At 69.8% G+C, this 57,671-nt stretch carries 45 protein-coding genes, 1 tRNA gene and 4 pseudogenes (1 of these 50 running past the window's edge); 26 read left to right on the top strand and 24 right to left on the bottom strand.

The features are described from left to right. Positions 1 to 2,871, bottom strand: a pseudogene (gene mfd, locus VS93_RS05660) (transcription-repair coupling factor); it reaches 712 nt to the left of the window's first position. Positions 2,872 to 3,151: 280 nt separating this feature from the next. Between mfd and cysC the strand changes: the two are divergent. Further along, positions 3,152 to 4,771 carry an adenylyl-sulfate kinase gene (gene cysC, locus VS93_RS05655; RefSeq protein ID WP_046468953.1) on the top strand — a complete coding sequence of 540 codons (1,620 nt, stop codon included), beginning with the start codon at positions 3,152 to 3,154 and terminating at the stop codon, positions 4,769 to 4,771. 51 nt (positions 4,772 to 4,822) lie between these two features. After that, positions 4,823 to 5,535, top strand: a pseudogene (locus VS93_RS05650) (MazG family protein). Positions 5,536 to 5,577: 42 nt separating this feature from the next. On the opposite strand, the gene VS93_RS05645 reads toward VS93_RS05650, so the two are convergent. After that, positions 5,578 to 6,483, bottom strand: coding sequence for a sulfite exporter TauE/SafE family protein (locus tag VS93_RS05645; protein ID WP_046468952.1), 906 nt, complete (start codon positions 6,481 to 6,483; stop codon positions 5,578 to 5,580). Between the two features lie 296 nt (positions 6,484 to 6,779). Here VS93_RS05645 and eno point away from each other — a divergent pair, with 296 nt between their 5' ends. The 6 genes from eno (at position 6,780) to VS93_RS05615 (ending at position 12,185) form a co-directional block, all read left to right on the top strand. Then, positions 6,780 to 8,063, top strand: coding sequence for a phosphopyruvate hydratase (gene eno, locus VS93_RS05640; RefSeq protein ID WP_046468951.1), 1,284 nt, complete (start codon positions 6,780 to 6,782; stop codon positions 8,061 to 8,063). 11 nt (positions 8,064 to 8,074) lie between these two features. Then, positions 8,075 to 8,632: an FtsB family cell division protein gene (locus VS93_RS05635; RefSeq protein ID WP_236700363.1), complete on the top strand. Its 558-nt coding sequence runs from the start codon at positions 8,075 to 8,077 to the stop codon at positions 8,630 to 8,632. Between the two features lie 34 nt (positions 8,633 to 8,666). Beyond that, entirely contained in the window at positions 8,667 to 9,269 is a 603-nt protein-coding gene (locus tag VS93_RS05630) for a DUF501 domain-containing protein (protein WP_046468949.1), read from the top strand. Continuing rightward, the gene (locus VS93_RS05625; protein ID WP_046468948.1) at positions 9,247 to 10,242 is read left to right on the top strand and encodes a Ppx/GppA phosphatase family protein; all 996 of its coding nucleotides are present in this window, start codon (positions 9,247 to 9,249) and stop codon (positions 10,240 to 10,242) included. Before VS93_RS05630 ends, VS93_RS05625 begins: the two co-directional genes overlap by 23 nt. A 361-nt stretch (positions 10,243 to 10,603) precedes the next feature. Further along, a complete protein-coding gene (locus VS93_RS05620) occupies positions 10,604 to 11,980 on the top strand; it encodes an NAD(P)/FAD-dependent oxidoreductase (protein WP_046468947.1) in 1,377 nt (458 codons plus the stop codon). 128 nt (positions 11,981 to 12,108) lie between these two features. After that, a tRNA-Leu gene (locus VS93_RS05615) sits at positions 12,109 to 12,185 on the top strand. Positions 12,186 to 12,390: 205 nt separating this feature from the next. On the opposite strand, the gene VS93_RS05610 is transcribed toward VS93_RS05615, so the two are convergent. After that, a complete protein-coding gene (locus VS93_RS05610; protein WP_173434264.1) occupies positions 12,391 to 14,076 on the bottom strand; it encodes a PucR family transcriptional regulator in 1,686 nt (561 codons plus the stop codon). A 125-nt stretch (positions 14,077 to 14,201) separates the two neighbouring features. Between VS93_RS05610 and pruA the strand changes: the two are divergent. The 3 genes and pseudogenes from pruA to VS93_RS05595 all read left to right on the top strand — a co-directional run bounded on the left by pruA (position 14,202) and on the right by VS93_RS05595 (position 17,828). Next, positions 14,202 to 15,826: pseudogene (gene pruA, locus VS93_RS05605) on the top strand (L-glutamate gamma-semialdehyde dehydrogenase). An 85-nt stretch (positions 15,827 to 15,911) separates the two neighbouring features. Beyond that, positions 15,912 to 16,837, top strand: a pseudogene (locus tag VS93_RS05600) (proline dehydrogenase family protein). A 130-nt stretch (positions 16,838 to 16,967) separates the two neighbouring features. Beyond that, entirely contained in the window at positions 16,968 to 17,828 is an 861-nt protein-coding gene (locus tag VS93_RS05595) for a Bax inhibitor-1/YccA family protein (protein WP_046468946.1), read from the top strand. A 111-nt stretch (positions 17,829 to 17,939) separates the two neighbouring features. Here the strand turns inward: VS93_RS05595 and VS93_RS27705 are convergent, their stop codons facing one another. The 3 genes from VS93_RS27705 to VS93_RS05585 all read right to left on the bottom strand — a co-directional run bounded on the left by VS93_RS27705 (position 17,940) and on the right by VS93_RS05585 (position 20,772). Then, positions 17,940 to 18,185 (bottom strand): DUF4287 domain-containing protein, encoded by a 246-nt coding sequence (locus VS93_RS27705; RefSeq protein WP_082126650.1) that lies wholly within the window; start codon positions 18,183 to 18,185, stop codon positions 17,940 to 17,942. A 225-nt stretch (positions 18,186 to 18,410) separates the two neighbouring features. Then, positions 18,411 to 19,634 (bottom strand): acetyl-CoA C-acetyltransferase, encoded by a 1,224-nt coding sequence (locus tag VS93_RS05590; protein WP_046468945.1) that lies wholly within the window; start codon positions 19,632 to 19,634, stop codon positions 18,411 to 18,413. Between the two features lie 64 nt (positions 19,635 to 19,698). Next, entirely contained in the window at positions 19,699 to 20,772 is a 1,074-nt protein-coding gene (locus VS93_RS05585) for an SGNH/GDSL hydrolase family protein (RefSeq protein ID WP_173434266.1), read from the bottom strand. A gap of 287 nt (positions 20,773 to 21,059) precedes the next feature. Here VS93_RS05585 and VS93_RS05580 point away from each other — a divergent pair, with 287 nt between their 5' ends. The 3 genes from VS93_RS05580 (at position 21,060) to VS93_RS05570 (ending at position 24,507) form a co-directional block, all read left to right on the top strand. After that, the gene (locus VS93_RS05580) at positions 21,060 to 22,427 is read left to right on the top strand and encodes a cystathionine beta-synthase (RefSeq protein ID WP_046468944.1); all 1,368 of its coding nucleotides are present in this window, start codon (positions 21,060 to 21,062) and stop codon (positions 22,425 to 22,427) included. A gap of 174 nt (positions 22,428 to 22,601) precedes the next feature. Next, a complete protein-coding gene (locus VS93_RS05575) occupies positions 22,602 to 23,351 on the top strand; it encodes an acyltransferase (protein WP_046468943.1) in 750 nt (249 codons plus the stop codon). 10 nt (positions 23,352 to 23,361) lie between these two features. Beyond that, a complete protein-coding gene (locus tag VS93_RS05570; RefSeq protein WP_046468942.1) occupies positions 23,362 to 24,507 on the top strand; it encodes a cystathionine gamma-synthase in 1,146 nt (381 codons plus the stop codon). A gap of 57 nt (positions 24,508 to 24,564) precedes the next feature. Here VS93_RS05570 and VS93_RS05565 read toward each other — a convergent pair whose 3' ends face one another. Continuing rightward, a complete protein-coding gene (locus VS93_RS05565) occupies positions 24,565 to 24,831 on the bottom strand; it encodes a hypothetical protein (protein WP_046468941.1) in 267 nt (88 codons plus the stop codon). Between the two features lie 423 nt (positions 24,832 to 25,254). Here VS93_RS05565 and VS93_RS05560 point away from each other — a divergent pair, with 423 nt between their 5' ends. After that, positions 25,255 to 28,278, top strand: coding sequence for an NACHT domain-containing protein (locus VS93_RS05560; RefSeq protein WP_046468940.1), 3,024 nt, complete (start codon positions 25,255 to 25,257; stop codon positions 28,276 to 28,278). A gap of 60 nt (positions 28,279 to 28,338) precedes the next feature. On the opposite strand, the gene VS93_RS05555 is transcribed toward VS93_RS05560, so the two are convergent. The 6 genes from VS93_RS05555 to VS93_RS05530 form a co-directional block, all read right to left on the bottom strand. Further along, positions 28,339 to 28,521 (bottom strand): DUF397 domain-containing protein, encoded by a 183-nt coding sequence (locus VS93_RS05555; protein ID WP_046468939.1) that lies wholly within the window; start codon positions 28,519 to 28,521, stop codon positions 28,339 to 28,341. Then, complete coding sequence (locus VS93_RS27700; RefSeq protein ID WP_162231646.1) at positions 28,508 to 29,329, bottom strand: helix-turn-helix domain-containing protein; 822 nt, start codon at positions 29,327 to 29,329, stop codon at positions 28,508 to 28,510. The genes VS93_RS05555 and VS93_RS27700 overlap by 14 nt, the downstream gene beginning before the upstream one ends. Positions 29,330 to 29,736: 407 nt before the next feature. Further along, complete coding sequence (locus VS93_RS05545) at positions 29,737 to 31,131, bottom strand: hypothetical protein (RefSeq protein WP_046468938.1); 1,395 nt, start codon at positions 31,129 to 31,131, stop codon at positions 29,737 to 29,739. Positions 31,132 to 31,392: 261 nt separating this feature from the next. Beyond that, entirely contained in the window at positions 31,393 to 31,659 is a 267-nt protein-coding gene (locus VS93_RS05540) for a hypothetical protein (RefSeq protein WP_201776559.1), read from the bottom strand. A 198-nt stretch (positions 31,660 to 31,857) separates the two neighbouring features. Beyond that, positions 31,858 to 33,819, bottom strand: coding sequence for a vWA domain-containing protein (locus tag VS93_RS05535; protein WP_046468937.1), 1,962 nt, complete (start codon positions 33,817 to 33,819; stop codon positions 31,858 to 31,860). Positions 33,820 to 33,856: 37 nt separating this feature from the next. Next, positions 33,857 to 35,305 carry a sigma 54-interacting transcriptional regulator gene (locus VS93_RS05530; protein WP_046468936.1) on the bottom strand — a complete coding sequence of 483 codons (1,449 nt, stop codon included), beginning with the start codon at positions 35,303 to 35,305 and terminating at the stop codon, positions 33,857 to 33,859. Positions 35,306 to 35,431: 126 nt separating this feature from the next. Between VS93_RS05530 and VS93_RS05525 the strand changes: the two genes are divergently transcribed. After that, on the top strand, positions 35,432 to 36,592 hold the full coding sequence (locus VS93_RS05525) for an FIST signal transduction protein (RefSeq protein WP_046468935.1): 1,161 nt from the start codon (positions 35,432 to 35,434) through the stop codon (positions 36,590 to 36,592). Between the two features lie 9 nt (positions 36,593 to 36,601). Here the strand turns inward: VS93_RS05525 and VS93_RS31090 are convergent, their stop codons facing one another. Beyond that, entirely contained in the window at positions 36,602 to 36,841 is a 240-nt protein-coding gene (locus tag VS93_RS31090) for an RDD family protein (RefSeq protein WP_269082806.1), read from the bottom strand. A 100-nt stretch (positions 36,842 to 36,941) separates the two neighbouring features. Then, positions 36,942 to 38,087 carry an RNA-guided endonuclease InsQ/TnpB family protein gene (locus tag VS93_RS05515; protein ID WP_046468934.1) on the bottom strand — a complete coding sequence of 382 codons (1,146 nt, stop codon included), beginning with the start codon at positions 38,085 to 38,087 and terminating at the stop codon, positions 36,942 to 36,944. A gap of 45 nt (positions 38,088 to 38,132) precedes the next feature. On the opposite strand from VS93_RS05515, the gene VS93_RS33270 reads away from it, so the two are divergent. Continuing rightward, a complete protein-coding gene (locus VS93_RS33270; protein ID WP_173434263.1) occupies positions 38,133 to 38,339 on the top strand; it encodes a toxin-antitoxin system HicB family antitoxin in 207 nt (68 codons plus the stop codon). Here the strand turns inward: VS93_RS33270 and VS93_RS05510 are convergent. From VS93_RS05510 to VS93_RS05500, 3 genes are all read right to left on the bottom strand, one after another. After that, complete coding sequence (locus VS93_RS05510; RefSeq protein WP_046468933.1) at positions 38,336 to 38,560, bottom strand: hypothetical protein; 225 nt, start codon at positions 38,558 to 38,560, stop codon at positions 38,336 to 38,338. The genes VS93_RS33270 and VS93_RS05510 overlap by 4 nt on opposite strands. 180 nt (positions 38,561 to 38,740) lie before the next feature. Then, entirely contained in the window at positions 38,741 to 39,241 is a 501-nt protein-coding gene (gene greA / locus VS93_RS05505; protein ID WP_046468932.1) for a transcription elongation factor GreA, read from the bottom strand. A gap of 229 nt (positions 39,242 to 39,470) precedes the next feature. Continuing rightward, on the bottom strand, positions 39,471 to 39,884 hold the full coding sequence (locus tag VS93_RS05500) for a DUF4307 domain-containing protein (RefSeq protein WP_046468931.1): 414 nt from the start codon (positions 39,882 to 39,884) through the stop codon (positions 39,471 to 39,473). A gap of 160 nt (positions 39,885 to 40,044) precedes the next feature. Between VS93_RS05500 and mca the strand changes: the two genes are divergently transcribed. Genes mca through VS93_RS05480 form a run of 4 tightly spaced genes read left to right on the top strand, consistent with a single transcriptional unit; the run spans position 40,045 to position 43,971 of the window. Further along, positions 40,045 to 40,923, top strand: a complete 879-nt coding sequence (gene mca, locus VS93_RS05495) for a mycothiol conjugate amidase Mca (RefSeq protein ID WP_173434262.1) — start codon at positions 40,045 to 40,047, stop codon at positions 40,921 to 40,923. Between the two features lie 5 nt (positions 40,924 to 40,928). Beyond that, the gene (locus VS93_RS05490) at positions 40,929 to 41,198 is read left to right on the top strand and encodes a hypothetical protein (RefSeq protein ID WP_236700362.1); all 270 of its coding nucleotides are present in this window, start codon (positions 40,929 to 40,931) and stop codon (positions 41,196 to 41,198) included. A 55-nt stretch (positions 41,199 to 41,253) separates the two neighbouring features. Further along, positions 41,254 to 43,284: a thioredoxin domain-containing protein gene (locus VS93_RS05485; RefSeq protein WP_046468928.1), complete on the top strand. Its 2,031-nt coding sequence runs from the start codon at positions 41,254 to 41,256 to the stop codon at positions 43,282 to 43,284. Between the two features lie 36 nt (positions 43,285 to 43,320). Next, on the top strand, positions 43,321 to 43,971 hold the full coding sequence (locus tag VS93_RS05480) for a hypothetical protein (RefSeq protein ID WP_046468927.1): 651 nt from the start codon (positions 43,321 to 43,323) through the stop codon (positions 43,969 to 43,971). Between the two features lie 15 nt (positions 43,972 to 43,986). Here the strand turns inward: VS93_RS05480 and VS93_RS05475 are convergent, their stop codons facing one another. Then, a complete protein-coding gene (locus VS93_RS05475; RefSeq protein ID WP_046468926.1) occupies positions 43,987 to 45,369 on the bottom strand; it encodes a serine/threonine-protein kinase in 1,383 nt (460 codons plus the stop codon). A gap of 176 nt (positions 45,370 to 45,545) precedes the next feature. On the opposite strand from VS93_RS05475, the gene VS93_RS05470 reads away from it, so the two are divergent. The 4 genes from VS93_RS05470 (at position 45,546) to VS93_RS05455 (ending at position 50,398) form a co-directional block, all read left to right on the top strand. Continuing rightward, a complete protein-coding gene (locus tag VS93_RS05470) occupies positions 45,546 to 46,139 on the top strand; it encodes an RNA polymerase sigma factor (RefSeq protein WP_046468925.1) in 594 nt (197 codons plus the stop codon). Positions 46,140 to 46,268: 129 nt separating this feature from the next. Then, the gene (locus VS93_RS05465; RefSeq protein WP_046468924.1) at positions 46,269 to 47,030 is read left to right on the top strand and encodes an isoprenyl transferase; all 762 of its coding nucleotides are present in this window, start codon (positions 46,269 to 46,271) and stop codon (positions 47,028 to 47,030) included. 303 nt (positions 47,031 to 47,333) lie between these two features. Next, on the top strand, positions 47,334 to 48,701 hold the full coding sequence (locus tag VS93_RS05460; RefSeq protein ID WP_082126646.1) for a PhoH family protein: 1,368 nt from the start codon (positions 47,334 to 47,336) through the stop codon (positions 48,699 to 48,701). A gap of 275 nt (positions 48,702 to 48,976) precedes the next feature. Then, entirely contained in the window at positions 48,977 to 50,398 is a 1,422-nt protein-coding gene (locus tag VS93_RS05455; RefSeq protein WP_236700361.1) for an alkaline phosphatase D family protein, read from the top strand. Positions 50,399 to 50,406: 8 nt separating this feature from the next. Here the strand turns inward: VS93_RS05455 and VS93_RS05450 are convergent, their stop codons facing one another. After that, positions 50,407 to 51,381 (bottom strand): GDSL-type esterase/lipase family protein, encoded by a 975-nt coding sequence (locus VS93_RS05450; RefSeq protein WP_162231645.1) that lies wholly within the window; start codon positions 51,379 to 51,381, stop codon positions 50,407 to 50,409. Between the two features lie 560 nt (positions 51,382 to 51,941). On the opposite strand from VS93_RS05450, the gene VS93_RS05445 reads away from it, so the two are divergent. After that, complete coding sequence (locus VS93_RS05445; RefSeq protein WP_046468921.1) at positions 51,942 to 52,586, top strand: aggregation-promoting factor C-terminal-like domain-containing protein; 645 nt, start codon at positions 51,942 to 51,944, stop codon at positions 52,584 to 52,586. A gap of 117 nt (positions 52,587 to 52,703) precedes the next feature. Here the strand turns inward: VS93_RS05445 and VS93_RS26720 are convergent, their stop codons facing one another. The 4 genes from VS93_RS26720 to VS93_RS05425 all read right to left on the bottom strand — a co-directional run bounded on the left by VS93_RS26720 (position 52,704) and on the right by VS93_RS05425 (position 57,605). Then, positions 52,704 to 54,251 (bottom strand): serine/threonine-protein kinase, encoded by a 1,548-nt coding sequence (locus VS93_RS26720; RefSeq protein ID WP_052745554.1) that lies wholly within the window; start codon positions 54,249 to 54,251, stop codon positions 52,704 to 52,706. A gap of 206 nt (positions 54,252 to 54,457) precedes the next feature. Beyond that, positions 54,458 to 55,846, bottom strand: coding sequence for a class II fumarate hydratase (locus tag VS93_RS05435; RefSeq protein WP_046468920.1), 1,389 nt, complete (start codon positions 55,844 to 55,846; stop codon positions 54,458 to 54,460). Positions 55,847 to 56,063: 217 nt separating this feature from the next. Beyond that, on the bottom strand, positions 56,064 to 56,699 hold the full coding sequence (locus tag VS93_RS05430) for a lytic polysaccharide monooxygenase auxiliary activity family 9 protein (protein WP_052745559.1): 636 nt from the start codon (positions 56,697 to 56,699) through the stop codon (positions 56,064 to 56,066). Between the two features lie 309 nt (positions 56,700 to 57,008). Next, positions 57,009 to 57,605 (bottom strand): DUF1707 SHOCT-like domain-containing protein, encoded by a 597-nt coding sequence (locus tag VS93_RS05425; RefSeq protein WP_046468919.1) that lies wholly within the window; start codon positions 57,603 to 57,605, stop codon positions 57,009 to 57,011. Between the last annotated feature and the right edge of the window lie 66 nt (positions 57,606 to 57,671).

Genomic DNA, 57,671 nt, shown 5'->3' with positions numbered 1-57,671 from the left:
GGGTAGAGGAAGTAGGCGTAGGCTCGTTCGCGTCCCCGGCCGACCCGGCCACGCAGCTGGTGCAGTTGGGACAGGCCATAGGTGTCGGCGCGGTCCACGATCAGCGTGTTGGCGTTGGGCACGTCGAGACCGGACTCCACGATCGTGGTGCACACCAGGACGTCGAAGTTCTTCTCCCAGAAATCCACCATGACCCGTTCGAGCTGGTGCTCGTTCATCTGCCGTGCGCGTAGGCGACCCGCGCCTCGGGGACGAGCCGGCTCACCGTCGCGGCGACCTTCTCGATCGAGGCGACCCGGTTGTGCACGAAGAACACCTGGCCCTCGCGCAGCAGTTCGCGCCGGATGGCGGCGGTGATCTGCTTCTCGTCGTAGGGCCCGACGAACGTCAGCACCGGGTGGCGCTCCTCGGGCGGTGTGAGGATCGTGGTCATCTCGCGGATGCCGGTGAGCCCCATCTCCAGTGTCCGCGGGATCGGGGTCGCCGACATCGCCAGCACATCGACCTGGGTGCGCAGCCGTTTCAGCGCCTCCTTGTGTTCGACACCGAACCGCTGCTCCTCGTCGATGATCACCAGCCCCAGGTTCTTGAACTTGGTCTCGGTGGAGAGCAGTCGGTGAGTGCCGATCACGATGTCGATCTCGCCTGTGCGCAGCCCCTCGCGGGTCAGCTCCACCTCGCTGTCGGTCTGGAACCGGGACAGCGGCTTGACCGTGACCGGGAACGAGGCGTAGCGCTCGGAGAACGTGGACAGGTGCTGCTGCACGAGCAGGGTCGTGGGGACCAGCACCGCGACCTGCTTGCCGTCCTGGACCGCTTTGAACGCGGCACGCACCGCCACCTCGGTCTTGCCGTAGCCGACGTCTCCGCAGATCAACCGGTCCATCGGGGTGGGCTGCCCCATGTCGCGCTTGACCTCTTCGATCGCCGCCAGCTGGTCGGGCGTCTCCATGTAGGGGAAGGCGTCCTCCAGCTCGTGCTGCCAGGGGGTGTCCGACCCGAACGCGTACCCCGGCGACGCCTGCCGGGCCGAATACAGCCGGATCAGGTCGCCGGCGATCTCCCGGACGGCTTTGCGGGCCCGGCTCTTCGTTTTCGTCCACTCGGCCCCGCCCATCTTGGACAGGGTGGGGGCCTCGCCCCCCACATAGCGCGTGACCTCGTCGAGCTGGTCGGTGGGGACGAACAGGCGGTCACCGGGCTGGCCGCGTTTGCTCGCCGCGTACTCGATGACCAGGTACTCGCGTGTGGCGCCCTGGATGGTGCGGCTCACCATCTCGATGTAGCGGCCGACCCCGTGCTGCTCGTGCACCACGTAGTCGCCCGGCTTGAGCTGCAGCGGGTCGATGGTGCCGCGGCGCCGGCTGGGCATCCGGCGCATGTCGCGGGTGGATGTCTTCTGCCCGGCGAGGTCGGTCTCGGTGAGGACAGCGGTGCGCACCGACCGCCACACGAAACCGTGGTCGATCATCCCGGTGGTGACGGTCGCGATGGCGGGGGCGGGCGGCGAGGTGAGCCCTTCGCGCAGCTGAGCGCCGAGCCCGGCGTCGCGCAGCATCGAGACCAGCCGCTCGGCCGGGCCGTGGCCCTGGGTGAGCAGCACAACGCGCCACTCCTCGTGCAGCCACGCCTTGATGTCGGTCAGCGCGCGCTCGGTGTCGCCGCGGTAGGTGTCGGCCGCGACGGCGCCGAGCTTGACGGAGTTGTCCTCCTCGGCGTCCTCGGAAAGCCCGGCGCCGAACGGTGTGATCGTCCACCAGGGCAGGCCGTGCTCCCGGGCGTCGGAACGGACCTCGGCGATGGACCGGTAGGCCGACGCGCCCAGATCGATGGGGGCCTCACCGCCGGAGGCCGCGTTGATCCAGGAGGCGTCGAGGAACTCCCGGCTGGTCGCCTGGAGCTCGACAGCGCGGGTCCGGATACGTTCCGGATCGCAGCCGACGATGTAGGCGTCCCGGGGGAGGTAGCTGAGGAAGGACTCCATGCTGTCGGCGAGCACCGGCGCGAACGCTCCATGCCCTCGACCGGGACGCCCTCGGCGAGCTTGCCGAGGATGTCGGCGAGCGAGGGGTGCTCCTCGGTGAGCGCACGCGCGCGCTCGCGCGCTGCTGGGGTGAGCAGCAGCTCCCGGCAGGGCGGGGCGAAGAGGCCGGAGCCGGTGTCGGGGCGCCCCTCACCGCGCTCGGGGATGGAACGCTGATCAGCCACCTGGAAGTACCGGATCTCCTCGACCTGGTCCCCCCAGAACTCCAGGCGCAGCGGATGCTCCTCGGTGGGAGGGAAGACGTCCAGGATGCCGCCGCGCACTGCGAGGTCGCCGCGCTTCTCCACCAGGTCGGTCCGGGCGTAGCCGGCGCCGACCAGAGCCTCCACGACCTCTTCGAGCGCGATTTCGTCGCCCGGCCGGATGCGGACCGGCCTGAGGTCGCCCAGCCCGGCGACCAGGGGCTGCAACACGCTGCGTACCGGGGCCACGATGACGCGCAGCGGCGCTGTCAGCGGGTCGTCCGGGTCGGGGTGGGCCAGCCGGCGCAGCACCGCCAGCCGCTGTCCCACGGTGTCGGAGCGTGGCGACAGCCGCTCGTGCGGCAACGTCTCCCAGGCGGGGAAGTGCGCGACGGAGTTCCCCGGGAGCAGCGACCCGAGGGCCTCGGCCAGGTCGGATGCCTCACGCTCCGTCGCGGTGACGGCCAGGACCGGACGGCCGGCGCCCGCGGGCGCATCGGCGGCCAGGGCGGCGACCAGTACCGGACGCAGCGCCGGGGGCGCGACAAGGTCGAGGTGGGGGTCGTGACCGTCGCGGGCGGTCTCGATCGCTTGGTTGAGTGCCGGGTCGTCGGCGACGACGCCAAGAAGTCCAGAGAGGCTCATATCACCAAAAAAGAGGTACCAATGGTCCGGTGAGTTTCGACGCGCAGGGCTGGATTGGCGGGCTCCCTGTCTCCAAGCCTACGCCGGGGGCCGGACCGCGGAGGCACAGACCGCCCGAACGCGGGTGGCGCGGGCGGACGGTCCCGACCACCTTGCGCAACGCCGAACGGCTCCCGGCTGTTCCCGGAACCGGGAAAACCCCGCCGCGGCGGGGAGGACGGGCCGCCGCGGCGGCGAGCACCGGCCACATACGCTGTTCAACGACGGTGGCAGTCACCAAATGCGGAGGCCGGAATTGAGCGCCAGCAGGGAGCACAACGGGCCGGAGGAGAGCGGTGAGGCGGTTCCGGAGTTCACTCCCGACCCCACCGCGCTGGCCCACCTGGAACTCATCCTCAGCGGCGCCTACCCTCTCGCGGGTTTCATGAACTCGGAGGAAACCGCTTCGGTGGCCAAGCACGGGCGGCTGCCCGACGGCACACCGTGGCCGGTACCGGTCACCCTCCCTGTTCCCGGCGAGCTCGCCGACGCCGAACGCGTGGTACTCACCGACCCCGAGGGCGCGCCCCTTGCCGAGCTGGAGGTGAGGCAGCGCTGGTGGTCGGACGGCGCCGCGGGTCCGCGGGGCCGGACCGGTGGCCGGGCGGAGCCGGGGTACGGGCACCGCCTGGCCGGAGAGGTCCGGTTCTCCCGCCCGCCGATGCACGGCGCTCTCCGTCACATGCGGCTGCTTCCCGCCGAGGCGCGCGGGCAGCGCGAGATCGGCGGGTTCGCCGACCGCCCGCTGCTGGCGGTCGTCACCGGGCGCCCCCTCCACCACGGCGCCCTGCACCAGATCCGCGCCGCGGCCGAGGAGATCGACGACGCCGGCCGGGCCGAGGTGCTGGTGCTCATCGACATCCCGCTGGACGACGAGGGCATGGCCCCGGTGATCATGGCTGCGGAGCCGCTGCTGCCGTCGCGTACCCGGTTCGTGGCGATCACCCTGCCCAAGGGAGAGGCAGCGGAGGACGCCGCGCTGTCGCCCTGCCGGGACGACCTGCTCGCCGCGCACGTGGCGCAGGCCTACGGTGCCACACACGTGCTCCTCCCGCGGGCTCCCGGCCGGCCCGCGCCGGAAACGGCCCCGAACACGGCCGGCGCCCCGATCCCCGTCCTGCGTCCCTCGCCGTGGCGATACGACGCCCGAGAGGGCATGTGGCGCCCCGCCGATCAGGTGGATCCCGACCGCGCCGAACCCGAGCCCGACGACGGCGAGGTCGCGGAGATGCTCGCGCTCGGCCGGGAGTTGCCGGCCTGGTTCGTCCCGCCGCGTGTCGCGGCCGAACTGGCCCGGCTCCGCCCGGCGCGTACCCGGCGCGGCCTCGCGGTGTTCTTCACCGGGTTGTCGGGTTCCGGCAAGTCCACGGTCGCGAGGGGCGTGGCCGAGGGGGTGCGCCGTTCCGGCCGCACGGTCACCCTGCTCGACGGCGACGTCGTTCGGCGGATGCTCTCCGCCGGCCTCACGTTCTCCAAAGCCGACCGCGACCTGAACATCCGCCGTATCGGATATGTCGCCTCCGAGATCACCCGGCACGGCGGTGTCGCGATCTGCGCCCCCATCGCACCCTACGCCGCCACGCGCGCCGAGGTGCGCGCTATGGTCGAGGAGAACGGCGACTTCTTCCTGGTGCACGTGGCGACCCCGCTGGAGGTGTGCGAGGCGCGCGACCGCAAGGGCCTCTACGCCAGGGCGCGCGCCGGAGAGATCCCGGAGTTCACCGGGATCTCCGACCCCTATGAAGCGCCGGGGGACGCCGATCTGGAACTGGACACCAGCGGTGCCGCCGAAGAGGAGTCCGTCGCCGATGTGCTCGCCGCGCTGCGCGCCGGCGGCTGGCTGCCTTCCGCCCCCTCCTGACGCGCCGTGCCCACTGACCCGAAACCGTACGTCTACCGCTTGGAAGAGCCCATGAGTGAAGACCGCCCCGCCACCGGTCACCGCCTCCTCGACCTCGTGCGGGTAATGGATGTCCTGCGGCGCCGATGCCCATGGGACGCCGAGCAGACGCACGAGTCGCTCGCCGGCTACCTGCTGCAGGAGGCCTACGAGACGATCGAGGCCATCGAGGAGGGCGACCACCAGGCCCTCCGCGAGGAACTGGGCGATGTCCTGCTCCAGGTGGTGTTCCACGCACGCGTCGCCGAGGAGCGCGGGGCGGAGGGGTTCACGATCGACGATGTGGCCGGCGCCATTGTCGACAAGCTCACCCGGCGGCACCCGCACGTTTTCGTCGAGACCGCGGTCGAAGGCACCGAGGACGTCCGCGCCAACTGGGAGACCATCAAGCCGCCGAGCGCGCCGAGAAGGGGCGGCGGGACCCCTCCGTTCTGGACGGCGTCCCGTTCGGCCAGCCCGCGGCCCTGCTCAGCTACGAACTGCAGAAACGCGCGGTGAGCAACGGGGTGCCCGAGGATCTCATCGCCGACGACGGGGCGGCCGGCGGGGAGCTGTTCGCCGCGATCGACGCCGAGCGCCGCCGTAACGCCGACCCGGAGATGGACCTGCGGGCCGCCGCCCGCCGGTTCGACCGCCGGGTCCGCGAGGCCGAGGCCAAGGCCCTGGCCGACGGCCGTGATCCCCGTTCGCTCACACCCGAGCAGTGGCGCGAGTACTGGGGCTGAGGTGCGGCGTGTCGCCATACCCGGCACGGGCCGACGAGCCCCTCAGCGGGCGGCGGGCTCGGGCTCGGACGCGCGTTCCGCCTCGCGGTCGAGCCGGTGGGCGCGCCAGGAGACGCCGACGGCGGTGATCCACGCGAGGACGACGGCCCCGTAGACGGCATAGGCGCCGGCGGGGCCGACCGGGAGCACCGCGCTGTCGACCAGTACGCGGGTGTTGGTCAGGATGATCAGGCCGCCGACCAAGGCGCCCAGCATGCGCGGCGGGACGGCCCGGGCGAGCCACGCCGCGGCGGGCGCGGCCAGCACGCCGCCGAGCAGCATCACCAGTACCCAGTGGAAGTTGATGCCGCCGAGCCCCAGACCGAGCGCGAAGCCCGCGCTGCCCGCGACCACCACCGCGAACTCGGCGACGCTGATCGAGCCGATGACCCTGCGCGGCTCCAGCCTCCCGCTGGCCAGCAGGGCGGTCGTGCCCACGGGGCCCCATCCGCCGCCGCCGGTGGAGTTCATGAACCCGGCGACCAGGCCGAGTGGTGTGAGGAAGCCGGCGCGCAGTGGTTTGCCGAGCGCGCCGCGCGGCATCCCCCGCACGGTGAACCGCAGCAGGAGGTAGACCCCGAGGCCCAGCAGGATGGTCGACATCAGCGGTCCGGCGGCTTCGGTGGACAGCCGGCTCAGCAGGAGCGCGCCGACGAACGCACCGATGGCGCCGGGCACCGCGATCCGCGGGGCGACCTTCCAGTCCACGTTGCCGAACCGCCAGTGCGCGAACCCGGAGACGAACTGCGACCCCACCTGGGAGAGGTTGACGGTGGCCGAGGCCAGCGCCGGACTGGTCCCGATCAGGAGCAGGAAGGTGGTGGAGGTGACGCCGTAGCCCATGCCGAGGCCGCTGTTGATGAGTTGGGCGAGAAACCCGACGATGCCGAGGATGACCAGGGATTGCATCGGACGGGTTCCTCCTCTTTACCGACTTATTTAGTGGGAATAGTAGGTGAAGGGGGAGGCAGGTTCAAGCGCGCCAGCTCACGGCCGCAGTCCCGGATCTGTGCCGCCCTGGAGCGCGCTCGGCCATGGGAAGGGCGGCGGTCGGGGGAGACCGCGCGGCGCCCGGGTCGCTAGGCTCGGAACCGGTTCACCAAGATGTCCGTGACGGTCCGTGCCACAGCGCGGTGTCACACCTTCGCCAACCAGGACCGGCGCGCACCGCGGGCCGGGGCAGACGCGAGAAATGGAGTACAACGTTGTCGTCGATCGAGGCAGTGCAGGCGAGGGAGATCCTCGATTCCCGTGGTAACCCGACGGTGGAGGTCGAGGTCCTGCTCGACGACGGGACGAACGCCCGTGCGGCCGTCCCCAGCGGTGCGTCCACGGGCCGGTTCGAGGCGGTGGAGCTGCGTGACGGCGGCGACCGCTACGGGGGCAAGGGTGTCGAGAAGGCGGTGACCGCGGTCAACGACGAGATCGCCGACGAACTCCTGGGGTTCGCCCCCGAGGAACAGCGGCTGATCGACCGCGCTCTCATCGACCTGGACGGCACCCCCGGCAAGTCGAGGATCGGCGCGAACGCCATTCTCGGATCCTCGCTCGCGGTGGCGCGCGCCGCGGCCGAGAGCGCCGCTCTCCCGCTGTTCCGCTACATGGGCGGCCCCAATGCCCACGTGCTGCCGGTGCCGATGATGAACATCCTGAACGGCGGTGCGCACGCCGACACTAACGTCGACATCCAGGAGTTCATGATCGCCCCGATCGGGGCGGCCGGGTTCCGCGAGGCCGTCCGCTGGGGCGCCGAGGTCTACCAGGCCCTCAAGGCGGTGCTGAAGGCGCACGGCCTGGGGACCGGCGTCGGCGATGAGGGCGGCTTCGCCCCGAACCTGGAGAGCAACCGCGCCGCGCTGGACCTCATCATCGAGGCGATCGAGAAGGCGGGCTACACACCGGGGCGCGACATCGCGCTCGCTCTGGACGTCGCGGCGAGCGAGTTCCACGAGGAGGGCGTCTACCGGTTCGAGGGCACGACCCGTACCGCCGAGGAGATGGCGGCCTACTACGGTGAGCTGCTCGACGCCTACCCGCTCGTCTCGATCGAGGACCCCCTCGACGAGGACGACTGGGAGGGCTGGAAGAAGCTGACCGACACCATCGGGAAGCGGGTCCAGCTCGTCGGCGACGACCTGTTCGTCACCAACCCGGAGCGGCTGCAGCGCGGAATCACCGAGGGCGTCGCCAACTCGTTGCTGGTCAAGGTCAACCAGATCGGTACGCTCACCGAGACCCTCGACGCCGTGGCCCTCGCCCAGCGCAGCGGCTACACCGCGATGATCAGCCACCGCTCCGGGGAGACCGAGGACACCACGATCGCCGATATCGCGGTCGCGACCAACGCCGGCCAGATCAAGACGGGCGCCCCGGCCCGCAGCGAGCGCGTCGCCAAGTACAACCAGTTGCTCCGGATCGAGGAGGAACTGGAGGATGCCGCGATATACGCCGGCGTGTCGGCCTTTCCGCGTTTCCGGTCGCGGGACTAGGCTGACCGCCCGTGTCCAAGGTGCCAGAGCAGCCGAAGGGGCCCCGCCCGGGGAAGGCGGGGCCCCCGGCCTCTGGTGCCGGCGGGCGGAAAGCGGGGCCTGCGGCGACCTCGGCAAGCCCCTCCGCGAAGAGCGCCCCTGCCGCCCCGCCGGGCCGCGCCCGTCCGGCGCTGACGAGTCGCGCGGCCATCCTCGCGCTGGTGATGTGCGCGATCGCGCTCAGCCTCGCCTACCCGGTGCGGGAGTACATTCTGCAGCGCTCAGAGATCGCGAAGCTGCAGGAGGAACGGGAGCGCACCGAACAGAACGTGGATGAGCTGCAGCAGCGCCACGACGAGCTGCGGGATCCCAGCCACATCGAGCGTGAGGCCCGTACCCGGCTGCACTACCAGTACCCGGGCGAGCGCGCCTACGTCGTCATCTCCGAGGATGAGCAGCAGACCGAGCAGGGAGAGTCCTCCGAGGCGGACGGCCCCTGGTTCACCAGGCTCTGGAAGTCGGTGCAGGAGGCCGACGAACCCGTCACGGAGGACGAGGAGATCCCTGAGGCCCAGCCGCCCGACCGGTAATCGAGGCCTGCGCGCCCGGTAACCTGGGGCTGACATGGCATCCCCGAATCACACCGCCCACACTGCCGCCGACGGGCGGCTCCCCGACAGCGCCGCCGTCAAGCACCAGTTGGGCCGCGAGCCGCGCGGGCTGCGCGGGGTCGCTCACCGCTGCCCGTGCGGGCTGCCCGACGTCGTGCGGACCGCGCCGCGGCTGGAGGACGGCACACCGTTCCCCACGCTGTACTACCTCACGTGCCCCCGCGCGGCTTCCGCCATCGGGACGCTGGAGGCCGGCGGACTGATGCGGGAGATGACCGAGCGGCTCGACTCCGCCCCCGAGCTGCGAGCGGCCTTCGAGAAGGCGCACGATTCCTACATCGCCGAGCGCGACGCGCAGGCGCGGGCCGACGACGCCGAACCGCTGCCCGAGGGGATGCAGAGCGCGGGCGGCATGCCCACCCGTGTGAAATGCCTGCACGCCCTGGTCGCCCACGAGCTCGCCCGGCCCGGGACCAACCCGCTCGGCCGCGAGGCGCTGGACGCGCTTCCCGCGTGGTGGGAGAAGGGGCCGTGCGTCTGCGGTACGGAGCGTTCGGGCGACCACACCAGTGACGACAGCGAGGAAACGCCAAGTGACCACCGTGGCGGCCGTTGACTGCGGCACGAACTCCATCCGGCTGCTCATCTCCAGCGTGATCTCGCTGGACGAGGACGAGGTGCAGCTGGTCGACGTCGAGCGGCGCATGGAGGTGGTGCGGCTCGGCCAGGATGTCGACCGCACCGGCGCGTTCGCCCCTGAGGCGCTGGAGCGCACGTTCACCGCGCTCCGGGAGTACGCGAAGCTCATGCGGGAGCACGGGGTCGAGCTGTCCCCGGAGTCGGTCCGGATGGTGGCCACGAGCGCCACCCGCGATGTCGCCAACCGCGACGAGTTCATCGGCGGTGTCCGTTCCATCATCGGCGTGGAGCCGGAGGTCATCAGCGGCGGTGAAGAGGCGGAGCTGTCCTTCGTCGGGGCCACCGCGGAGCTGGAAGGGGCGGAGGAGGAGAACGGCTTCGAGCGGCCCTACCTCGTGGTGGACATCGGAGGCGGATCCACCGAGTTCGTGCTGGGCCACGCCGACCCGGAGGAGGCCGGCGCGGTGCGCGCCGCGCGCTCGGTGAACATCGGGTGCGTCCGGCTGACCGAGCGGCACCTCACCGAGGACCCGCCCACTCCTGAGCAGGTCGCCGCCGCGACCGCCGATATCGACGCCGCGCTGGACGAGGTCTCCACCGTGGTTCCGCTGGCCGAGGCCGCGACGGTGGTCTGTGTCGCGGGGACCGCGACCACTGTGGCGGGCATCGACCTGGACCTCCCCGAGTACGACTCCGAGCGGATCCACCACACGCGGGTCTGCGCCGACCGGGTGCGCGAGATCGCCGAGCGGCTCCTGGTGATGCCGCACGAGCAGCGCGCGACCATCGGTGTGATGCATCCGGGGCGGGTGGACGTCATCGGGGCGGGGGCCCTGCTTCTCGACCGGGTGCTGGCCCGCAGCGGAGCCGCCGAGTTCGTGGCGAGTGAGCACGACATCCTGGACGGACTCGCGTGGAGCCTGTGCCTGGGGGAGCAGCTCCCGGAATAACCCCGGGTGCTCGGCCGTTGACCCAAGTGCGTCGGGCTCCTACTGCGCCAGGTGAGACGCATCACCTCGTGAGAAGCTCGTGAAAGCTTTCACAACCACTGTGAAGTGGAGAGACGCTCTCCCTCTCGGTTTTCGTGTGATCCGAACCGTTCATTTCTGTCCTTTGTTTGACATAGAAGGCTTGTGAAAGGATGCACAAGCGTGAGGCGGAGAGGGGGCTCTCGCCGTTCGCGGGAATTCGCGGGAGGAGAGCGCAGCCTCTCCGCTGGAAGCCGGCGCACACATGTCAGTCAACGAAGACTTATCCGATTCTCGTCGCTCCCGCGCGGAGCACGAAACGGGACCCAAGGGCGGATTTACGATGACCGAGAGCAGGAACTACCGACTGGTGCACGGCGGGGGCGACCAAGCGGAGATTCCGCACGTCCTCATCGTCGGTGGCGGGTACCTCGGGATGTACACAGCTCTGCGGCTGGAGAAGAAGCTGGGCCCGGGCGAGGCCCGCATCACCGTCGTCGACCCGAACTCCTACATGACCTACCAGCCGTTCCTCCCGGAGACGGCGGCCGGCAGCATCAACCCCCGCAACGTCGTCGTCCCGTTGCGCAAGGTCTTCAGGCGCACGCGTGTCCTCACCGGGCGGGTGGTCCGGATCGACCACGCCGAACGCAGGGTCGGGTTCGAGCCGGCCGTCGGCGAGCCGCGCGACATCGACTACGACTACCTCGTCATGGCCGCCGGCGCGGTCTCACGCACCCTGCCCATCCCCGGCCTCGCCGAGTGGGGCATCGGCATCAAGACCGTCGAAGAGGCGGCGTTCCTGCGCAACCACGTTCTCGAACAGCTCAACATCGCCGACTCGACCGACGACCCCGAGGTCCGGCGCAAGGCGCTGAACTTCGTCTTCGTCGGCGGCGGGTTCGCCGGTGCCGAGGCGATCGCGGAGTTGGAGGACCTGGCCAGGGACGCCACCCGGATCTACTCCTCGATCGGCATCGACGATCTGCGCTTCTACCTGATCGAGGCCGCGGACAAGATCCTTCCCGAGGTCGGCGAGGACGTCGGCGGCAAGGCGCTGAACCAGCTCCGGCAGCGGGGGATCGACGTCCGCCTCTCCACCTTCCTGGAGTCGGCTGTCGACCAGCGCATCAAGCTCAGCGACGGCACCTCGTTCGAGGCCGGGACACTGGTGTGGACCGCCGGTGTCAAGCCCAACCCGGTCGTGCAGGCCAGCGACCTGCCACTCGGCCCGAAGGGGCACCTCGACACCAGCGAGTACCTGACCCTCAACGGAGTCGAGAACGCCTTCGCCGGCGGCGACAACGCGCAGGTGCCCGACGGCCACGGCGGCTTCTACCCGCCGAACGCGCAGAACGCCGTCCGCCAGGCCCCGGTCCTGGCGGACAACGTCATCGCCGCCCTGCGCGGCAAGGACCTGGTGGGCTACAAGCACCGGAACCTCGGGGCGGTGGCCGGTCTCGGCCTGCACAAGGGCGCGGCCCAACTGTTCGGGAAGATCAAGCTGACCGGCCGGCTCGCCTGGTACGCGCACCGCGCCTACCACCTGTTCGCCGTCCCCACCTTCAACCGGAAGATGCGTGTCCTCGCCGACTGGACGCTGGGCCTCTTCCTGCGCCGCGATTTCGCGGCGCTGCCGGAGATGGGGGAACCGCGCCAGGCGTTCGAGGAGGCCAGCACGGTCACGGTGCAGGACGGCCGGCTGCGCAGGGTGAGCTGAACCGGCAGGTGGACACCACGAGGAGACACCGCCGAGCGGCCGGTCCCGGTACCGGGACCGGCCGCCGCTACGAGGGTCCGAACCGTTGCGAAATCGGCGAAATCGCCACTGGCCGGTATGATGGTGCCGCCCTCGTAGCCCAATGGAAGAGGCAGGCCCCCTAAAAGGGTCACAAGTGTCGGTTCGAGTCCGACCGGGGGCACCATTCGGGGCGGCGTCGGCGCAAGCACCCCCTTCACAAGCGGTGGTACACGGCATCGCCGCTGGTAGACTCCATTCGGTGCTTTCGGTGCCGCCGGCGTCCATCCGCGGCGTTCGGGTAGCGGACCGAGGCCAGACGCCGACGGAGTGAGGGGGTCGGCGGTCGGCCACCCATCACCCGACTGACACCAACGCCACGGCCAAGTACATCAGCGCCCCTGCTCCATCAGCAGTTGCAGGTGGGTGAAGAGCCGCTCGTTAGGGTCGGAGAGGTCGAGCCCGCTCACGGATTCCGCACGGCGCAGCCGGTAGCGCAGCGTGTTCGGGTGGATGTGCAGCCTGCCCGCTGTCCGGCGGACGTCGCCGAAGTCCTCGAGGTAGGCCAGCAGCGAGGGTACGAGGTCCGATCCGGAACCGGTGTCGTGCTCTATCAGCCGGTCGATGCGGGGGTCGCGAAGCGCGGGGCTCTCCCGCATGTGCGCGAGCGTCTCGCTGATCAGTACCCTCGCTCGCACCTCGGAGATCGTGGCGACGTCCATCGCCAGGTCGCGCCCCATCGCGTCGAGGACCCGGTCGGCCTCGGTGCGGGACCAGGGGATGTCGGGAAGTGCGCCCACCGGTGAGCCCACGGCTCCCTGCACCGAGACACCGAACATCCCGCGCGCCGCCCGGACGGTCTTGCGGGTCAGCGCGAGCACGGACGACTCCGCCCGGGGGGCGATGTCGGGCAGGAGCACGTAGACGCGGCCGCCCAGTGCCGTCACCAGCGCGGTGTGCCGGTAGGCGGCGGCGTGCACCGAGATGAGGTCGATCATCCGACGGCGCTTCAGCTCCCGCCCGGAACGGTCCTCACCGCCGGGTTCCGGCCGGTGATCGCGGTCCTCGCCGCCGGGTGCGGCCAGGGCGAACGCCACGACCAACGCGGTCCGTTCGGGGGTCACCTCGATGCTGTCGGAGAGGGCGGCGGCATCGATCCGGCCCTCCAGCAGTCCGGCCAGCAGGTCCTCGCGCAGTCGCAGTCCGGCGCTCACCTCGGTGCGGTGCCGCACCATGTGCAGGGCGGTTATCCGGGCGGCGCCCAGCAGTGCCTCCTCCGCCTGCCCGGCCAGCGGGTGGGACCCCTCCTGCACCCAGATCGTTCCCAGCGGCTGCGAACCGGCGCGCACGCCTACCGCCAGGCGCCGCCGGATGCCCAACTCCGGATGCTCGTCGATGTGCACGACCTCGTCGCCGGAGCGCAACCGGGAGAAGACGCCCCACTTGCGGAGCAGCGCCAGGTACTGCTCCGGTCCCTGGCGCCCCAGGATCGACAGCCGCCGGAGTTCGTCGCCTTCCTCACCGCTGGTGTAGGCGAGCACCCGGCTGGCCGCGTCCTCGATGGAGACCAGGCCGCCGGTGAGAGTGGAGATCGACTGCGCCAGCGAGAACAGGTCGCCGGCGGAGTCGCCCAGGTCAGCCTCGCTGACCAGCCGGGTGTCCTCGACGACGCTCCGGCACAGCGACTGCAACTGGTCCCAGCGCACGTCAGGACGGACCGCCAGGAGCGCGATACCGGCCTCCCGCGCGGTTGTCCGCAGCAGCTCGGCCTCGCCGCCCGGCTCCTCGGCGCGGGTCGCCGCGCTCACCTTCACCGCGACCGCGGTCGCCCCGCGCAACCCCGCTGAACGGACCAGATGGCGCGCCGCCGCCCCGCGCGCGCCTATGAGCAGTACCAGGTCTCCCGCGAACGCCTCGTTCTCGTCCTCCGGGTCGAGGATCACAACGTTGCCGACCCGGGCCTCCAGGCCCGCCGGCGCGGTGAGCACGTCCATGAGCGGATCGCCCACAGCGAGCAGAAGCCGGCGCAGCGGCACACCGTCGGCGCTGTCGCCGGAGCGATCGGTTTCGGTGCTCATATCCATCCACATTGTCCCATCGGCCAACCGGCGGCGCCGAAGAGTGGCCGTCACCACAAAGTATCCCGCGGGCGGCGTCTTTAGCGTTTGTCCGGTTCCACAACGATTTCTCGACGGAGGTGCCCATGGACGCCGTCACCACCGTGCCGACCCCGGTGAACGAGCCCGTTCTCGGTTACGCGCCCGGCAGCCCGGAACGGGCCGGACTGGAGGAACGGCTTGAGACGCTCACCAAAGAACCGGTCGAGCTCACCATGACCATCGGCGGGGAGCGCCGGATGGGCGGCGGGGACCGCCTCAACGTGGTGCAGCCGCACAACCACGGCTCCGTCCTGGGCGCCCTGGGCAACGCCACGCACGACGACGCCCGCGCGGCCGTCGCCGCCGCGAAGGAGGCGGCCCCCGCCTGGCGCGCGATGCCGTTCGACGAGCGCGCCGCGGTCCTGCTGCGCGCCGCCGACCTGCTGGCGGGACCCTGGCGCCAGACACTGAACGCCGCGACCATGCTCGGCCAGTCCAAGACCGCGATCCAGGCCGAGATCGACGCCGCCTGCGAGCTGATCGATTTCTGGCGGTTCAACGTCGCCTACGCGCGGCGCCTGATGCAGGAGCAGCCCTACAGCCCGCCGGGCCAGTGGAACCGCCTCGAACAGCGCCCGCTGGAGGGGTTCGTCTACGCGATCACGCCGTTCAACTTCACCGCGATCGCCGGAAACCTCCCCACCGCCCCGGCCCTCATGGGCAACACCGTGGTCTGGAAGCCTTCCCCGACGCAGCAGTTCGCCGCTCACCTCACCATGCGGCTGCTGGAGGAGGCCGGTATGCCCCCGGGCGTCATCAACATGGTCACCGGCGACGGCATCGCCGTCTCCGACGTCGCGCTGAACGGTCCCGAGCTGGCCGGCGTGCACTTCACCGGATCGACCGGCACCTTCCAGCACCTGTGGTCGTCGATCGGCGCGAACATCGCGAACTACCGCTCCTACCCGCGCATCGTCGGCGAGACCGGCGGCAAGGACTTCATCGTCGCCCACGCGTCCGCCGACCCCGATGTCGTGCGCACCGCGATCGTCCGCGGCGCGTTCGAGTTCCAGGGGCAGAAGTGCTCGGCCGCTCGCGGGCGTTCATCGCCCGCTCGGTGTGGGAGCGCGTGCGCGACGACCTCGTCGCCGAAGTGGAGTCGCTGAGTATGGGCGATGTCACCGACCTGGCGAACTTCATGGGCGCCGTCATCGACCGCCGCTCCTTCGACAGGCTCGCCGCCGTCCTGCACCGGGCGCGTACGGACGAATCGCTGCAGGTCCTGGCCGGGGGTACCGCCGACGACTCCGTGGGCTACTTCGTTCGCCCGACCGTCCTGCTGGGCACGGATCCGGACAACGACGTCTTCCGCACTGAGTACTTCGGTCCCGTGATCGCGGTGCACGTCTACGAGGACAGCGAGTACGAGCGCGTCCTCACGACCGTCGACGAAGGGTCGGGCTACGCCCTGACCGGTGCCGTCATCGCCGACGACCGCGAAGTCATCACCAAGGCGCATGAGGCGCTGCGCTTCGCCGCCGGCAACTTCTACGTCAACGACAAGCCGACCGGCTCCGTCGTCGGTCAGCAGCCCTTCGGCGGTGCCCGGGCCTCGGGAACCAACGACAAGGCAGGCAGCGCCCAGAACCTGGCGCGCTGGACGAGCCCCCGCTCGATCAAGGAGACCTTCGTCCCGCCGAAAACCTCCACCTACCCCCACCAGGGGTGAGCCGGGGAGTACGGATCCTCCTGCGGCCCCGGGCCCACAAGGCCCGGGGCCGCTCGCCGGCGGACAACACAGAACGAGGTTCAGCATGCTCCGTACGCCATTTCTGATCGCGGCGCGCTCCACCGCCTGCCGGACCGCCGTTGAGCGCGCCCCCGTGACCCGGGGCCTCGTATCGCGGTTCGTCGCCGGATCGACCCTGGAGCAGGCGTTGCCCGTGGTCGAAAGGCTCGCCGGAGACCGCTACGTCACCCTGGACCATCTGGGTGAGGACGTCACCGAAGTCGCGCAGGCCGAGGCCACCGTCGCGGCCTACACCCGCCTGCTGGCGGAACTGGGCCGGGCCGGGCTGGGCGCCCGGGCCGAGGTCTCGGTGAAGCTGTCCGCGGTCGGCCAGTTCCTGCCGGCCGACGGGGAGAGGATCGCCCTGGAGAACGCCCGGCGCATCTGCGCGGCGGCCGGGAGGGTCGGCACCACGGTCACCCTCGACATGGAGGACCACACCACCACCGACTCCACGCTGTCCATTCTGCGCGAGCTGCGCGCCGACTTCCCCTCGGTCGGTGCCGTGCTGCAGGCGTATCTGCACCGGACCGAGGCCGACTGCCGCGACCTCAGTCACGAGGCTCGCGCGTCCGGTTGTGCAAGGGGGCCTACGACGAACCGGCGTCCGTGGCCTACCGGGACAAGGCGGAGGTGGACCGCTCCTACGTGCGCTGCATGAAGATCCTCATGGCCGGCGACGGGTACCCGATGATCGCCTCGCACGATCCCCGCATGGTCGCCATCGCCGGGCGGCTCGCCGCGGACGCCGGCCGCCCGGCCGACGGCTACGAGTACCAGATGCTCTACGGCATCCGGGACTTCGAGCAGGTCCGGATCGCCGGCGAGGGCAACCGGATGCGCGTCTACGTGCCCTACGGCGACGAGTGGTACGGGTACTTCATGCGGCGCCTCGCCGAGCGTCCGGCCAACGTCGCCTTCTTCGCCCGGTCGGTGCTGAGCCGCGGCTGACCCGCACGGGGCCGGACATGCGGAGCGTCCTGTGATGTGTCGGACACGTGACCGTGTCACGGGAACCCCGGCGGCGTATGGTGCGTTACTTTGGCGGCAGCAAATTCACCCCCGAAAGGCTTGCGAAGACATGCGGATGACGAGTTCGAACCCCGTGCTGAAGCGGGCGATGCAGTCCGGCCAGCCAGGGTACGGCCAGCCGTATCAAGCGCCGTACGGTCAGGGCGGCCACTCCCAGCAGCCGTACGGCCAGTACCCCCAGCAGGGGTACCCGGGCGGTGTCGACGAGGCCTCGCGGCCCATGACGATCGACGACGTCGTCATGCGCACCGGGATGACCATCGGCATGGTCATCCTGACCGCGGTGGTGTCCTTCCTCCTCTTCGACCCCCTCAACCCCGGCCTGGGGATGCTCCTCACCTTCGGCGGCATGATCGGCGGCCTGGTCCTGGGGCTGATCATCGGGTTCAAGCAGTCGACCAACCCGGTGCTGATCCTGGTCTACGCGGCGCTCGAAGGGCTCTTCGTCGGCGGCATCAGCCGGCTCTTCGAGATGATGGCGGGTGCGGAGGCCGGCGGCCTCGTGACCCCCGCGGTCTTCGGCACGGTGTTCGCGTTCGCCACGATGCTCACGCTGTACAAGACCCGCGTGATCCGGGTGACCAACACCTTCGTCAAGGTCGTCATGGGCGCCCTCGTCGCGGCGCTCGTGCTGATCCTGGCCAACCTGCTGCTGAGCTTCTTCATCCCGGGCGGCCTGGGCCTGCGCGAGCCGTCCATGCTCGGCGTGATCGTCACCCTGGTGCTGATCGTGATCGCCTGCGCCACGTTGGCCATCGAGTTCAGGGGCATCGAGGACGGCATCGCCGCCGGTGTTCCGAACAGGATGGCCTGGCAGTTCGCATTCGGCCTGACCGTCTCGCTGGTCTGGCTGTACATCGAGATCATCCGGCTTCTCTGGATGCTCCAGGCGATCTTCGGCGGCGAGTAGCGGCCGCCCCTCACACAAACGTTCGCCTCGCCCGGGATGCTCCGGGCGAGGCGAACGCCTTCTGGTACGGGTGCTGCGGGACCGGTGGCCCCAGCGTGACCGGATCAGCGCTCAGCGGCGCTGGGGCGGAACAATCGAACGGTTGCGGCGGCGCCGGTCGTATTCCTGGACAATGGCCTGTGCGTATCCGTGGCTGATACCGTGCTCATCCGCCAACCAGTTCGTACGCTCTGAGCAACGGGTCAGCCCTGGTCCCTTTTCAAGCTGGTCGAACCACTCGTGGAGGTCGCGGCCTGTGACAGACGGGATGCGGGCGAGAAGCAGCGCGTGGGTCTCCGGCGAGTGGGCTACCGACATGGGCACCTCCGAGAATAAATGGCACTTACCTGCGACCTTGCACCAGGATCACGGTTCGGACAAGCCCTTGCGATGACCTTTTACGTTACGCCCCGTTGATCAGGGGGTGTGCCCCGCTTAACCTGCCGTTCGCCTCCCCGCGCCGCTTCGGGGACGCCGCCGTGTATCCGAGGCGGGCACCCTGGCCGTCCTCTTCGCCTTGGGCTTCCCAACCTCCACCGCGGCTCAACTCAACCGCTCGAAGATCGCGGCCATTCCCTGTCCTCCACCGACACACATGGTCTCCAGGCCGTAGGTCTTGTCGTGGAACTGCAGGCCGTTGAGGAGCGTGGTGGTGATGCGGGCGCCGGTCATGCCGAAGGGATGGCCGACCGCGATCGCGCCGCCGTTGACGTTGAGCTGGTTCTCGATGTCAATGCCGATGTCGTCGGCCGAGGGCAGCACCTGCGCGGCGAACGCCTCGTTGATCTCCACCAGGTCGATGTCGCTGATGGCCATGTTCGCGCGGGTCAGCGCCCGACGCGAGGCCTCGACCGGACCGAGCCCCATGATCTCCGGAGAGAGGGCGCTGACACCGGTCGAGACGATCCGGGCCAGCGGGGTGATCCCCAGTTCGGCGGCCTTGGTGTCGCTCATGATCACCACGGCGGCGGCGCCGTCGTTCAGGGGGCAGCAGTTGCCCGCGGTCACCGTGCCGTCGGGCCGGAACACCGGCTGGAGCTGGGAAACCTTCTCGTAGGTGGTGCCCCGGCGCGGGCCGTCGTCGGAGCCGGCCACCGAGCCGTCCGGCAGGGTGACCGGGGCGATCTCGCGCTCCCAGAAGCCGTTGTCCGTGGACTTCTCGGCGAGGTTCTGCGAGCGGACGCCGAACTCGTCCTGGCGCTCCCGGGAGAGTCCGCGCATCTGGACGACGTTCTCGGCGGTCTGGCCCATCGCTATGTAGACATCAGGGAGCTGGTCGTCCTCGCGCGGGTCGCGCCACGTGGAGGCGCCGCCTTCCGCGCGCTTGGCCGTGCGGGCCTCGGCGTCCTCGAAGACCGGGTTCTTGGTGTCGGGCAGGGTGTCGCTGTTGCCCTTGGCGTACCGGCTGACCATCTCCACACCCGCGGAGATGAAGACATCGCCCTCGCCGGCCTTGATGGCGTGGTGGGCCATCCGGGTCGTCTGCAGAGACGACGCGCAGTAGCGGGTCAGGGTGGTGCCCGGAAGCGTGTCGAGGCCGAGCTGTACGGCGACGACCCGGGCGAGGTTGTAGCCCTGCTCGCCTCCGGGCAGGCCGCACCCGAGGAGGAGGTCGTCGATGGTGCTCGGGTCCAGTTCCGGAACCTTGGCCAGAGCAGCGGTGACGATCTGCGCGGTGAGATCGTCGGGGCGGACGTCCTTCAGGGACCCCTTGAACGCGCGCCCGATGGGCGAACGCGCGGTCGCGACGATGACGGCTTCAGGCATGCTCGCGGACCTTCTCTCGTAATCACAGGCACAGGGCGTGTTGTTACTCGCACGTTAACGTGTGCTATCCGGCTGATCTACCGCCGGGGTCGGATTCTGCCCCCTCCGTCCCGGAGACGCTGACCGCTGTGCCTCCGGTGCCGGACTCTCCGGTTGTGAGCGGCTCGTCGTCGATGGTCTTGGTACGGCGCCGGATGAGGGTCGCCCAGCGTCCCCGGGGACCGCGTTCGCGCCCGGCGACACGGGCCCCGCTGACCTCCATGCCGGACTCCTCGGCGGCTTCCACGGCGGCGCGGTCGACGGGCAGCACGCCCTCGCCCCGACCGGGGTCGGGGACGGTCTCCAGCTCCGGCAGCAGCCCCAGAGCCACGCAGGCCGAAGGCAGCACCGCGGTCGCGGCATGGGCATACCCGCGCGCCGACGGGTGGAACCGGTCCGGCCCGAACATGTCATCCGGGTAGGAGTGGAACTCGTCGCTCAGCAGGGTGCCCAGCGAGACGGTGCGTCCGCCGGCCTCGACGGCGGCGATCGTCTGGCCGGCCGCGAGCTGCCGGGACGCACGCCGGGCGATGTAGCTCAGCGGCCAGCCGATGTGCTCCACCGTGCCCAGGTCGGGGCAGGTGCCGACGACGACGGCGATGCCCATGTCGATCAGCTCGCGCACGGCGTTCTGCAGGTGGCGCACGGAATCGGCGGGCCGCATCCGGTGGATCACGTCGTTGGCGCCGATGAAGACGATGGCGACGTCCGCATCGGTGCCGCGGACCCGCTCCACCTGGGTCGGCAGGTTTTTGGAGGTGGCGCCGACGACGGCGACGTTGCGCAGGCGCACCGGGCGTTCGGCGATGGCCGAGATGCCGGAGGCGAGGAGGCTTCCCGGAGTCTGCAGGCCGTCGGTGAGCGCGAACCCGGCGGCCGTGGAATCGCCCATCATCACGAGCGAGAGCGGCGTACCGTCGCCGCTCCCGTAGATGCCGTTCACCTTTGGTGCTGTCCAGGGGGTACGCCCGATGGCCCTGTGGGCGAGCCGCGCCTGGAGGTACAGCAGACCGACGGTGCCCGCGCCCAGCAGGGTCAGCCCACCCCCTCCGAAGGCGGTGGCTGTGGCGATCCTCCGAGCTCGCGCGGCCCGTAACACCATGTTTGACGCCTCCCAATCCGACCGGTGCCAGAGGAACACGGATTCGTCTACTCATGGGTAACGCTAAGTCAATACTCACCCGCTATAGCGTGTTCCCACGCCGAGTGAGAAGAGTGGGGTGCCTCGTGTTCTTGTCCGGGGCTCGTGTGCAGCGAGTGTCCGCCACGTTAAAGTCGGGGCGCACGGTCCGGACCGGTCCGTGCGCGGCGGAGACCGGCCGCGACCAGTTACGAGGCGGGCGCGTGATCCGCCCCGCCCCGAGGTGAATGAGGGGGTTTGAGCTGATGCGGATGCATAACTCATTGATTGAGCTGGTCGGCGATACCCCGTTAGTTCGGTTGACCACGGTGACCCAAGGGGCGGCGCCGATGGTGCTCGCCAAGGTCGAGTACTTCAATCCCGGCGGCTCGGTCAAGGACCGGATCGCCCTGCGCATGATCGAGGCCGCCGAGGAGAAGGGCCTGATCGGGCCGGGCGGAACCATCGTGGAGCCGACGTCGGGCAACACCGGTGTGGGCCTGGCGATCGTGGCGCGGGAGAAGGGGTACCGCTGCGTGTTCGTCTGTCCCGACAAGGTCGGCACCGACAAGCTCTCCGTCCTGCGGGCCTACGGAGCGGAGGTCGTGGTGTGTCCGACCACCGTCGCCCCCGACCACCCCGACTCCTACTACTCGGTGTCCGACCGGCTGGCCGAGACCATCCCCGGCGCGTGGAAGCCGGACCAGTACGCGAACCCGAACAACCCCGAGTCGCACTACCACACCACCGGCCCGGAGATCTGGGAGCAGACCGAGGGCCGGGTCACCCACTTCGTGGCCGGAATCGGCACCGGGGGAACGGTCACCGGGGCCGGCCGCTACCTCAAGGAGGTCTCGAACGGCCGGGTGAAGGTCATCGGCGCGGACGCCGAGGGGTCGGTGTACTCCGGCGGCTCCGGGCGCCCCTACCTCGTCGAGGGGGTCGGCGAGGACATCTGGCCGCAGACCTACGACCCGGAGATCTGCGACGAGGTCATCGCGGTGAGCGACAAGGAGTCGTTCATGATGACCAGGCAGCTCGCCAAGGAGGAGTCCCTGCTGGTGGGCGGCTCCTGCGGGCTCGCGGTGGTCGCCGCCCTGCGGGTCGCCGCCACCGCCTCCCCCGACGACGTCATCGTGGTCCTGCTCCCCGACGGCGGGCGCGGTTATCTCACCAAGATCTTCAGCGACGAGTGGATGGCCGACTACGGCTTCCTCTCCACCGAGACCGAGGAGGCCACCGCGGGGCAGGTGCTCGCGGGCAAGGAGGGGCAGATGCCGGACCTCGTGCACACCCATCCGAGCGAGACCGTTGGGACGGCTGTGGCGATCATGCGGGAGTACGGCGTCTCGCAGCTCCCGGTGATCAAGGAGGAGCCGCCGGTCATGGCCGCCGAAGTGGTGGGGTCGATCGCCGAGCGCGACATGCTCGACGCCCTCTTCAACGGCCGGGCGCAGCTCACCGATCCGGTGGAGTCGCACATGGGCAAACCGCTCCCGGTCGTGGGCTCGGGTGAGCCGGTGAGCCGCTGCATCCAGCTGCTGGAGGGGAACGGGGCCCTCGTGGTCCTGCAGGACGGCAAGCCTGTCGGCGTGCTCACCCGCCAGGACCTGCTGGCCCACCTGTCCGGGTAGCGCGGGAACCGGCCGCGTCCCACCAGCGTCGATCTTGCGGAGATCGGACCTTCGAGCGCGCCGGGAAGGAACGATCTTCGCGAGGTCGGTGAGAGGAGGGTCCGCCTGCGTCGCCGGCCACCGCGCCTATTACCGTGTTCCCCGGTATTACTCACCGGTAGATGTGGGGATCAGGTGTCGCGGCTGCTGTCCTGGCTGGTGCGTACGGTGTGGTCGTGGGCGCGGCGGCACGCCGAGATCCGCCCGGGTTCCCGGGCGGCCCGGCGGTTCGCCGGCTACGGCGCGGGCACCTCGATCGCCTTCCCGCCCGCGACGATTTTCGGCGAGCCGTGGATCGGACTCGGATCGCACACCCTGCTCGGTGCGGACATCACACTCACCGCGGGTATGGTGCCCGGCCTCGACCTGGGGCCGGAGCTCTACATCCGGATCGGCGACGGGTGCACGATCGGGCGCGGGTCGCACATCGTGGCGCACCGGTCCATCGATATCGGCGACGACGTCTTCACCGGTCCGTACGTCTACATCACCGACCAGAACCACGTGTACAGCGACGTCGACGTGCCCGTCGGACGGCAGTGGCCCGCCGACGCGCCGGTGCGTATCGGGGCCGGCACCTGGATCGGAGCCAACGCGGTGGTGCTGCCCGGCACGCGGCTCGGCCGGAACTGCGTGGTCGCCGCGGGCTCGGTCGTGCGGCCGGGGGCGTACCCGGACCACAGTGTCATCGCCGGCGTTCCCGGTCGGGTCGTCCGCCGTTACGACCCCGAGGCCGGGTGGACACCGCCGCTGCGTGAACCCGGCGGGCCGCCCGCCGGGGAGAGCGGGATCCGCCCCGCCTCCGAGTGGGAATGCCCGGCACCTGGGGATCCCCGGCCGGAAAGGTCCGCCGATCCGGTGAACGACCGGGGCCGTGCCCACTAGTCTGGGCCGCATGACGTTCGACGGGTTTCAGACACTGGCCATCCACGCGGGCCAGGAGGCCGACGCTGAGACGGGTGCGGTCGTGGTTCCCATCTACCAGACGAGCACCTACGCCCAGGACGGTGTCGGCGGGCTGCGCGGCGGATACGAGTACTCCCGCGCCGCCAACCCCACCCGCGACGCACTGGAGGAGTGCCTCGCCGCGCTGGAGTCCGGGACGCGTGGGTTCGCGTTCGCCTCCGGTATGGCGGCCGAGGACACGCTGCTGCGCACCGTCGCCGAACCCGGCAGCCACGTCATCATCCCCGGCGACGCCTACGGCGGCACGTTCCGGCTGTTCTCCAAGGTCCTTCAGCGCTGGGGGGTGAGCTGGGACGCCGTGCCGCAGTCCGACCCCGACGCGGTGCGCGCGGCCGTGCGGCCGGAGACCGTCGCCGTCTGGGCGGAGACCCCGACGAACCCGCTGCTGAACATCGGCGACATCGAGACACTGGCCGGCATCGCGCACGACGCGGGTGCGCTGCTGGTCGTCGACAACACGTTCGCCTCGCCCTACCTGCAGCAGCCGATCCCGCACGGTGCCGACGCCGTTGTGCACTCCACGACCAAGTACCTGGGCGGCCACTCCGATGTCGTGGGCGGCGCGCTCGTGGTGGCCGACCCCGAGCTGGGGGAGCGGCTCGCCTTCCACCAGAAGTCCATGGGCGCGATCGCCGGGCCGTTCGACGCCTGGCTCACGTTGCGCGGCATCAAGACGCTCGGCGTGCGGATGGACCGGCACTGCGCGAACGCCGAACGGGTCGTCGACGAGCTCACGCGCCACCCCGGCGTGACCCGGGTCTACTACCCCGGCCTGCCGGACCACCCGGGCCACAAGGTGGCGGAGCGCCAGATGCGGGCGTTCGGCGGCATGGTCTCGTTCCGGCTGCGCGACGGGGAGGAGGCCGCGCTGCGGGTCTGCGAGCGGGCGCGGGTCTTCACCCTCGGGGAATCCCTGGGCGGGGTGGAGTCCCTGATCGAGCACCCCGGGCGGATGACGCACGCCTCGGCGGCGGGATCGCCCCTGGAGGTGCCGGACGACCTGGTGCGGCTCTCAGTGGGGATCGAGTCGGTCGAGGACCTCGTCGCCGACCTGCTCCAGGCGCTCGGGGATTGAGCGCGCCGGCGCCGGTCGCCCGGCGCCCCAAAGGCACCGAGCCGGCGCCGATGGCCGTCAGGCTCCGATACGGTCGTGCCTGGCGGCCCCGCCTTCGTCGTCCTCACGCGGCTCGCGGGGATCGGGGATGGCGGGCTGTTCGGGGAAGTTCAGGTCGACCAGGCGGCGCCCCGAGTTGGAGAGCGTGCCGCCGTCTTCGTCGTTGCGCAGGGAACGGTAAGCCCTGCGGCGGTCGTCGAGCTTGATCCTGACCGACACCGCGACCAGGAACCCCAGAGCGGTCACAAGTAGTACGAGCCCGGAGATAATCACCAGGATTGTCACGGTCCGTGCACCCCCTCAAAATGAGGACCGGTTTCGCCGTTTCGGCGAGCCCGAGGGGACATGGGACGGACATGCCACCGTCGAACATCTTTCAGCTGTTCTATTGAGACGCTCCCACCGGGGATCGGGTTCCATCCGAACGCCAATTTCGGCGGAACCGGTGCTTTGTCCGCGCTTTGTCCAATTCGAACGGGTCGGGATCACCACGACTAGCGATTGTCGTTTTCCGAGGTCAGAGGGTGGGCTTGTGCTCGGCTTCGGCCAGAAAGGCGCTACTCGGCGGCACCAAAGGTCGGATGACCATCCGCCAACATCGACCGATATCAAATGTCGCGTTTTCGTCGTTTTGGCGCGTCTCCGCGCTGACGGCGACATAATCAGCTCCGGACCCGACCCTCGGCACAGAGTACGGACACGCCTGTTATGGCAGACATCGGCAGCATGGTCTCGCGCCTCAGCTTCATCGCTCTCGCTGTGTTCCCAGTCGCCGCTGGGGTGACCTGGCCGGAACTGGTCGCGGAGCGGCCGGTCGCGGCGGGGCTGCTCGCCTTGGGGTACGAGGTGGCCGTGGTCGGGCTCGCCTTCGGTGGAGATATCGCCAAGAAGCTGAAGGAACTGTGGAGCGAGCGGGTGGCGGCCGGTATCGACCGAACGGCGCGGCGCACGGTGTTCGGGAACGGGTTCGCCAAGCGGCACCGCCGCCACATGCTGCACAGTTCCCGCTACATCGACCAGAAGGGCTTGAAGAACAGACCCGGATTCGACCTGGATCTCGATGACGTCTTCGTCGATGTGGCCCTGGTCCCGCGCGCTCCGCACCAGGTGTCGGCGGATGTGCTGGCCCGGTTCGCCGAGGCCCCGGGCGAGCGGCAGTCGCTGGGTGAGTTGCTGGAACGCTCGGAACCGGCGGTGCTGGCGGTACTGGGCGCGCCCGGAAGCGGCAAGACCACGCTGCTGCGCCACACCGCGCGCCGGGTCTGCCGGACGCGGAAGAGGTGGAAAGGGCGGCGCGGCACGCCGATCCTGCTCTACCTGCGCGACCACGTCGAGCAGATCCTCTCGGACCAGCAGTCCGGACTGCCGGAGATCCTGCGGGAGGTGCTCGAACGGAGACGACTGACCGAGCCGCCCGACTGGTTCCAGCGCCGCCTGGACCGGGGCGGATGCGTGGTCCTGCTGGACGGGCTGGACGAGGTGCCCCGCGCGGAGGAGCGCCGCCGGGTCGTGGCCTGGGTGGAACGTCAGATCGAGCGGTACCCGAAGAACCACTTCGTGGTCACCTCCCGCCCGCACGGCTACCTCAGCACCCCGCTCACCGGCGTCGGCGCCGTGGTGCTGCAGACCCAGCGGCTCACCCCCGAGCAGGTCGATCGATTCGTTCGCCAGTGGTACCTGGCCGTCGAGCGGAGGAACGGCCACGACCAGAGCGATGAGGAGATTCACGAGAACGCTGGAAAGAGCGCCGAGGATCTGCTGGATCGGCTGCGCCACCATCCCGAGCTGCACGAGCTGACCGTCAACCCGCTGCTGCTCACCATGATCACCAACGTGCACCACTACCGGAACGTCCTTCCCGGCAGCCGCGCCGAGCTGTACCGCGAGGTGTGCGAGGTCATGCTCTGGCGGCGTCAGGAGGCCAAGGATCTCCAGGTGCCGCTGACCGGGGAACAGTCCGAGGTGGTGCTGCGCGAGGTCGCCCACACGATGATGCGCCGCCGGGTCCGCGACCTGGATCGATGCGAGATCCTGGCGGAGATTGGCCCCGGTTTGGCTCGGGTCGCCCCGGATCTGGAGCCAGGGGGCTTCCTCGCCGACGTGGTGGTCTCCGGCCTGCTCCTCGAGCGGGAGAACGAGAAGTACGCCTTCGCGCACCAGACCTTCCAGGAGTACCTGGCGGCCTCACACCTGAAAGACCGCGGGCTGCCCGACGACCTGGCCGAACTGGTCGGCGGCGACTGGTGGCGGGAGACCTTCCTGCTGTACGCGGCCCGTGCCGACGCCGACCCGGTCGTGCGGGTCTGTCTCGACGTGGAACACGCCCCCGTCCCTGCCCTCGCCCTTGCCTCCGAGTGTGCCGAGCAGGCCCGGGAACTCGCCCCGGAGCTGCGCGACCGGCTGGACGAGGTGCTTTCCGGGGCGCTCGACGAGGGCCCGGATTCGCAGCGGCGGCGGCTGGCCGTCGGGGTGCTCCTCGTGCGGCACCTGGGCGAGACCGTGGACCTGCCCAGCGGCGGCCGGCTCTGCATCCGTCCCATCACAGCGAAGCTGTACGCCCAATTCCAGGCCATGGCGACGGACGGAGCGCACCGCGGTCCGGACGCCCCGGAAGACGCCGACCACAGCCCCGAAATGCTCCTCGGTGTCCGGGGAACGGATGCGGTCGCCTTCGTGCAGTGGGCCAACGGGATTCTCGACGGCCAGCGCAGCTATCGGCTGCCCACCCGGGCGGAGTTGGCGGACCGTGCCCCGCGGCACCGGCTCCCGAGGCCCGACTGCGCCGTCTGGGCCAGAGCCGATGGTGACCGCCCGGAGCTGTGGACGCCGGGTGGCACCGCATCCGGCGCAGTGCTCAATACCGCGACGCTCCCCCGATATGTCGAAGCCGACCTGCGCGCTTCGGATGCGCCACTCCCGGAGTTGCTGGTCGTCTGGTCGATCGAATGCCTTCGGGACCTCGGCCTCGACCTCGCCCGTGCCCGTAACCGTGACCGCGCCCGCGACCGCGTCCTCGGCCTCGACCGTGCCCATACCCTCGCCCGTGCCCTCGCCCGTGCCCTCGCCCGTGACCGTGCCCTCGACCATGCCCGTGACCGTGCCCGTGACCTTGCCCTCGACCTCGCCCGTGCCCGTGACCTTGCCCTCGACTTTGCCCTCGACCGTGCCCGTGACCGTGCTCGTGCCCTCGCCCGTGCCCTCTCCCATGCCCGTGCTCTTGCCCGTGACCGTGCCCTCGACCTCGACCACACCAGCCTCACGGGCACCGCCCTCTCCGATGCGCTTTCCCGCACCTTGGCCAGCAGCACGGATTCCCAGGGCTTTGTTACGGCCTTCGTTTTGGAATTCCTCCCAGAGGTCGGCATCGGCGAAGCCGCTTACCGCCCCTCCTTCGACACCCTCGCGGAAACAGCTCCGGCGGCGGGTGAGGCCCTGCTCCAGCACCTCGACCCGAGCGAAGAACGCTCCCCGCATGCCTGGGTCAGCGAAGTAGCGCACCGCCTGGAGGAACTCGCCGTTCCGGTCTTCACCCGACGGGAGCGACTGACGCCCGAGACGGCGACGTCCATCCGGCTGGCCGCGCTCTTCCTGGCCGCCGAGGCCGACGCCGCGACCCGGGGCTCCGCCCTCGGTGACGACTTCCGCGAGATCGCGGCCGGGGTGACGCTGCTCCAGCAACGCCTCAACGGCGAGGCACCGGCCGCGGAGATGATCATGCTCGCGCTCGACTAAGGGAACGGTGGGCGGCCGGATCGGTGCCGTTCGCCGTCGAGAGCCAGGGGGAAACTGCCGTCAGAGCCGGTCGGCCTCGGCCAGGAAGGCGTGCCATTCGGCGGTGCCGAAGGTGAGGTGACCGTGTTCGGGGTGCCGGGAGTCGCGTACGTCCACTGTGGAGGGGGAGGCGCTGCGGGCCGCGACGCAGTTGTCCATGCCGCCTTGGGAGTAGCTGGACGTGGTCCACTCACGGGTGAGCATCGAACTCTCTCCTGATCTTCTCGATGAGGGCGCGCGAGGCGTGGGGGGCGAGCGCGACCCCGCGCAGGTTCCCGAATATTCCCATATAGGCATCGATGGCCGGTTGGTCGTCTCGTGGGTCGCTGGAGAGTCGGGATTCGGTGTAGGCGAGGTGTCCCTTCTCTGGGATAACGAACAGCGCGAATGAGCCGTCCATGCCGTAGTGCTCCGGTGTGTCCATGGGTACCACCTGGACCGTCACCCGGGGCGGGCGGGCCAGCTTCAGTAGCTTGTCGAGTTGGGCGGCCATGACTTCGGTACCGCCGATCGGGCGACGCAGCACGTGCTCCTCGATCACCGCCATGACCACCGGCCCCTTCTCGGCCGTGAAGATCTCCTGGCGCCGGATCCGGGCCTCCACCTGTTCGGCGACCACGGCCGGGGCGGTGCCCGGGTTGCCGAGCTGGATCAGCTCATGGGCGTACTCGGGGGTCTGGAACAGGCCCGGGATCACCGAGGACTGGTAGAGCCGGATCTCGGTCGCCTCCTGCTCCAACGTCACCACGTCGCGGAACCATTCGGCATAGCCGTCCTCGCGGTGCAGATCCTGCCACCTTTTCACCAGTGTCCCACCGGCGTTAAGGACGCTGTCCAATCGGGGGATTTGTTCTGTCCCGAGCCCTTTCTTTCCGACCTCGACATCGGACAAATGCGATTGCGAGATGTGCAGCGCCTTTGCGACCTGCTGCTGTGTCATCCCTGCTCGCTGGCGGCTCCGCCGGACCTCGAACCCGAACCGGAGCCGCGCTGACTTGCGCGATATAGCCATTTTACCGCCTTCTACCGCACCTATATTGCCTCTAACCACAACCCTCCGTACGTTTCCGCTGGAAGGGTGTAGCTCTAGAAAGAAGGTACGAGGTTCGGCATTGTCGGGGCATGGCTTCCGGTGGATTGTGGAAAACGCGGAAAGTTCGGCCGCCGGAGCCGGGAACAGCAAAGAGCCCGGCGACAGTGGCGACTGTCCCGGGCCATGGCCACCAAGAACCTGAGGAAGCTGGTGACGATGTCCGAGCCTACCGTTCCCGCCCCGGCGCCGGAGAGCGCCGCGGACCCGACCCAGGCCATGACCCTTCTCCCGCCCGCGCCGGAGCTGCCGGACGAACTGCATTCGCTGCACGAGGAGTACGGCCTCTGGTGGAAGATCGGCTATGAGCCGCTGTGCCGTATGGCGCCCTACACCGCACGCCCCCGCTTTGGCAACGGGCGCACCATCCGCACCGACACCCTCCGCCTGCTGGGCCGTGTCCTCGCCGCCGCCACTCCGGACGAGGGATAATGCGTCCTTCGTGCCGTTATGACCACGCGGCGGGTCCGGTCGTGGCCATAACGGCACGGTCGTCCAGGAAAAACGGGCAGAGAGACCGGTACGGCACCGCACCCCGGCCTTCCGCCGCGCTCGGCGTTCCGGGCGCCCCTTCTCCGGCGCCCGGTCGGGCGATGCGCTGATCCGGCACAGGAACTCCTCCTCGTGCTCAGCGGCGAGTACCCAGGCGAAGGCGAGCCCGCCCGGCGGGAACGTCCAGCCGTCCGTGTCGACCTGGACGATTCCCGGCCGGGGGTGGCCTCGCCGGTGCGGACGGTCGGGGACGTTCCGCAGAGGAGGAAGGTGAACACGTTGACGTGGACGATGCTCGACCGGGAGTAGTCCAGTTCGTACTCGGCCCGCCGGGTGGGGACCCGGGTGTTCATCACGTAGCTGTGCCCGCGCTTGTCGAACTTCATCGAGTAGCGGTACTCCACGCTGACCCGGGTTCCGATGAGCTCTCCGAGGCGGGCCGACTCCGCCGTGTAGACGAGCCGGTCCTGTTCGCTCCGGCTGTTCACGTCGAGGTCGATGCCCGCCACCCGCATGTAGCGCAGCCGGAACAACCCCTCGTCCAGGTCGGGGTAGAAGCGGCGGGACCGGGCGAGGAGCCAGCAGCCGTCGAACGCCCGATCCTCGGTCATCTCCGCGTGGGTCGTCCGGGACATCGAGGCGCCGAACCGGAACACCGACTTGCGCAGCACTGTTTCGTAGCGGATCTCCACGGTGAAGTCGAAGAACGGGTCGATCCCGCCATCCTCCAGCAGGTCGGCGGAGTCGGTGACGTAGGTCCGGGCGCGGTAGTTCTCCCAGTGGTCCTCGCCGGAGAGGACCCGGCCCATGATTCCGCCGCGCAGCCCTTCGGCGAGATTCTCGTTGCCGCTGGCCGAGATCAGCGATGCGCGCAGCACCCGGTCGGTGGTGTCCGTGGCGAGCAGGCTGTCGAGCAACCGGTCGTCGCCAAGGATCACCGAGGCCGCTGCGCGGGCCAGGGCCGGGCGCTGCTGCTCGCCGATCTCCAGCAGGGTGCGGCGCAACTGTTCGGAGGCGTCGGCGCGGACGAACCACTCCCAGACCACGCCGATGATGCCGGTGGACAGGGTGGCGGCGCCCAGCTCTCCGAACGGAACGGTGCGGCTCCACGCCCAGGCGCGTTCAGCACCGACGTAGTCGACCAGGAAAAGGAGGAGGCTCGCCAGGAGCAGGCCGACGATGACCAGCTTGACCCGCAGCGCGACGATGCGCTGCAGGTAGCGCCGCGCCACCGAGTCGGAGCCGCCGTTCCCTACTGGAGCCGGGGGACTCGCTACGCAGTCTCGGTGGCGTGCCAGGTTTCCTGCCGTCGAATCCGGTATCAGCGTCCACCCACGGCGCGGCGCACTTCAGCAGGGCCGGACGCGACCGTACGGCAGTGTGGAGAAGAAACGAGGCTTCCAAGGAGTCCGTGCCACGCTTCGAGATGACCGCGACCGTGCCCAGAAGGGCAGCGGCGGGTCCGCCGGATCGGCGGCGGTGGGAACCGGCCGTCAGGCAGGGAGCTGGTCGCGCCCGGTGGTCTCGTTCCCGCTGTCCTCGACTGCTCCCCGCGGACGGGGGATGATGGGCTGCCGCGGGAAGTGCAGATCGACCAGGAGGCGCACCGAGTGGGAGAGTGCGCCCGTCCCCTCGTCGTTGCGCAGGGAACGGTAGCCCTTGCTGCGGTCGTCGAGCCTGATGCGGATCGACACCGCGACCAGGAACCCCAAGGCGGTCAGCAGAAGCGCCAGTCCGGTAAAGATGACCACGATCGCCATGGTCGGCACCCCTCACTCAGAAATCAGTTTCGCCTGTGAGGCGAGCCCGAGGGGACATGGGATGGACATGTCACCATCGAACGTTCTTCAGTTGTTTTGCCTCTCGATTATTGAGACGCCGTTACTGGGGATTGCGTTCCCCATGAGCCCGGCTTGTTCGGATGACCGTGGCCGTGACCAGCGTGGCGGCAGCGGAACTCAGCCGGCGGCCCGGCGCCGCCGGCCGAGGAAGTCGGAGATGACGTGCCCTCCGGGTCGCGCGGCGTCCGGGCGGATCACGCGCCCTCCGTTGCGCTCGGCCACCTGGTTCACGAACGCCTCCAGGCGGGGGTCGTCGGCGAGCATGAAGATGCTGAGCGCCGCGCCCCGCTGGGTCATCCGGTCGACTTCGGCCAGTGTCGCCTCCGTCGTCCGGGGCGAAGGCGGCCAGGCGAACCCGGCCGTCCCGTCGCGTTCCAGGTGGGCCGTTGGCTCGCCGTCGGTGACGACCAGCACGATCGGCGCGAAGTCGGGGTGGCGGTCCAGATGCCGCCTGGCGAGTAGCAGCGCGTGCTGCAGGTTGGTGCCCTGGACCGGTTCCGGCTGCAGCCCGGTGAGCGCTTCCGGGGCCAGCTCGCGCGCGTAGTCGTTGAACCCGACGATCTGCACCGCGTCGCGCGGGAAGCGCGTGGTGATCAGGGAGTGCAGCGCCATGGCGGTCTGCTTGGCGCCGCCCCACAGGTCGCGCAGCACCATCGAGTAGGAGAGGTCCACCAGCAGGCAGACGGCGGCGGCGTCGTGGCGCTCGGTCTCGGCGGCCTCGAAGTCGTCCGGCCGGATCCGGATCCGGCCGTCGGCGCCGCGGGAACCGCGTGCCACGGCGTTGCTCAGGGTGCGGACCGCGTCGATGGGGCGCTCGTCGCCGAACTCCCAGGTGCCGGTGGCTCCGGTCGGCTCTCCCGAGGTGCCCGCGCCGTGCGTGGGGCGCCCGCCGGGGCGCTCCGGGGCCGCGAGATCGGCGCACACCTCGCGCAGCGCGGTCTCGCCCAGCCGGCGTACCGCCTTCGGCGTCAGCTGCAGCCGGTTCCGGGCTCCCCGCAGGTACCCCTGCTCGCGGAGCTCGCGTTCGATCGCCCGCAACCGCGCCAGGTCGTCGACCGCCGGCCGCCCCAGCGCGCGGCGCACCGCATCCTCATCGATGTCGTCCAGGCCGGCCCCCGCATAGCCCTGGTCCAGTGAGGTCTCCAGCTCGGCCAGGTCGGCGAGTTCCTGCAGCGCGGTGGTCGCGTCGCCCATGCCCAGTGCTTCGGTGCCGGCCATCGGTTCCGCCTCGCCGCCCGACCAGTCCAGATCGGGGCGCCGCGCCCGCAGCGCGTCCGACAGCCGGTCCAGCGCCTGGGACATCCCCGCCTGCGCGGTGGCCTGCTCGATGAGGCCGTGGAGCTCTTCGCGCTGCTCCGGGGTGAGCGAGTTCAGCAGCCGCTGCCCGGCGGCGGCCCGGCGGGCCAGCGAGTCGACGAGTTCGTCGAGGTCGCGCGGGGAGTCCGGGAAGAAGTCGCCGTACTCGGCCATGAAGCGGTCGAAGTCCTGCTGGGTGTGCGCGCCCCGCGCATCGGCGTCGAGCATGTCGTTGAGCGCGTCGAGCATGGCGCGGACCCGCTGGTAGTCCTCAGGGGAGCCGTCGCGCAGCGCCTGCTTCATCCCCTGGAAGCGGGAGTCGAGGACCTCCCGGCGCAGCAGGTCGCGCAGCTCCTCGAACGTGTCCCGGGCCGCGGCGGAGCGCCACTGGTAGTCGGCCAGCCGGCGCACCGCCGCGGAGGTGTCGGAGGGCAGCGAGTCGAGCTCGGTCTCGCGCAGCCGGGCGTCGTCGGAAGGGTCCGCGAAGAGTTCGGCGCGTTCCTGGCCGATCGCCCGGTCCAGCAGACTCCGGACCCGGTCCAGGGTGCCGTCGAGCCGTCCCCGGTCGCGGATCGCCTCCCGGCGCTGCTGGACCCGGCGCAGCAGGTCGTCCAGACCGGTGGTGTCCTGCGTACCGCGGCGCAGCAGGTCGCGCAGGGCCCGGCCCGGGCGAGCCCCGTCCATGATGTCGCGCCCCAGCTCGTCGACGGCGCCCTTGACGTCGTAGGGCGGTGCGAGCGGGTCGGGGCCGCCGTGGTACGGGCCGTACCGGAAGCGCTCCATCGGTGTCCTCCCTCCGACCGCGCTGCGGCGTCCGCTGTCAGGTCCGGTAGATCGCCCGGTCCTCGACGGTGTCCTTGGAGAGGCGGCGGTTCAGGTACAGCCCTTCCAGAGCGAACTCCACCGCGGCGGCCGCGTACGCGGGTGTCTCGGCGTCGGCCTCCCCATCGGGGGCCAGGCGCGCCACCAGGTCGGACAGGCCGGGGAGCGGACCTATACGGCGGAGCAGCTCCCCGCCGCCGACCAGCTCCCCCGACTCCACCGTCGCGCCGTCGGCGAACCGGTCGCTGAGCGCCGCCAGGTCGGCATCGCCGAGGGTGCTCCGGAACGTTTCGGCCGTGGCGCGGCGCAGCAGGTGGGACAGGATCTCGACCTCGCGCCCCTCCTCGCCGATCTCGAACTCCACCTTGCCCTGCAGTGTCTCGGTGATCGACGGCAGGTCGCACACCCGCGCCACCGGGTGCTCCTCGCCGGTGAGCGCGGCCCGGCGTGCGGCGGAGGCCGCGATGGTCTCGATGCCCGCGATCGCGAACCGCGCCGAGACCCCGGAGCGATCGTCCACCGAGGAGGAGCCCCGCACCAGCCGGGTGAACCGCGCGACGGTCTCCACCAGGTGGTCGGGGACGACGGGGGTGCCGTCCAGCGTCGCCTCCTGCCGGATCAGCGCGACCTCCTCGGCCAGGTCCGGTGGGTAGTGGGTGCGGATCTCCGCGCCGAACCGGTCCTTGAGGGGGGTGATGATGCGGCCGCGGTTCGTGTAGTCCTCCGGGTTGGCGCTGGCCACCAGCAGGATGTCGAGCGGGAGGCGCAGCGCGTAGCCGCGGATCTGGATGTCGCGCTCCTCCAGCACGTTGAACAGTGCGACCTGGATGCGGGCGGCCAGATCGGGCAGCTCGTTGAGGCAGAAGACCCCCCGGTTGGTCCGGGGGAGCAGCCCGTAATGCACCGACTCCGGGTCGCCGAGGCTGCGCCCCTCCGCCAGCCGGACCGGGTCGACGTCGCCGATGAGGTCACCGACGGCGGTGTCGGGGGTGGAGAGCTTCTCCCCGTAGCGGTCCTCGCGATGCCGCCAGGAGACGGGCAGGTCATCGCCTGCCTCGCGGGCGGCGCGGCGGCAGCGGGAGCATACCGGCGCATAAGGGTGGTCGTTGATCGGGCAGCCCTCGACCACCGGGGTCCACTCGTCCAGGAGCGACGCGACGGTGCGGATCAACCGGGTCTTGCCCTGGCCGCGCTCTCCGAGAAGGATGACATCGTGCCCGGCCAGGAGGGCGCGCTCCAAGCGGGGCAGCACGGTGCGGTCGAATCCCACGACGCCGGGGAACCGCTCCTCACCGGCCCGCATCCGGGCCAGCAGGTTTTCGCGCACCTCGGTCCGGACCGGGCGGTGCACGTGCCCCGAGCCCCGGAGGGCTCCCACGGTCGGGGGAAGTCCGGCGGGGGCGGTGTTGGCGCTGGGACTGGCGTTGGCTGGCGTGACAGCGGACACAGACCCGAGTCTATGCGCGCATCCGGGAGGTGAAATACACCGGGCTCGGGGAAGGTTTCACCTGCCGGGATTGGGAGTATGGTCCCGGTGAGATCATTCCGACCCGCTGATGTGAGGGGGCTACGAGTGGCCAGGTTCGGCGATGCGCTGGCGACGGGCGCTGACCTCGTGAGTGCTGCCGAACGGGCGGTGCTGCGCGCGATGGAGCCGCTTGACGGGCCGGCCGACCTCGTGTGCTTCTTCGTCTGCGGCGCCGACCCCGAAGAGGTGACGCTCGCCGGTGAGCGCGTCATGGCGCTCTCCGACGGCGCCGTGGCCATCGGGTGCAGCTCGACCGGTGTCATCGGTGGTGCCCGTGGCGTCGAGCAGCAGGGTGGAGTGAGCGTGTGGGCGGCCCGGCTGCCCGACGTCACCGTCACCCCTTTCCGGCTCGACGTCATTCCCGAGGGCGACCATCTCGCCGTTGTGGGGATGCACGAGCCCGACCCGACCGACCGGGCGGCGCTGCTGCTGGTGAATCCCTACGAGTTCCCGGCGCAGTCGTTCGTGGAGCGCTCGACCGCGGCACTGGGCGGCCTCCCGGTCGTCGGCGGCCTCGCCGACGGGATGCAGGGGCAGGAGTCGGTGCGGCTCTTCCTCGAAGGGGGCGTCACCGACAGTGGGGCCATTGGGCTGCTGCTGGGCGGCGACAGCGTCCTGGGGACCGTGGTCAGCCAGGGCTGCCGGCCGGTCGGCCCGGCCATGGCCATCACCAAGGCCGAAGGCAACATGATCCTGGAGCTCGCCGGTTCCCCCGCCTACGAAAAACTGGAAAGCCTCGTCAACGCGCTTCCCGCGGAGGAACAGGAGCTCGCGGGGCAGGGGCTGCACATCGGTGTCGCCATGGACGAGTACGCGGACCGGCATGAGCGCGGCGACTTCCTCGTGCGCTCCGTTGTGGGAGCCGACCCGGACCTGGGGGCGCTGACCATCAGCGACATGGTCGAGGTCGGCCAGACCGTCCGGTTCCAGGTCCGCGATCACGAGACCGCGGACTCCGACCTGCTGGAACGGCTGCGGATGTTCGACGAGGACACCTCGGGCCGCACCGCGGCGGCCCTGGTGTTCTCCTGCAACGGGCGCGGCGCGTCGATGTTCTCCACCGCCGACCACGATGTCCGCGCCGTCCGGCAGTCCCTCGGGATCAACGCCGTGTCGGGCTTCTTCGCGGCGGGCGAGATCGGCCCGGTGGGCGGACGGAACCACCTGCACAGCTTCACCGCCTGCCTCCTCGCCTTCGAGGAGTGAGACGGCCCGCTAGTCTCGGACGACGATGCCGTTGACGGTCTTGTCGTGCAGGGTCTGGTTCTGGTCGTCCCACAGCGGCCACAGCAGGTCGATGAAGAAACCGACGCAGGTGACGTAGGTGAGCAGGAAGTAGACCAGCTCACGGCCGAACGAGGCGCCCTTGCCCACGGGGGCTTCCGTGCTCGCCTTGATCAGCCGGACGCCGAGGACCCATTTGCCGAAGGTCCTGCCGGAGTCGGCGTGCGGCAGCCACCGTTGACGCGCTTTCCGGTCTGAAGGCCGGGGATTCAGCCCGTGCCGTGCGTGCGGTACCTCTGTGGCTTCCTGTTTCAGCGGGTCATGCCCTCCGCTAGGCGGCGGGTCTTACGGTCCCTCCGCAGGCGTTTAGCCTCTCGACCCGTCCGGCCGCGAGGATGTTGACCGCCGCGTTGACGTCCCGGTCGTGGAGCGCCCCGCACGGGCACTCCCACTTCCGGACGTTCAGCGGCATGGGTTGGGCGACCGCCCCGCAGGCCGAACAGAGCTTCGACGAGGGGAACCAGCGGTCGAGCTTGCCGAGGGTCCGACCGTGACGGGCGGCCTTGTAGGCGAGCATCGCCGTGAACTGCGCCCATCCCGCGTCGTGCACGGACTTCGCCAGCCGGGTGCGGGCCAGGCCCTTCACGCACAGGTCCTCCACGTACACCGCTTGGTTCTCGCGGATGATCTGCGCGGAGAGCTTGTGCACGAAGTCCCGGCGCGCATCGGCCACCTTGGCGTGCGCGCATGCGACCTTGGCGACGGCCTTCTTGCGGTTGTTCGCCCCCTTCGCCTTGCGGGCCAGTGCCTGCTGCGCCTTGCGTAGGCGTCGTTCGGCGCGGCGCAGGAACCGGGGATTGTCGATCTTGGTGCCGTCCGACAGCACCGCGAAATGGGTGAGCCCCAGGTCGATGCCGACCTCGGCCGCCGACTCGGGAAGCGGCTCCTTGGCCGTTTCGACCACGAAGCTCGCGAAGTACCGACCCGAGGCGTCCTTGATCACCGTCACCGAGGACGGCTCCGAGGGCAGGTCCCGCGACCACTTCACCTTGATGTCGCCGATCTTCGGCAGGCGCAGCTTCCCGCCTGTCGTGATCGACCAGCGGGCGTTCGCGGTGAACCGGACCGACTGGCGCGTGTCCCGCTTCGACTTGAAGCGCGGCGCACCCATGCGTGGGCGTTTTGCCTTGAGGCCGTCGAAGAAGTTCTTGTACGCCGCGTCGAGGTCCCGAAGGGACTGCTGGAGGACGACCGCCGACACCTCGCCGAGCCACACCCGCTCCGGGGTCTTCTTGGCCTCGGTGATCAGCGCCGTGGACAACTCGCCGGTCTTTGGGAACGGCAGCCCCTCGCTGCGGGCGGTCTCCCGCGCCCGAAGCGCGTCGTTGTAGACCACTCGCGCACACCCGAACGCTTTGGCAAGCGCGGTACGCTGACCGGCTTGCGGGTACAGGCGGAAGCCATACCGAAGCTGCATGGTCCCATTCTAGGTCCACAATGAGACCAGCGCCAGAATGGGACCATGACCAAGCATGTGAACCTCCGGCTGCCTGACGACCTGCACGAACTGGCCGTCGCTGCTGCTGCCACTGATGACCGCTCCCTGAACTCATGGCTGATCTCCGTGGTACGACGCGCTGTCGAGGCGGGTGGGACGCCGAATCGCCCTGACGGCGATTCGGCTACCTCTGCCCCGCTACGCGGGAAACCGGCTTCACCGCCGGCCTAAAGGCCAAAGCACTCGCCGGAATACAGGTAGCCGCCGGCCCTTCTGCCCCAACTCGCGAGTTCCACGCCGCCGTACACGGTGGGATGGATCGGAGCGTAGGGCTGCTGGTAACCGCCGTACGGCATCGGCGGCCGGCCGTATCCGCCCTGCCCGCTGTACGGGCCGGGGACGGGGCCCTGGTGGCCGGGCTGCTGGGGGTAGGGCTGGCCAGGAGAGTACACGGGGGCATCATCCTCGGGGGAAGCGTGAATTCGAACGGATCTGCCCGGTAATTGTGCCGTATGGCCCGGGTCCGGAATCCACCGGATTTCCCCGAGCGCCTTCCCGCGCCGGTCGGCCGCATCGCCCCAACGCGGAAGGGGTGGCTCACGGCCACCCCTTCCGCGAATGTCGAGTAGGGGTCACTCCCCGCCGTATGGAACGGTGTCGATGATCTCGACGGATAGGCTCTTCCCGTTCGGCAGGGTGTAGCTGGTCGTTTCGCCGATCTTCTTCCCGTTGATCGCACTGCCCAGAGGTGACTTCGGAGAGTAGACGTCTATCGGCGCGCCGCTCTCCTCGCGGGAGGCGAGCAGGAATGTGATCTCTTCGTCGTCGCCCTCGAACTTGATGGTCACGGTCATACCGGGGCCGACGGTGCCCGCAGTGCGCGGGGCATCGCCCACACGCGCGTTCTGAAGGATGTTCTGGATCTGGGAGATGCGGGCCTCGATCTTGCCCTGCTCCTCCTTGGCGGCGTGGTACCCGCCGTTCTCCTTCAGGTCCCCCTCTTCGCGGGCGGCTTCGATCTTGTCGGCGATCTCGATGCGACCAGGCCCCGAGAGGTGCTCCAGCTCTGCCTGGAGCCGGTCATACGCCTCCTGGGTGAGCCAGGTGACGTTGTCATCGCGGGTCTCGGTCACGGGAACTCCCTTGGTCTATCGAGCGACTGCGAACCATGCACCCGGCCGCAGCTGAACTTACGAGATTATCACCGAGCCGTCAGGGCGGTATGGCCGTGAAACCCGGCTCTCTCCAGGACAGATACCCGGGGATTCGTACGGGAAGAGAACCAGGAGATCATCGGCGGCCATTCCCTCTGGCATTCGGTTCGGGGAGCGAGGGCTGTCCAGCGGTTCCAGCTCGGCGTAATTACTTTGCAGAACCTTGTTCCCTGCAAGAGGCCACTTCTACCGTCGAAGCCTCACGAACCGTGTCCACCGATGTGGTGATGTTCCTGTTACCGGGCTCGATCTCGACATCGGTCTGCCCGACCTCGACGTGCCGCTCGTCCTTCGCGAGGATCACGCAGTGCGTCGGCCGGCTGCCGCTGACCTCGAAGGTTATCGACGCCTCGTTCTCAGAGAGGACCCGCCATGCGACCGTCTGGAAGGACACGCCCCCGGAGCCGTTGTAGCTCATCAGCGCGTACCCCCAGCCGACGGTGAAGACCGCGGCCACCGCGAGGCCGATGATGAAGAAGATAGGTGTGTTCCCGTGGCGGCGCTTCACGGCCCCGGCCGGTTCGGCGGCCTCGGGTGCGCGGTCGTGCGGTGTGGCGGGCATACGGGAATCTCCGAACATCAAGGCTACGTTGTCTAAGATAGCTCTGTCCTGAGTGGCCCCCGCTCCGCCCCTACGCATGACCCTGGCCCAGGGAAGTGCGGAGGCCCGCGTTAGAGCTGGTCGGTACTGGCTTTCCACGACTACCAAGGGGACTTGTCCGTTGTCTGAGCGCTTGCGGCTGATGGCCGTCCATGCCCATCCCGATGATGAGTCCAGTAAGGGCGCGGCCACTATGGCGCGCTATGTCAACGAGGGCGCCGAGGTGCTCGTCGTCACGCTGACCGGCGGGGAGCGTGGCTCCATCCTGAATCCCGCCATGGACCGGCCCGAAATCCGGGAGAACATCGGGGAGGTCCGCCGCAAGGAGATGGCGGAAGCCCGGCAGATCCTCGGTGTGCACCAGGAGTTCAGCGGGTTCGTCGACTCCGGGCTGCCCGAGGGCGACCCGCTGCCTCCGCTTCCCGAGGGGTGCTTCGCGGTCCAGCCCATCGAGGTCGCGTCCGAACCGCTGGTCCGCTCCATGCGCTCCTTCCGTCCGCACGTCGTGCTCACCTACGACGAGCAGGGCGGCTATCCGCACCCCGACCACATCATGACGCACAAGGTCTCCGTCGAGGCGTTCGACGCCGCCGGCGACCCGGAGCGCTACCCCGGCACCGGCGAGCCCTGGCAGCCGCTCAAGCTCTACTACCACGTCTCGTTCCCGCGTGCCCGCTTCGAGGCCATCGCCGAGGCCATGGAGACGAGGGGACTGGAGAACCCCTTCGCCGAGTGGCTTGAGAGGATGCGGGAGCGGAAGTGGCCGCAATGGGAGATCACGACGCAGGTCAAGTGTGACGGGTACTTCGAGACACGGGACCGCGCGCTGATCGCGCACGCCACCCAGATCGACCCCAACGGGGTCTGGTTCGCCGCGCCGCTGGACGTGCAGAGCGAGGCCTGGCCCTACGAGGACTACCACCTCGCCCGTTCCCTGGTCGATACCGATGTTCCCGAAAGCGACCTGTTCGCGGGGGTCCGCGAGACAGTGAGAACATGAGAGGTATGAACGCCGCGCTGATCCTCGCCGACACCCAGATCAACACCGACACCGTCACTCCGGGCGTGCTCGGTTTCATCGTCGTCGCGGCGATCGGGCTCGTCCTCTACTTCCTGATGAAGAGCATGCTCGGCAAGCTGAGAGAGGTGAAGGGCAGGGAGTTCGGCGAGGAGGCCGGAACCGGCGCGGAAACCGGCGGCCAGGAGTCCGCGGACACCCTGGGGCAGGGCGAGACCACCGAGGGGAAGACGCCGGAGAACAACGGCCCTTCCTGACCTGCTCGGACGCCCCGGAGGGTGTCGGCTCGCCGTACTCGGGCAGAGTGGGGGCATGAGCAATCGTCTCGTTGACGCAACCAGCCCCTACCTGCTGCAGCACGCCGACAACCCGGTGGACTGGTACCCGTGGGGCGAGGCCGCGTTCGCCGAAGCGCGACGGCGGGACGTGCCCGTGCTGCTATCGGTCGGCTACTCGGCCTGCCACTGGTGCCACGTCATGGCGCACGAGTCCTTTGAGGACGAGACCACCGCGCAGATGATGAACGCGGGGTTCGTGAACGTCAAGGTGGACCGCGAGGAGCGCCCCGACGTCGACGCCGTCCACATGGAGGCCACCCAGGCCATGACCGGCCAGGGCGGTTGGCCCATGACGGTGTTCCTCACCCCCGAGGGCGAGCCGTTCTACTGCGGGACCTACTTCCCGCGCGAGCACTTCCAGCGGCTCCTGCTCGGCGTTCGCCGCGCCTGGGAGCAGGAGCGCGAGGGCGTTGTGGAGCAGGGCCGTCGTGTGGTCGAGGCGCTGAGCGCCCCGCGGTCGCTGGACGCGGGCAAAGCGCCCGGCCGGGAGGAGCTCGACGAGGCGGTGCGCGGGCTGGCCCGCGACTACGACGCCGTGAACGGCGGTTTCGGGAGCGCGCCGAAGTTCCCGCCGTCGATGCTGCTGTCCTTCCTGGTCAGCCGGCACATGCGGCACGAGCGCGAACGCAGCGGGGAACGGGAGCTCACGGTCGAGAAGAGGCAGGGTCTGGACATGGCCGCCGGCACGGCGGAGGCCATGGCGCGCGGCGGCATGTACGACCAGATCGGCGGCGGTTTCGCCCGTTACTCGGTGGACGCGGAATGGGTCGTACCGCACTTCGAGAAGATGCTCTACGACAACGCCCAACTGGTCCGGGGCTACACCCGGCTGTGGCGGGCCACCGGCGGCGACCTCGCCCGGCGGGTGGCCCTGGAGACGGCCGACTGGATGGTCCGGGGGCTGCTGACCCCCGAGGGCGGCTTCGCCTCCGCGCTCGACGCCGACAGCGAGGGAGAGGAAGGGCGCTACTACGTCTGGACCCCCGGCCAGCTGCGCGAGGTGCTCGGCGAGGAGGACGGCGCGTGGGCGGCCCGGCTGTTCGGCGTCACCGACTCCGGCACCTTCGAGCACGGTACGTCCGTGCTGCAGTTGCGCGAGGACCCCGACGACCGGGAGCGCTACGAGCGGGTCCGCGCGGCGCTGCTCGCCGCACGTGAACAGCGCGTCCCGCCGGAGCGCGACGACAAGGTGGTGGCGGCGTGGAACGGCCTCGCGATCGCCGGACTGGCCGAGGCGGGCGCGCTCTTCGAGCGCCCCGACCTGGTCGAGCGTGCCCGCAACGCGGCGCGGCTGCTGGTCGAGGTACACGAGAGCCACGGCCGGATCCGGCGCACCTCTCGGGACGGGCGTGTGGGGGAGAGCGCCGGTGTCTTGGAGGACTACGCCGATGTCGCCGAAGGGCTGCTCGCGCTGCACGCGGTGACCGGTGAGCCGGAGTGGGTGCAGGTCGCGGGGCGGCTGCTGGACGCGGTGCTGCGGCACTTCCCCGACGGCGAGGGAGGGTTCTACGACACCGCGGACGACGCGGAGGAACTGTTCAACCGCCCGCAGGATCCGACCGACAACGTGACCCCCTCCGGCCGGTTCGCCGCCGCCGGGGCGCTGCTGACCTATGCGGGGCTGACCGGTTCGGCGCGGCACCGGGAGGCCGCCGAGGCGGCCCTGGCGCCTGCGGCCACGCTCGCCCGGAAGGCGCCCCGGTTCGCCGGGTGGGGCCTGACCGTCGCCGAGACGCTGCTGACCGGGCCGGTGGAGGTCGCCGTGGTCGGCCCGGACGACGACCCCGGAACAGCGGAGCTGCACCGCACCGCACTGCTGAGCGCACCGGTCGGCACCGCTGTCACCCTGGGCGACGGAACGGACGACGGCGGGATCCCGCTGCTCGACGAGCGCACACTGGTGAACGGATCGCCGGCCGCCTACGTGTGTTACGGATTCAGCTGCGATCTCCCTGTGACCACGCCGGCGGCGCTGCGCGAGCGCCTCGCCGGGGCAGCGTCCTGACTCGGGGGTACCGGCGGAGCGGCACGAGGGGGAATCATGGGCGTCCGTGCTTTCAGCGGACTGCTCGTGCCGCTCCTCGCGGTGCTGGCGGCCTGCTCGGGCCAGACCGAGGTTGTGCCGGGCATTGCCCATCCGGCGGCCTCCGCCAGCGACGGCTACCCCCTCTACGAAGGCGACGACCTGCACGCCTTCAACGACATGAGTCTCGTCCTGCCGAGCGGATGGCAGGCGCAGGTCTCCGGCGCATGCCTGGCACCCCCGGGAGAGGAGGCGTCGGAAGCGTCCGACCCGCAGGATCCCAGCTGTCCGCCCGCCGCGCTCAGGATCCGGCCGGAGGCGGCGCGCAGCGGACACATCGACCCCCAGGGAAGGAGCCTCGACGCCGCGGACGGCTGGCGGCGGCCGGAAACGAGCTGCCGCACGTCCGGCGGTGGCCTGGAGCAGGAGGCGGAGCCGGTCGCGGTCGAACCCGTCGAGCGCGACCGGTTCACCGTGGTGAGCGGGGAGCGCGTCGAGGTCGGGGAGTGGATGCTCACCTGCGCCGACGGCACCCGGTTCGGCACAAGGATCTGGTACGCCCCCGAGGTGGACGTGGAGTTCGGCGTCGCGGCCATGGCGGACGACGTCCCGCGGGAGGACTACGAGCGGGTCGTGCGCTCGCTGGACTTCTCCCGTTACGCGCGTTGAGCGAGGCCGGCTGCCCTATCCGCTTTCGTTGACCCGGGTTCCGTCGATCACCTGCTCGATGAGCTGCGGCTGGTCGGTGCGCTGCCGGATCTCCAGGTACAGGGTGGCGCCTCCGTCGACCGGGCGCAGCGCCGCGGCGGTGAAGAAACCGGGGCAGCCGTCCCACCGCCGGACCTCTCCGGTCCAGTGCTCGCCGGTGACCCGCCATTGCCGCGCGGGGCCCGGGCAGGGGGCCTCGTCGATGATCCGGTCCAGCCGGTTCCCGGCCGCGGGGGTACGCAGCAGGCCGGCGAAGACGCCGGAGGTGTGCGCCTCGCTGTCGCGCCACTGCGCGACATCGGTGGCGACCAGCAGGCCGGGCTCGTGTCCGCCCGTAAGCCCCAGCTCCCGCGGCGACCACCCGTTGGGCTGCACCTGCCGCGCCCAGGCATGGGGGACCGCCAGGCTGATCTCCCCGGTCACGTCGCTCACCCGGGTGAAGGACATACCCGGCTGCGCGGCGGCCGGGGCGGCCCCGACCAGCAGCAGGGCCGCGGCCACGGTCGCGCCGCATGCCCGCACCCACGCGGACCGGTAGCGCAGCCGCCACGGAACCGCCGTGACCAGGTCCGGGGTCATCCGGATCACCCGCACCCGCTCGGTGAAGGTCGCGGCGTCCTGCGGCCGGTCGGCGCGGTCCTTGGAGAGGGAGGACATGATCAGTTCGTCCAGCGCCGGCGGTATTCCCGGCCGCAGCCGCCGGGGCCGGACCCGGGCCGGCGGCGGAGGGGGGCGGCGCCCGGTGACCAGTTCGTAGGCGACCGCGCCGAGCGAGTAGACGTCGGCGCGGATGTCGATGTCGCCCCCCACCGCGCTCTGCTCCGGCGACATGTAGCCGGGGGTGCCGGCGGCCGCGGTGAAACCGGACGCCCGGTCGATGCTCTTGGCGAACCCGAGATCGGCGACAAGGACGCGCTGGCCGACAGGGGAGGACTGGAGCAGCACGTTGGAGGGTTTGATGTCCCGGTGGATGGTGCCGTGCCGGTGCAGCACCGTGACGCCCTGGCCGATCTCGGTCAGCAGCCGGAGAGCGTCGTCCAGCGGCAGCGGCCCCTTCGCCACCAGGTCGGCGACGCTGCCCTGGTCGGCGTAGGTCATGACCATGTAGGGCCGCTCGTCGGGGAGCACGTCGAGGTCGTGCACCCGCACCAGCCAGGTGGAGTCGGTCTGGCGCAGGATGCGCGCCTCCTCCAGGAAGCGCTCCTGCACGTCGAGCTGGTGCGTCCAGTTCTCGGCCAGAACCTTGACCGCCACAGGGGTGTCGAGCCGGTCGTCGTGTGCGAGCCAGACAGTGGCGAACGACCCGGAGCCCAGATGTCGGATGACGCGGTACCGGCCGAAGGCCTCCGGTTGTGTCACAGGAGGTGCTTAACCGTTACCGTGTCCGGCAAACATTCGGCAGCACCCCTTGACTAATCTCCGGGATTCGGGGCAGATCCCTACGCGTCTGAGTTGGATGTGAACCTCGCAGTAGGGGACAAGCGTGTAATTACCAGACGGCAGGACCGCTGTTGACGAGCGGGGAGGGACCAGCCATGCGCACACCGGATCAGGAGCACAGCGTTCGGAAGCCGGCCGCGAAAGTCGACGAGATCCTGGAGGACCTGGCCCGCCGGGCCCGCGACGGCGACAGCCAGGCGCTGGAGGAACTGCTCCGCCGGATCCAGCCGGAAGTGCTTCGGCGGTGTGCGCGTTTCCTGCCGTACCGGCAGGACGCCGAAGAGGCGTGTCAGGACGCGCTGCTGCGGGTCGCCAGGAAGATCGGCAGTTTCAAGGGGAACTCGCTCTTCTCCACCTGGCTGTATACGGTGGTGTCGAACTCGGCGCGGCAGACGTACCGGTCGATGAAGCGGCGCTCGGTCGAGTATCCGACCGAGGTCGAACACATCCCGCATCAGCACGACCCCCGTACCACAAGCGTCATCGCCGGTTCCCGCATCGATCTGCTGGAGGCGCTGGATCGGCTCGAAAAGGACCACCCCAACCTGGTGGCCCCCGTTGTGCTCCGCGACCTCTGCCAGATGGACTACGGTGAGATCGCCACGGAACTGGATCTCGCCCTCGGCACTGTGAAGTCCCGTATCCACCAGGGCCGCAAGCACGTACGGAAGTCGCTCGCTGTGACGTAACGGGTGCAAGCGCCCTAGGCTGGGCTGGTCTTCACAGCCTCACGAGCAGGGACGCCGCGACCGGGCCCGGACTGTGGGCGGCGAGGACACCACTGGTTCCCCCTCAACGGTGGCGAAAGGTAGCGTCTCATGGGGCTGCGCGACCCCCTCTACTGGTTATACGAGCGTCGGCTGGAGCGCGAACTCGGCAGCTATGACATCCCGCGCCACGTGGGCGTCATCCTCGACGGCAACCGCAGATGGGCCAAGACCAGCGGTTTCGCCAACGTCAGGCACGGGCACCAGGCCGGCGCCGAGAAGATCTTCGAGCTGCTGGGCTGGTGCGACGAGGTCGGCGTGCAGGTGGTCACACTGTGGCTGCTGTCGACCGACAACCTCTCCCGGCCCCGCGAGGAGCTCGAACCGCTGCTGCGGATCATCGAGGAGACGGTGGAGCGGCTGCGCAACGAGGGGTGGAACGTCAACCCCATGGGAGCTCTCGATCTGCTGCCCGACTCCACCGCCCGGCTGATGAAAGAGGCCGGTGCGGCCACATCCGGCGATTCCGGCCTGATTGTGAACGTCGCTGTCGGGTATGGCGGTAGACGTGAGATCGCCGATGCGGTGCGGGCTCTCCTGTACGCGGAGGCCGCCAAGGGCACCGGTATCGAAGCGCTCGCTGAGCGCCTCGATTCGGAGCACATCGCGGAGCATCTCTACACGCGTGGCCAACCCGACCCGGATCTCCTCATCCGGACCTCGGGAGAGCAGCGGCTCTCGGGCTTCCTGCTCTGGCAGAGCGCGCATTCGGAGTTCTACTTCTGCGAGGTCTTCTGGCCTGCCTTCCGCAGGGTGGACTTCCTGCGCGCCCTGCGTGCCTACGGCGCGCGCAACCGGCGGTTCGGTTCCTGAGCCCGCACCTCTCACCGCCCGTCCCCGTTTCCGGTCCTTTCCGACCCATTGTCGGGACACGCCCGGTAACCGGAACTTCACACGGGATGTGAGCTGGGGTCTTGCTCTTTCAACGGAGCCGGGTACCGTCGGAACCGGTGGATGGTGCGTACCCGTCCACTCGGGAGGCCCCGGCTCATTGAGGTCCTGTTCAGTGAGGGAACTCATCGTGAAGAGGGCCGGTTCCGGCCCTCAGGGGCTGGTCCCGGTCCTTGGTATTCCCGTGAGTCTAGGGCGCCTTCGCGGTGCCCAAGGGGAGAACGAGTGGCTAGTTCCTCGACCCACCGCCGCGACCTTGTCGCCCCCGTTTCCTCGACGGAGCCGGGCGAGCGGCGAACCTACGTGCTCGACACCAGCGTCCTGCTGGCCGATCCAGCGGCGATCACCCGATTCGCCGAGCACGAGGTGGTCCTGCCGATCGTGGTCATCACCGAGCTCGAGAGCAAGCGGTACCACCCGGAACTGGGGTACTTCGCCCGCGAGGCACTGCACAGACTGGACGACCTCCGGATCGCCAATGGCGGTCTCGACGTCGATGTCCCGGTCAACGAGCAAGGGGGGACGCTGCGGGTGGAGCTCAACCACAGCGATCCGACCATCCTGCCCGCGGGTTTCCGGCTCGGTGACAACGACACCCGGATCCTGACGGTCGCGCGCACCCTGCAGGCGGGGCGTGACGCGGACATCGAGGGCGCCGAGGGGGACGTCGTGCTCGTCAGCAAGGACCTGCCGATGCGGATAAAGGCGTCCTCGATCGGTCTGACCTCGGACGAGTACCGCGCCGAACTCGCCATCGAGCACGGGTGGACGGGGATGGCCGAGTTCGACGTGCCGGCGCACGAGATCTCCGAGCTCTTCGAGCACGGCTCGACCGACATCGAGGCGGTACGTGACCTGCCCTGCCACACGGGACTGGTACTGGTGTCGGAGCGGGGGAAGGCCCTGGGGCGGGTGCTACCCGATAAATCGGTAAAGGTCGTGAAGGGCGACCGCGACGTCTTCGGCCTGCATGGCCGCAGCGCCGAGCAGCGCATCGCGCTCGACCTGCTCACCGATCCCGAGATCGGCATCGTCTCCATGGGGGGCCGCGCGGGCACCGGCAAGTCGGCGCTCGCGCTGTGCGCCGGCCTTGAGGCGGTCCTGGAACGCAACCAGCACCGCAAGATCATGGTGTTCCGCCCGTTGTACGCGGTGGGCGGTCAGGACCTCGGTTACCTGCCCGGCAACGAGAACGAGAAGATGTCGCCGTGGTCCCAGGCCGTGCACGACACCCTCTCCGCGGTGGCCTCCCAGGAGGTCATCGATGAGGTGGTCGACCGGGGGATGCTGGAAGTCCTGCCGCTGACCCACATCCGCGGCCGGTCGCTGCACGACGCGTTCGTCATCGTCGACGAGGCACAGTCGCTGGAGCGCGGCGTGCTGCTGACGGTGCTCTCGCGCCTCGGCGAGAACTCCCGCGTCGTGCTCACCCACGACGTCGCCCAGCGCGACAACCTCCGTGTCGGCCGCTACGACGGTGTAGTCGCCGTGGTGGAGAAGCTCAAGGGGCACCCGCTCTTCTCGCACATCACGCTCACCCGCTCGGAGCGCTCGCCCATCGCGGCGCTGGTCACCGAGATGCTCGAAGGCTGAACGCGCGCCCCGGGACGCGGCGCGGGGCCCGGCCGCGTCCCGGGGCGTGTTCAAGGCGGTTTCTCCCCGAGTTCGGGAGCGGGACGCGGCGGGCGGGTAGAAAACCGGTGCGATCACCCCTTGAGGACGAGGAGCCCCCCCGCATGGCCGTTCCGCCGCCGTCCGACAGCCGCCTTTCCCGCCGTTCCCTGCTGAGATACGGCGCGGCAGGGCTGGGAACCGCCGCTCTCGCCGGAGGCGGCGCACCCGCCCTCGCCCGGGGAAGGAACCGTCCGGTGCTGACCCACGGCATCCAGCTGGGCGACCCCCGCACCGATGGCGCTGTCGTGTGGACGAGGGCGGACCGCTCCGCCCGGATGGTCGTCGAGGTCTCCGGCCGGCCGGACTTCCGCGACTCGCGCACCATCCGCGGGCCCGAGCTGACTCCCAAGACCGACGGGACCGGTCGGGTCCGCATCACCGGACTCGACCCCGGCCGGCAGGTGTACCTGCGGGTGCACGCCGAAAGCGGCAAGAGCAGCAGCGAGGTCGTCGAAGGGGGATTCCGCACCGCGGGCGGCGCGGACGACGGCACCATCCGGTTCCTGTTCTCAGCCGACACCGCGGGCCAGGGCTGGGGAATCAACCCCGACCTCGGCGGGATGCCGATCTTCAACGCCATGGCCGACCGCGAACCCGACTTCTTCCTGAACAGCGGTGACGTCTGCTACTCGGACGTTCCGCTGGAGGAGAGCGTCACCCTGCCCGACGGCCGGGTCTGGAAGAACGTGGTGACGGAGGAGAAGGCCGACGTCGCCCAGTCGCTGGCGCAGTTCCGCGGGCAGTTCGCCTACAACCTCCTCGACGACGCGCTGCGTGGGTTCGCGGCCCGGGTTCCGCAGATCGTGCAGTGGGACGATCACGAGGTCGTCAACAACTGGTACCCGGGCCGGATCCTCGACGACGACCGCTACACCGAGACCGACATCGACGTCCTCGCCGAGCGGGCGCACCGGGCCTTCCACGAGTGGCAGCCGATCGTCCCCGCCGAGGCCGTCGACGGCAAGATCTACCGCAAGCTGTCCTACGGTCCCGACCTGGACATCTTCGTGATCGACATGCGGCCCTACCGGGACCCCAACTCGCCTGGGAACGCCCCCTACGAGCGGATCCTCGGTGACTCCCAGGTGAACTGGTTGATCGAACAGGTCCCGGCCTCCGCGGCGACCTGGAAGGTCATCGCCTCCGACATGCCGCTGGGACTGGTGGTGCCCGACGGCGACGAGGATGTCGAAGCGGTCGCCAACGGCAGTCCGGGCGAGCCGCTCGGCAGGGAGGCCGAGATCGACCGGGTGCTGCACGACCTGCACCGCAGGGGCGCGCGAGACGTCGTCTGGGTGACGGCCGACGTCCACTACACCGCCGCGCACCGCTACTCCCCGGACCGCGCGAGCGGCCGGGAGTTCACCCCTTTCTGGGAGTTCGTCTCCGGTCCGCTGCACGCCGGCGCGTTCGGCCCGAACGAGCTCGATCCGACCTTCGGTCCGGAGGTGGTGTTCCAGAACACCCCGCCGGAGGCCAACACATCGCCGCTGGGCGGGTTCCAGCACTTCGGCGAAGTCGAGATCGACCGCCGGAGCAAGGAGCTCACCGTCCATCTGCGCGACCACAACGGCGACTCCCTGTGGTCGACCACCCTGACCCCGGGCGGCGCTTAGCCGGCGGCTCAGGCCGTCTCAGCGCCGTCCGGGTCGGTCTCGCGCCTCCTCCGCCGGGCGAGCAGCACGAGGGCCAGAGTCGCACCGCCGGCCAGTACCAGCGCGCCCCCCAGCACGGCCGGCGACGCGGCCCCCTCGGCCGGAGCGTCCTGCTCGTCCTCCCCGAGGTCCGGTAGCGGCCGGGGAAAGCGCGCCCCCAGGGCGAACTCCTCGTCGAGGGTGTCGGAGACCGCGGCGGCGATCTTCAGTTCGCCGCTGGGATCGGGGTGCGTCCCGTCCTTGGTGTCGCCGTCCGGGGCGAACCCCTCCGCGGCGACGTCGACGGTGACGATGCTCGACTCCTCGGTGGACAGTTCCGCGGCGAGGCCGCGGAGGCGCCGGTTGAAGTCGTCGGCGCGGGCGGCGAACTCGGGGTCGTCGCCGGCCTGCCGCGTGGGCAGTACCTCCACGATCGCGAATTCGGCGTCCGGCCCGGCCCGCCGGGCGGCGGCCAGGTAGTCCCGCATGTCCTGCTCGATCAACGAGGGGTCGGCGTCGGGCCAGAAGAGGTCGTTCACTCCCAGCTGGACGATGATCAGGTCGGGCCGGTAGGCATCGACGGTGCCCTCGATCGTGGTCTTCGCCTCAGCGACCGTCCGGCCCCATTGGGAGTTGTGGTCCCTGTCGAAGTCGGGATCGTGGTAGCCGGAGGCTCCGGCGTCGTTGTTCATGAATCCGCCCCACTCCAGGGTTTCGTCGTGGGGGCCGACGAACTCGACGTCCTCGCCGTGCTCGGCGAGGTGCGTCCACAGGTGGTAGCGCCAGGTGCGGTCACCGGCCTCGCCCTGGGTGATGGAGTCCCCCGCCGGCATGATCCGGTACGGCCCCGTATCGGCGCGCGGGGCCGCTCCGGCGGCAGAGGCCGGAAGTGCCGGGAGGCAGGACAGGGGGCAGGCCAGGAGTGCGACGAGAAGGCGGTGAACGAGACGTCCTCGGACGGGCACGGGGGGTCGTCCCTTCGCTGGGGGCAGAGGTCTCTCGGGCGGCCCTCGGGGATCCTCCGGGAGATTCGGCCGGTAGTCACCCCGCGATCCCGAGTAGAACAGACGACGGCCCGCGTCGGCGATGGGCCGCCGCCCATGCGCGGTGCGGCGGTGCGTGACCACTTCTTGGGCTTTTGGTAACCAATTGGTTGGAACGGAACGCGAACTTGCCCTATGGCTGGCGAGGGGTGACTCTGCGTGTGCCTGTGCAGGTCCATTTAGTTACACATCGGAGCTATATGTGATGTGACCCAAGCAACAAGCAAAATAGTGTTATTGCGCCGTGATCATGCGGCAGGGTGGATGCCGTTCCAGAAGGAGCCCCTGGGGCGTGTGGGATGGGTGCCGCTGATCAACACCCCCTGACTACCCCACACGCGATTCTCCGGTGACGACGGCGGCCAGCGATCACAGTGCCGAGCACGGCCCGTCCGTCACCCGATCCTGAAAACACCCGTGAGACCCGGGGCTGAGGTCGCTCGTGCGCATCGCTGGGCGTACGACTGGCGAAAGGGCGTTTCTTGCTACTCAACCGGATCTCGCTGCGGGCTGCCACAGCGGTCGGTTCAGCGGCGATGGTCGCCGGTGCGACGTTCGCCGTGTCCGCTTTCGCGGACAGCGGCGTGCAGCCTGAGCAGGCGTCATCCGCGGCGGTGCCCGGCGAGGAGAAGGAGACCGAGGCCGCCGACGACTTCTTCGGGGACCCGAAGGCTCTCTCCGACGACGAGCGTGACCAGGCCGAAGAGCAGCGCAAACAGGCCAGCGCCGCCGGCGCCGCCGCCGCTGCGGGGATGACCCAGGCCGAGGAGGAAGAGGAGGAGGAAGAAGCGGAGAGCGACTCCGCGGACGACTCCGCTGTCCCCGACGGCGATCCCAAGAGCATCGCCAAGTCGCTACTCGGCGACTACGGGTGGAGCGCGAGCGAGTTCGACTGCCTTGAGCCGCTGTGGGAGCAGGAGAGCAGCTGGGATCCCAGCGCCGAGAACCCCAGTTCCGGTGCGTACGGCATTCCGCAGGCTCTGCCCGGCAGCAAGATGGCCAGCGAGGGGTCTGACTGGCAGACCAACCCGGCCACCCAGATCAAGTGGGGGTTGGGCTACATCGACGACCGGTACGGGTCCCCCTGCGAAGCCCACAGCCACTCGCAGGCCAACGGCTGGTACTGATCCCGCAGGCGAGAGAACGGGCCCCGCGATCATCCGGATCGCGGGGCCCCGTTCCGTTTCCTACCGGGCGGGTCCGCAACGAGCGTTCACGCGCCGGTGGTGAGGTGGGGCCGGAGTTCAGAAGGAGTCGTGCGACCGCAGTGAGCGGTTCACGTGCTCGATGATCCGCTTATGCCTGGAGTACTGCCCCTCGGGCAGGTCCCACGACAACCAGACGGCCTCGCGTCCGATGGCGCCCTCGCGGTGGATCTGATGGCGGAGCCGGTGGCGGTCGGGGTGGTCCTGGTCCTCGTCCGTGTGCCGGTACTCCCAGGTCGCGGCCGACCAGCTCTCGGGGAGGTAGTCGCCGTCGACGGTCTCCAAGCTCAGCCGCTCGTAGCCGTCGAGATCCGCCGTCTCCCAGTCCCCGTCGCTCTTCTCCTCGATCTCGTCGACGGGATGGTCCTCGTCGGGGCTGTAGCTGTCGATGACGAAGAAGATCTCCTCGCGGGTGTCGGGGTGGGTGACGGTGATGCGGTCGTCGTCCTCCTCGACCGTCCAGTCCTCCGGGTATTCGAAACTGAAATGGTCGGCAGCGTGGAGCCGGTACTCCGTGTCGAGCGGCCGCTTCGCCGCCCACACCGCGCCGATGGCGATCAGTAGCACCAGGGCCCCGGCGGCGGCGAGCACCGTGTAGACCTTCCTCTTGTTGCCCGTCTTCGCGGGTTCCGGAAAGCCTCCCGGACCCGGCTGGTGACCGGGAGGGCCCATGGGCGGCGAGGGCGGGTACTGCTGGGTGGGCGGGAGCATCCCGCCCGCGGGCGTGGCCATGGCCGGGTTCGCGCCCGTGGGCTGGTGCGGCGCGGCGGGCGTTGCCGCGGTGAGCAGTTGGGCGGCCTGCGAGGCCCCGAGCCGCCGCGTGACGTCGCGGTCGAGCATCCCCATGAGGAGCGGGGCGAGAGGACCGGCGCGCTGCGGCTGCGGGATGGGCGCGGAGAGGACCGCGGAGATCGACGCCGTGACGGTCTCGCGCTTGAACGGGGACTGGCCCTCGACCGCGGCGAAGAGGGTGGCGCCCAGGCTCCAGATGTCGGAGGGGGTCTCCGAGCTCTCCTGCTGCAGCCGTTCCGGCGCCATGTACTCGGGGGAGCCGATGAGCGCGCCGGTGCGGGTGATGGCGGTCTCGCCGTCGATGGTGGCGATGCCGAAGTCGGTGAGGATCACCCGCTTGTCGTCGGCCAGCATGACGTTGCCCGGCTTGATATCGCGGTGGACGACCCCCTTGGAGTGCGCCAGCAGCAACGCGTCGAGCAGGGACGACGCCATCGAGGCGACCTGCTCGGGCGGCAGCGGCCCGTTCTCCTTCAGCGCCGTGTCCAGCGCGCGCCCGGTGATCAGCTCCATCACGATCCACGGGTGGTCGCCGAAGTCGAAGACGTCGTGGATGGTGATGATCGACCGGTGGCTGAGCCGGGCCGCGGATCGGGCCTCGCGCCTGGTGCGGGCGTGCGCCTCCTCGCGTTCCTCGGGCGAGAGCCCTTCGGGGACGAGGACCTCCTTGATCGCGACCTCGCGCTCCAGCTCCGGGTCCCAGGCCTGCCACACCACGCCCATTCCGCCGCGCCCGAGCCGGCGCCGCAGATGGTAGCGGTCGGCCACGACCCGTGTGTCCGATCCGGAGGTCATCAATCATCGCCTTTCGAAAGGAGGGCAGAAGGTTCGCCGTCGGGCTCGGAGCGGGCTCGCACAGGGAGCTTCGGGGAGCCGACAGCAGATTACTAAGAACTACGACCCGATGACGCGGCGAAAGGATCCATCCGGATGCGGAACCGGCCCCCACCGCAGCGAGGCCGGCGCCCGCGGTCGGGCGCCGGCCTCGCTGGTGCTGCCGCCTACTGGGAGTTGGTCATCTTCAGGACGTCGAGCGCCTCGTCGAGCTGGGCCTCGGTGAGTTTGCCGTCGGCGATGTACCCGCGCTCCAGGACGACCTGGCGGATCGTCGTGCGCTCGGCCAGCGCCTCTTTGGCGACCTTGGCGGCCTCCTCGTAGCCGATGTAGCGGTTCAGTGGCGTGACGATGGAGGGCGAGGACTTCGCGTACTCGCTGCAGCGCTCCTCGTTGGCCTCGATCCCGGCGACGCAGCGGTCGGCGAAGACCCGGGCCACGTTGCCGAGCAGCCGGATCGACTCCAGCACGTTGCGGGCGATCATCGGCAGCTGCACGTTGAGCTCGAAGTTGCCCGAGGCCCCGCCGAACGCGACCGCGGCGTCGTTCCCGACGACCTGGGAGGACACCTGCAGCATCGTCTCGCACAGCACCGGGTTGACCTTGCCGGGCATGATCGAGGAGCCCGGCTGCAGGTCGGGCAGGAAGATCTCGGACAGGCCGGTGCGGGGCCCGGAGCCCATCCACCGGATGTCGTTGGCGATCTTGGCGTAGCTCACCGCGATCGTCCGGAGTTGGCCGGACAGCTCGACCAGGCCGTCGCGGGCGCCCTGCGCCTCGAAGTGGTCGCGGGCCTCGGTCAGCGGGAGTCCGGTGGTCTGCGCGATCTCAGCGATCACCTTGGCGGCGAAGCCCTCGGGCGTGTTGATCCCGGTACCCACAGCGGTACCGCCGAGTGGGAGCTCGGCCACCCGCGGCAGTGCCGCCTGCACCCGCTCGATGCCGTAGCGGACCTGTGCGGCGAAGCCGGCGAACTCCTGGCCCAGTGTGACCGGGGTGGCGTCCATCAGGTGGGTGCGCCCGCTCTTGACGACCGTCCGGAACTCCTCCGCCTTGCGGGTGAGCTCCCCTTCAAGGTGCTGCAGCGCCGGGATCAGCTCGTTGACGATGGCCGAGGTCGCGGCGATATGGATCGACGAGGGGAACACGTCGTTGGACGACTGCGAGGCGTTGACGTGGTCGTTGGGGTGCACGGACTCGCCCAAGCGGTCGCCGGCCACCGTCGCGACGACCTCGTTCGTGTTCATGTTGCTCGACGTCCCCGAGCCGGTCTGGAACACGTCGATCGGGAACTGGTCGTTCCACCTGCCCTCGGCGACCTCCAGGGCCGCCTCGCGAATAGCCTTGGCGAGGCCCTCCGGGATCACGCCCAGCTCGCCGTTGACCTTCGCGGCGGCGGCCTTGATGTGGCCGAGAGCGGCGATGTGCGCGTTCTCCAGCCCCTGACCCGAAATGGGGAAGTTCTCCACGGCGCGCTGCGTCTGCGCCCGCCACTTGGCGTCGGCGGGGACCTTGACCTCGCCCATCGAGTCGTACTCGATGCGGAATTCACTCATCGCTGAAAGACACCTCCACGGAAACGTACGCCCAAGCCTGCCAGATGCGCGATCGGGCGGGCACCCCGCCCTCTGTCGCTCTGACCTCCCAGGACGTACCCGCTGCCGTGTGGGATCCGTGGAGGCGCCTTGGGGAGGGGGAGGCCCTGGCCTGTGGGGGCGGGCCGGGGACCCCGGGAACCGCTCGGCGGGCTCGTCCAGCGGAACGGGACCGCGGTCAGAAATCGACGTCGGAGCAGGAGTAGAACGCCTCAGGGCTGTCCGAGCGCTGCCAGATCACGTAGAGCAGGTGCTTGCCGCTCCTCTCCGGCAGGTCCACGGTGGTGCTCCACATGCCCTGGCCGTCGCTCTCCGGGTCGGTGACCTCGGCCAGCGGCTCGCTCTCCAGGTCCGACCAGTTCAGCGGTTCGGTCGGGTCGTAGCCGTCGTTGGTCAGGTAGAAGTAGTAGGTCCCCACGTGCGGGGCCGAGGCGTGGAACGTCAGGGTCGCCGTCCCGCCGGAGGGCAGGCCGGTCGAGGGCCAGTCGTCGCGCGGGGCGTCGAACGCCGCGTACTTGTCCCGTCCGGCGCTGCACAGTCGGCCGTCGGGGATGATCTCGCGGTGCCTTCCGTCGGCGTTGGGGATGTTGATCTCGTTCCAGTCGTAGATCGGCTGGGTGCCGCCTTCGGCGATGGCGTCCTGGCAGGCCGCGGACTGCGGGGACTCCGGACCCTCCTGCAGGCACTGGTAGACCCGGCTCGCGGGGTCGGCCATGGTCCCGTGCGCGTGGGCGGAGCCCGCGGCGAAGACCGAGAACAGCATGGTGAAGCCGCCTACCGCGGCGAGTGTGGTCACAGTGCGTCGTTTTCTCACGGTGCGATCCTCCTCGAAAGACAGGGAGAGCGGGCCGGGGCGGGGCACCCCGGGGATCCTCGGTGGAGGAGCGGAACAGTGCGCACTTGGTTCCTGCTGCCGCGAATATCGCACGGTCACCACGAAATGTTAAGAGTCTTTCCAATTTCTCTTTACCATGTTCGCCGCGGAGTGCGGGCAACGGCATAGACCAAAGCAGATGACGATGCGGACCGGTGCCGCCCGTGGCGGTACTTACTTGAAAGCTAGAAACCCCTAACCTGCCGGGTGGTCTCTTGCGGGGCCGGTGTTCCTCGACCGCGCCGGCCGCTACCCCAGCTCTTTGCGCCGCCGGCGCCGCGGCAGCCAGCTCCGCCGGGCCCTGGGAGCCCGCACGGTGAGCGAGCCGAACATGGAGAAGCCCTCGAACTCCAGAACCGGTGGATCGTTCCACCGGGACCGCCGCACCGTCGTGGTGCGCCGGCCGAGGAACCCCCATCCGCGCACCCGGACCTCCACCCCTTCGGGCACCACGACGTGGATGCGGCCGAAGAGCGCGGAGGCATGCACCGTGCTGTGCTTGCGGAGCAGCAGGGAGTCGCGCAGGTCCAGTTCCGCGGTGCCGAACAGGGCGATCACGGGCAGCCTGTCAGGAACCACCCACCGGCCGGAGCGCCCGGCGTTGCTGAAGACGGCCGCGACCGGTTCGCTCTCCAGCCGGATCGGCTGGTGCTCGGGAGGGAGCAGATCCTCGGTGATCGCGGGAAGGTCGCCCAGGGTGCGGGCCCGGTAGACGCGATCGGCGCGCTCCTCGAACTCGGAGATGTCGAGTCTGCCGTCCTCGACCGCGGAACGCAGCACCTCGATGACGCGCTCCCGGTCAATGTTGCCGGCCCGGATCCGGGCCGGCGAAACACCCTCGCTCACGACAGTTCACGCTATCGGCACTTCCGGAGCCCGCGTGCCCGCCCCGCGGCCGCCGGCGGCCGCGCC

The sequence above is a fragment of the Allosalinactinospora lopnorensis genome (assembly GCF_000981225.1).
Taxonomy (GTDB): Bacteria; Actinomycetota; Actinomycetes; order Streptosporangiales; family Streptosporangiaceae; genus Allosalinactinospora; species Allosalinactinospora lopnorensis.
Note: the sequence above shows the minus strand (reverse complement) of the source record. Positions and strands in the feature narration are given on the sequence as shown.

Excerpts from the sequence above, each read along its gene's own strand:
- cysC (WP_046468953.1), top strand. The coding sequence starts at position 3,152 with ATGCGGAGGCCGGAATTGAGCGCCAGCAGGGAGCACAACGGGCCGGAG.
- VS93_RS05645 (WP_046468952.1), bottom strand. The coding sequence starts at position 6,483 with ATGCAATCCCTGGTCATCCTCGGCATCGTCGGGTTTCTCGCCCAACTC.
- VS93_RS05630 (WP_046468949.1), top strand. The coding sequence starts at position 8,667 with ATGGCATCCCCGAATCACACCGCCCACACTGCCGCCGACGGGCGGCTC.
- VS93_RS05620 (WP_046468947.1), top strand. The coding sequence starts at position 10,604 with ATGACCGAGAGCAGGAACTACCGACTGGTGCACGGCGGGGGCGACCAA.
- VS93_RS05610 (WP_173434264.1), bottom strand. The coding sequence starts at position 14,076 with ATGAGCACCGAAACCGATCGCTCCGGCGACAGCGCCGACGGTGTGCCG.
- VS93_RS05595 (WP_046468946.1), top strand. The coding sequence starts at position 16,968 with ATGCGGATGACGAGTTCGAACCCCGTGCTGAAGCGGGCGATGCAGTCC.
- VS93_RS27705 (WP_082126650.1), bottom strand. The coding sequence starts at position 18,185 with ATGTCGGTAGCCCACTCGCCGGAGACCCACGCGCTGCTTCTCGCCCGC.
- VS93_RS05590 (WP_046468945.1), bottom strand. The coding sequence starts at position 19,634 with ATGCCTGAAGCCGTCATCGTCGCGACCGCGCGTTCGCCCATCGGGCGC.
- VS93_RS05580 (WP_046468944.1), top strand. The coding sequence starts at position 21,060 with ATGCGGATGCATAACTCATTGATTGAGCTGGTCGGCGATACCCCGTTA.
- VS93_RS05570 (WP_046468942.1), top strand. The coding sequence starts at position 23,362 with ATGACGTTCGACGGGTTTCAGACACTGGCCATCCACGCGGGCCAGGAG.
- VS93_RS05560 (WP_046468940.1), top strand. The coding sequence starts at position 25,255 with ATGGCAGACATCGGCAGCATGGTCTCGCGCCTCAGCTTCATCGCTCTC.
- VS93_RS05555 (WP_046468939.1), bottom strand. The coding sequence starts at position 28,521 with ATGCTCACCCGTGAGTGGACCACGTCCAGCTACTCCCAAGGCGGCATG.
- VS93_RS27700 (WP_162231646.1), bottom strand. The coding sequence starts at position 29,329 with ATGGCTATATCGCGCAAGTCAGCGCGGCTCCGGTTCGGGTTCGAGGTC.
- VS93_RS05540 (WP_201776559.1), bottom strand. The coding sequence starts at position 31,659 with ATGGCGATCGTGGTCATCTTTACCGGACTGGCGCTTCTGCTGACCGCC.
- VS93_RS05535 (WP_046468937.1), bottom strand. The coding sequence starts at position 33,819 with ATGGAGCGCTTCCGGTACGGCCCGTACCACGGCGGCCCCGACCCGCTC.
- VS93_RS05515 (WP_046468934.1), bottom strand. The coding sequence starts at position 38,087 with ATGCAGCTTCGGTATGGCTTCCGCCTGTACCCGCAAGCCGGTCAGCGT.
- VS93_RS33270 (WP_173434263.1), top strand. The coding sequence starts at position 38,133 with ATGACCAAGCATGTGAACCTCCGGCTGCCTGACGACCTGCACGAACTG.
- VS93_RS05500 (WP_046468931.1), bottom strand. The coding sequence starts at position 39,884 with ATGCCCGCCACACCGCACGACCGCGCACCCGAGGCCGCCGAACCGGCC.
- VS93_RS05490 (WP_236700362.1), top strand. The coding sequence starts at position 40,929 with ATGAACGCCGCGCTGATCCTCGCCGACACCCAGATCAACACCGACACC.
- VS93_RS05485 (WP_046468928.1), top strand. The coding sequence starts at position 41,254 with ATGAGCAATCGTCTCGTTGACGCAACCAGCCCCTACCTGCTGCAGCAC.
- VS93_RS05480 (WP_046468927.1), top strand. The coding sequence starts at position 43,321 with ATGGGCGTCCGTGCTTTCAGCGGACTGCTCGTGCCGCTCCTCGCGGTG.
- VS93_RS05470 (WP_046468925.1), top strand. The coding sequence starts at position 45,546 with ATGCGCACACCGGATCAGGAGCACAGCGTTCGGAAGCCGGCCGCGAAA.
- VS93_RS05465 (WP_046468924.1), top strand. The coding sequence starts at position 46,269 with ATGGGGCTGCGCGACCCCCTCTACTGGTTATACGAGCGTCGGCTGGAG.
- VS93_RS26720 (WP_052745554.1), bottom strand. The coding sequence starts at position 54,251 with ATGACCTCCGGATCGGACACACGGGTCGTGGCCGACCGCTACCATCTG.
- VS93_RS05435 (WP_046468920.1), bottom strand. The coding sequence starts at position 55,846 with ATGAGTGAATTCCGCATCGAGTACGACTCGATGGGCGAGGTCAAGGTC.